Annotated in this window: 51 protein-coding genes (2 of these 51 only partly in view); 29 read left to right on the top strand and 22 right to left on the bottom strand. The window is 72.4% G+C overall.

Going from position 1 to position 55,136, the window contains the following annotated elements:
* A protein-coding gene (gene ahcY, locus ACFVHK_RS04240) for an adenosylhomocysteinase (protein WP_449224248.1) crosses the window boundary here: on the top strand, window positions 1-484 show its 3' portion. It extends 1,004 nt beyond the left edge of the window; the window shows 484 of its 1,488 coding nt (coding positions 1,005-1,488); its start codon lies beyond the left edge, outside the window; the stop codon is at window positions 482-484.
* A 24-nt stretch (window positions 485-508) separates the two neighbouring features.
* Here ahcY and ACFVHK_RS04245 read toward each other — a convergent pair whose 3' ends face one another.
* The gene (locus ACFVHK_RS04245) at window positions 509-1,351 is read right to left on the bottom strand and encodes an RDD family protein (protein WP_376927750.1); all 843 of its coding nucleotides are present in this window, start codon (window positions 1,349-1,351) and stop codon (window positions 509-511) included.
* A 17-nt stretch (window positions 1,352-1,368) separates the two neighbouring features.
* Between ACFVHK_RS04245 and ACFVHK_RS04250 the strand changes: the two genes are divergently transcribed.
* A complete protein-coding gene (locus ACFVHK_RS04250; protein ID WP_376927751.1) occupies window positions 1,369-2,364 on the top strand; it encodes a stage II sporulation protein M in 996 nt (331 codons plus the stop codon).
* 40 nt (window positions 2,365-2,404) lie between these two features.
* On the opposite strand, the gene ACFVHK_RS04255 is transcribed toward ACFVHK_RS04250, so the two are convergent.
* Genes ACFVHK_RS04255 through ACFVHK_RS04275 form a run of 5 tightly spaced genes read right to left on the bottom strand, consistent with a single transcriptional unit; the run spans window position 2,405 to window position 7,824 of the window.
* A complete protein-coding gene (locus ACFVHK_RS04255; RefSeq protein ID WP_376927752.1) occupies window positions 2,405-3,739 on the bottom strand; it encodes a DUF58 domain-containing protein in 1,335 nt (444 codons plus the stop codon).
* Between the two features lie 2 nt (window positions 3,740-3,741).
* Window positions 3,742-4,713 carry an AAA family ATPase gene (locus tag ACFVHK_RS04260; protein ID WP_376927753.1) on the bottom strand — a complete coding sequence of 324 codons (972 nt, stop codon included), beginning with the start codon at window positions 4,711-4,713 and terminating at the stop codon, window positions 3,742-3,744.
* Window positions 4,710-5,981: a DUF4350 domain-containing protein gene (locus ACFVHK_RS04265; protein WP_376927754.1), complete on the bottom strand. Its 1,272-nt coding sequence runs from the start codon at window positions 5,979-5,981 to the stop codon at window positions 4,710-4,712. Before ACFVHK_RS04265 ends, ACFVHK_RS04260 begins: the two co-directional genes overlap by 4 nt.
* Window positions 5,978-6,646, bottom strand: a complete 669-nt coding sequence (locus ACFVHK_RS04270; RefSeq protein WP_376927755.1) for a DUF4129 domain-containing protein — start codon at window positions 6,644-6,646, stop codon at window positions 5,978-5,980. Before ACFVHK_RS04270 ends, ACFVHK_RS04265 begins: the two co-directional genes overlap by 4 nt.
* Complete coding sequence (locus ACFVHK_RS04275) at window positions 6,637-7,824, bottom strand: hypothetical protein (RefSeq protein ID WP_376927756.1); 1,188 nt, start codon at window positions 7,822-7,824, stop codon at window positions 6,637-6,639. The genes ACFVHK_RS04270 and ACFVHK_RS04275 overlap by 10 nt, the downstream gene beginning before the upstream one ends.
* A 138-nt stretch (window positions 7,825-7,962) precedes the next feature.
* Here ACFVHK_RS04275 and mtrA point away from each other — a divergent pair, with 138 nt between their 5' ends.
* The 6 genes from mtrA (at window position 7,963) to secA (ending at window position 16,610) form a co-directional block, all read left to right on the top strand.
* Complete coding sequence (mtrA, locus tag ACFVHK_RS04280; protein WP_376927757.1) at window positions 7,963-8,643, top strand: MtrAB system response regulator MtrA; 681 nt, start codon at window positions 7,963-7,965, stop codon at window positions 8,641-8,643.
* 13 nt (window positions 8,644-8,656) lie between these two features.
* On the top strand, window positions 8,657-10,327 hold the full coding sequence (mtrB, locus tag ACFVHK_RS04285) for an MtrAB system histidine kinase MtrB (protein WP_376927758.1): 1,671 nt from the start codon (window positions 8,657-8,659) through the stop codon (window positions 10,325-10,327).
* The gene (locus ACFVHK_RS04290) at window positions 10,320-12,020 is read left to right on the top strand and encodes a GerMN domain-containing protein (protein ID WP_376927759.1); all 1,701 of its coding nucleotides are present in this window, start codon (window positions 10,320-10,322) and stop codon (window positions 12,018-12,020) included. Before mtrB ends, ACFVHK_RS04290 begins: the two co-directional genes overlap by 8 nt.
* A 101-nt stretch (window positions 12,021-12,121) precedes the next feature.
* Window positions 12,122-12,814, top strand: coding sequence for a ComF family protein (locus tag ACFVHK_RS04295; RefSeq protein ID WP_376927760.1), 693 nt, complete (start codon window positions 12,122-12,124; stop codon window positions 12,812-12,814).
* 105 nt (window positions 12,815-12,919) lie between these two features.
* Complete coding sequence (gene hpf / locus ACFVHK_RS04300) at window positions 12,920-13,630, top strand: ribosome hibernation-promoting factor, HPF/YfiA family (RefSeq protein ID WP_129235369.1); 711 nt, start codon at window positions 12,920-12,922, stop codon at window positions 13,628-13,630.
* 181 nt (window positions 13,631-13,811) lie between these two features.
* Window positions 13,812-16,610 (top strand): preprotein translocase subunit SecA, encoded by a 2,799-nt coding sequence (gene secA, locus ACFVHK_RS04305; protein ID WP_376927761.1) that lies wholly within the window; start codon window positions 13,812-13,814, stop codon window positions 16,608-16,610.
* 83 nt (window positions 16,611-16,693) lie between these two features.
* Here the strand turns inward: secA and ACFVHK_RS04310 are convergent, their stop codons facing one another.
* Window positions 16,694-17,953, bottom strand: a complete 1,260-nt coding sequence (locus ACFVHK_RS04310; RefSeq protein ID WP_376927762.1) for an adenylate/guanylate cyclase domain-containing protein — start codon at window positions 17,951-17,953, stop codon at window positions 16,694-16,696.
* Window positions 17,954-18,016: 63 nt separating this feature from the next.
* Complete coding sequence (locus ACFVHK_RS04315; protein WP_376927763.1) at window positions 18,017-18,466, bottom strand: Rv3235 family protein; 450 nt, start codon at window positions 18,464-18,466, stop codon at window positions 18,017-18,019.
* Window positions 18,467-18,641: 175 nt separating this feature from the next.
* On the opposite strand from ACFVHK_RS04315, the gene ACFVHK_RS04320 reads away from it, so the two are divergent.
* On the top strand, window positions 18,642-19,229 hold the full coding sequence (locus tag ACFVHK_RS04320; protein WP_376927764.1) for a hypothetical protein: 588 nt from the start codon (window positions 18,642-18,644) through the stop codon (window positions 19,227-19,229).
* Window positions 19,230-19,235: 6 nt separating this feature from the next.
* Here ACFVHK_RS04320 and ACFVHK_RS04325 read toward each other — a convergent pair whose 3' ends face one another.
* Window positions 19,236-19,529, bottom strand: a complete 294-nt coding sequence (locus ACFVHK_RS04325) for a helix-turn-helix domain-containing protein (protein ID WP_376927765.1) — start codon at window positions 19,527-19,529, stop codon at window positions 19,236-19,238.
* A gap of 126 nt (window positions 19,530-19,655) precedes the next feature.
* Between ACFVHK_RS04325 and ACFVHK_RS04330 the strand changes: the two genes are divergently transcribed.
* Genes ACFVHK_RS04330 through ACFVHK_RS04340 form a run of 3 tightly spaced genes read left to right on the top strand, consistent with a single transcriptional unit; the run spans window position 19,656 to window position 23,080 of the window.
* Window positions 19,656-20,291: a hypothetical protein gene (locus tag ACFVHK_RS04330; RefSeq protein ID WP_376927766.1), complete on the top strand. Its 636-nt coding sequence runs from the start codon at window positions 19,656-19,658 to the stop codon at window positions 20,289-20,291.
* Window positions 20,291-21,556: an AAA family ATPase gene (locus tag ACFVHK_RS04335; protein WP_376927767.1), complete on the top strand. Its 1,266-nt coding sequence runs from the start codon at window positions 20,291-20,293 to the stop codon at window positions 21,554-21,556. The genes ACFVHK_RS04330 and ACFVHK_RS04335 overlap by 1 nt, the downstream gene beginning before the upstream one ends.
* Before the next feature lie 30 nt (window positions 21,557-21,586).
* The gene (locus ACFVHK_RS04340; RefSeq protein ID WP_129233656.1) at window positions 21,587-23,080 is read left to right on the top strand and encodes a sensor histidine kinase; all 1,494 of its coding nucleotides are present in this window, start codon (window positions 21,587-21,589) and stop codon (window positions 23,078-23,080) included.
* 144 nt (window positions 23,081-23,224) lie between these two features.
* Here ACFVHK_RS04340 and ACFVHK_RS04345 read toward each other — a convergent pair whose 3' ends face one another.
* Window positions 23,225-23,473, bottom strand: a complete 249-nt coding sequence (locus ACFVHK_RS04345; RefSeq protein WP_055859573.1) for a WhiB family transcriptional regulator — start codon at window positions 23,471-23,473, stop codon at window positions 23,225-23,227.
* A 196-nt stretch (window positions 23,474-23,669) separates the two neighbouring features.
* On the opposite strand from ACFVHK_RS04345, the gene ACFVHK_RS04350 reads away from it, so the two are divergent.
* Entirely contained in the window at window positions 23,670-24,083 is a 414-nt protein-coding gene (locus ACFVHK_RS04350; RefSeq protein ID WP_376927768.1) for a hypothetical protein, read from the top strand.
* 81 nt (window positions 24,084-24,164) lie between these two features.
* Here the strand turns inward: ACFVHK_RS04350 and bcp are convergent, their stop codons facing one another.
* From bcp to aroA, 3 genes are all read right to left on the bottom strand, one after another.
* A complete protein-coding gene (gene bcp / locus ACFVHK_RS04355) occupies window positions 24,165-24,641 on the bottom strand; it encodes a thioredoxin-dependent thiol peroxidase (protein ID WP_376927769.1) in 477 nt (158 codons plus the stop codon).
* A 100-nt stretch (window positions 24,642-24,741) separates the two neighbouring features.
* Window positions 24,742-25,782, bottom strand: coding sequence for a ribosome small subunit-dependent GTPase A (rsgA, locus tag ACFVHK_RS04360; RefSeq protein WP_129233659.1), 1,041 nt, complete (start codon window positions 25,780-25,782; stop codon window positions 24,742-24,744).
* Window positions 25,779-27,149, bottom strand: coding sequence for a 3-phosphoshikimate 1-carboxyvinyltransferase (gene aroA, locus ACFVHK_RS04365; RefSeq protein ID WP_376927770.1), 1,371 nt, complete (start codon window positions 27,147-27,149; stop codon window positions 25,779-25,781). The genes rsgA and aroA overlap by 4 nt, the downstream gene beginning before the upstream one ends.
* Before the next feature lie 107 nt (window positions 27,150-27,256).
* Here aroA and ACFVHK_RS04370 point away from each other — a divergent pair, with 107 nt between their 5' ends.
* The 3 genes from ACFVHK_RS04370 to ACFVHK_RS04380 all read left to right on the top strand — a co-directional run bounded on the left by ACFVHK_RS04370 (window position 27,257) and on the right by ACFVHK_RS04380 (window position 30,568).
* The gene (locus ACFVHK_RS04370; protein WP_129233661.1) at window positions 27,257-27,904 is read left to right on the top strand and encodes a sigma-70 family RNA polymerase sigma factor; all 648 of its coding nucleotides are present in this window, start codon (window positions 27,257-27,259) and stop codon (window positions 27,902-27,904) included.
* Window positions 27,901-28,158: a zf-HC2 domain-containing protein gene (locus tag ACFVHK_RS04375; protein ID WP_129233662.1), complete on the top strand. Its 258-nt coding sequence runs from the start codon at window positions 27,901-27,903 to the stop codon at window positions 28,156-28,158. The genes ACFVHK_RS04370 and ACFVHK_RS04375 overlap by 4 nt, the downstream gene beginning before the upstream one ends.
* A gap of 79 nt (window positions 28,159-28,237) precedes the next feature.
* Window positions 28,238-30,568, top strand: coding sequence for an MMPL family transporter (locus tag ACFVHK_RS04380; protein WP_376927771.1), 2,331 nt, complete (start codon window positions 28,238-28,240; stop codon window positions 30,566-30,568).
* Window positions 30,569-30,665: 97 nt separating this feature from the next.
* On the opposite strand, the gene ACFVHK_RS04385 is transcribed toward ACFVHK_RS04380, so the two are convergent.
* Entirely contained in the window at window positions 30,666-34,493 is a 3,828-nt protein-coding gene (locus tag ACFVHK_RS04385) for a multifunctional oxoglutarate decarboxylase/oxoglutarate dehydrogenase thiamine pyrophosphate-binding subunit/dihydrolipoyllysine-residue succinyltransferase subunit (protein WP_376927772.1), read from the bottom strand.
* Window positions 34,494-34,702: 209 nt separating this feature from the next.
* Between ACFVHK_RS04385 and guaB1 the strand changes: the two genes are divergently transcribed.
* The 4 genes from guaB1 to ACFVHK_RS04405 all read left to right on the top strand — a co-directional run bounded on the left by guaB1 (window position 34,703) and on the right by ACFVHK_RS04405 (window position 39,169).
* Window positions 34,703-36,142, top strand: a complete 1,440-nt coding sequence (gene guaB1 / locus ACFVHK_RS04390; RefSeq protein ID WP_376927773.1) for a GMP reductase — start codon at window positions 34,703-34,705, stop codon at window positions 36,140-36,142.
* A 135-nt stretch (window positions 36,143-36,277) separates the two neighbouring features.
* The gene (locus ACFVHK_RS04395) at window positions 36,278-37,639 is read left to right on the top strand and encodes a hemolysin family protein (RefSeq protein ID WP_376927774.1); all 1,362 of its coding nucleotides are present in this window, start codon (window positions 36,278-36,280) and stop codon (window positions 37,637-37,639) included.
* Window positions 37,636-38,673, top strand: coding sequence for a hemolysin family protein (locus tag ACFVHK_RS04400; protein ID WP_376927775.1), 1,038 nt, complete (start codon window positions 37,636-37,638; stop codon window positions 38,671-38,673). Before ACFVHK_RS04395 ends, ACFVHK_RS04400 begins: the two co-directional genes overlap by 4 nt.
* 58 nt (window positions 38,674-38,731) lie before the next feature.
* Complete coding sequence (locus tag ACFVHK_RS04405) at window positions 38,732-39,169, top strand: VOC family protein (protein ID WP_376927776.1); 438 nt, start codon at window positions 38,732-38,734, stop codon at window positions 39,167-39,169.
* Between the two features lie 9 nt (window positions 39,170-39,178).
* On the opposite strand, the gene ACFVHK_RS04410 is transcribed toward ACFVHK_RS04405, so the two are convergent.
* Together ACFVHK_RS04410 and ACFVHK_RS04415 are read right to left on the bottom strand one after the other, a co-directional pair.
* Window positions 39,179-40,312 (bottom strand): NADH:flavin oxidoreductase/NADH oxidase, encoded by a 1,134-nt coding sequence (locus ACFVHK_RS04410; RefSeq protein ID WP_376927777.1) that lies wholly within the window; start codon window positions 40,310-40,312, stop codon window positions 39,179-39,181.
* A complete protein-coding gene (locus ACFVHK_RS04415) occupies window positions 40,309-40,953 on the bottom strand; it encodes an HAD family hydrolase (RefSeq protein WP_376927778.1) in 645 nt (214 codons plus the stop codon). The genes ACFVHK_RS04410 and ACFVHK_RS04415 overlap by 4 nt, the downstream gene beginning before the upstream one ends.
* Window positions 40,954-40,977: 24 nt before the next feature.
* Between ACFVHK_RS04415 and ACFVHK_RS04420 the strand changes: the two genes are divergently transcribed.
* The 4 genes from ACFVHK_RS04420 to ACFVHK_RS04435 all read left to right on the top strand — a co-directional run bounded on the left by ACFVHK_RS04420 (window position 40,978) and on the right by ACFVHK_RS04435 (window position 44,873).
* A complete protein-coding gene (locus ACFVHK_RS04420) occupies window positions 40,978-41,829 on the top strand; it encodes an ADP-dependent NAD(P)H-hydrate dehydratase (protein ID WP_376927779.1) in 852 nt (283 codons plus the stop codon).
* 37 nt (window positions 41,830-41,866) lie between these two features.
* Complete coding sequence (locus ACFVHK_RS04425) at window positions 41,867-43,138, top strand: hypothetical protein (RefSeq protein ID WP_376927780.1); 1,272 nt, start codon at window positions 41,867-41,869, stop codon at window positions 43,136-43,138.
* 43 nt (window positions 43,139-43,181) lie between these two features.
* Window positions 43,182-43,490, top strand: a complete 309-nt coding sequence (locus ACFVHK_RS04430) for a thiamine-binding protein (RefSeq protein WP_376927781.1) — start codon at window positions 43,182-43,184, stop codon at window positions 43,488-43,490.
* Window positions 43,491-43,598: 108 nt separating this feature from the next.
* A complete protein-coding gene (locus ACFVHK_RS04435) occupies window positions 43,599-44,873 on the top strand; it encodes an MFS transporter (RefSeq protein WP_376927782.1) in 1,275 nt (424 codons plus the stop codon).
* A 1-nt stretch (window position 44,874) separates the two neighbouring features.
* Here ACFVHK_RS04435 and ACFVHK_RS04440 read toward each other — a convergent pair whose 3' ends face one another.
* The 6 genes from ACFVHK_RS04440 to ACFVHK_RS04465 form a co-directional block, all read right to left on the bottom strand.
* On the bottom strand, window positions 44,875-45,513 hold the full coding sequence (locus tag ACFVHK_RS04440) for a response regulator transcription factor (RefSeq protein ID WP_129235212.1): 639 nt from the start codon (window positions 45,511-45,513) through the stop codon (window positions 44,875-44,877).
* A 16-nt stretch (window positions 45,514-45,529) separates the two neighbouring features.
* Window positions 45,530-46,840, bottom strand: coding sequence for a hypothetical protein (locus ACFVHK_RS04445; RefSeq protein WP_376927783.1), 1,311 nt, complete (start codon window positions 46,838-46,840; stop codon window positions 45,530-45,532).
* On the bottom strand, window positions 46,837-47,994 hold the full coding sequence (locus ACFVHK_RS04450; protein WP_376927784.1) for a sensor histidine kinase: 1,158 nt from the start codon (window positions 47,992-47,994) through the stop codon (window positions 46,837-46,839). Before ACFVHK_RS04450 ends, ACFVHK_RS04445 begins: the two co-directional genes overlap by 4 nt.
* 120 nt (window positions 47,995-48,114) lie before the next feature.
* Window positions 48,115-49,323, bottom strand: a complete 1,209-nt coding sequence (gene metX / locus ACFVHK_RS04455; protein WP_376927785.1) for a homoserine O-acetyltransferase MetX — start codon at window positions 49,321-49,323, stop codon at window positions 48,115-48,117.
* A gap of 112 nt (window positions 49,324-49,435) precedes the next feature.
* On the bottom strand, window positions 49,436-50,761 hold the full coding sequence (locus ACFVHK_RS04460) for a bifunctional o-acetylhomoserine/o-acetylserine sulfhydrylase (RefSeq protein ID WP_129235017.1): 1,326 nt from the start codon (window positions 50,759-50,761) through the stop codon (window positions 49,436-49,438).
* Between the two features lie 96 nt (window positions 50,762-50,857).
* Entirely contained in the window at window positions 50,858-52,018 is a 1,161-nt protein-coding gene (locus ACFVHK_RS04465) for an acyltransferase family protein (RefSeq protein ID WP_376927786.1), read from the bottom strand.
* Between the two features lie 64 nt (window positions 52,019-52,082).
* Here ACFVHK_RS04465 and ACFVHK_RS04470 point away from each other — a divergent pair, with 64 nt between their 5' ends.
* The 5 genes in view from ACFVHK_RS04470 to ACFVHK_RS04490 are tightly spaced (at most 9 nt apart) and all read left to right on the top strand, a layout consistent with a single transcriptional unit that may run on beyond the window.
* Window positions 52,083-52,871, top strand: coding sequence for an SDR family NAD(P)-dependent oxidoreductase (locus tag ACFVHK_RS04470; RefSeq protein WP_376927787.1), 789 nt, complete (start codon window positions 52,083-52,085; stop codon window positions 52,869-52,871).
* Window positions 52,868-53,638: a potassium channel family protein gene (locus ACFVHK_RS04475; protein ID WP_376927788.1), complete on the top strand. Its 771-nt coding sequence runs from the start codon at window positions 52,868-52,870 to the stop codon at window positions 53,636-53,638. Before ACFVHK_RS04470 ends, ACFVHK_RS04475 begins: the two co-directional genes overlap by 4 nt.
* 9 nt (window positions 53,639-53,647) lie before the next feature.
* Window positions 53,648-54,169: a phosphoribosyltransferase gene (locus tag ACFVHK_RS04480; RefSeq protein ID WP_376927789.1), complete on the top strand. Its 522-nt coding sequence runs from the start codon at window positions 53,648-53,650 to the stop codon at window positions 54,167-54,169.
* Entirely contained in the window at window positions 54,166-54,888 is a 723-nt protein-coding gene (locus tag ACFVHK_RS04485; RefSeq protein WP_376927790.1) for a peptidase S51, read from the top strand. The genes ACFVHK_RS04480 and ACFVHK_RS04485 overlap by 4 nt, the downstream gene beginning before the upstream one ends.
* A protein-coding gene (locus tag ACFVHK_RS04490) for a uracil-DNA glycosylase (RefSeq protein ID WP_376927791.1) crosses the window boundary here: on the top strand, window positions 54,888-55,136 show its 5' end (the start). 444 nt of this gene lie beyond the right edge of the window; 249 of the gene's 693 nt are visible here — the first part of the coding sequence; it begins with the start codon at window positions 54,888-54,890; the stop codon falls past the right edge of the window. Before ACFVHK_RS04485 ends, ACFVHK_RS04490 begins: the two co-directional genes overlap by 1 nt.

Here is a 55,136-nt window from a genome sequence, read left to right on the forward strand (position 1 = left end):
CACGGGCACCGGCAACAAGGACGTCGTGCGCCTGGAGCACCTGCTGGGGCTGAAGCACCTCGCGGTCGTCGCGAACGTCGGCCACTTCGACAACGAGATCGACATGGCCGCGCTCGAGTCGCTCGAGGGCGCTGAGCGGGTCGAGATCAAGCCGCAGGTGCACGAATGGCGCCTGCCGACCGGGCGCAGCATCCTCGTGCTCTCCGAGGGCCGGCTCATGAACCTCGGCAACGCGACCGGCCACCCGTCGTTCGTGATGTCGAACTCGTTCGCGAACCAGGTGCTCGCGCAGATCGAGCTCTGGACGCGCCCCGACGCCTACCCGATCGGCGTGTACGTGCTTCCCAAGCACCTCGACGAGAAGGTCGCGCGCCTCCACCTCGACGCGCTCGGCGTCGAGCTCACCGTGCTCACGCCTGAGCAGGCGGCGTACATCGGCGTACCCGTCGAGGGTCCGTACAAGGTCGACCACTACCGGTACTGACCTCGAGGCGGATGCCCCGGCGCGTCAGCGCTCGGGGAAGCCGTTCGGCCGGGACTCGAGCACCGGCCCCAGTTCGCGCATGCGCGCGTCGACCAGTGCGAGGGCCGCGAGGTCGCGATCGCGCCGCAGTGCCGCGACGCCGGCGAGCAGGAGTTCGGCTTCCACGTGCGGGATCGGGGAGACGAACGGGGCGACCTCCGCCGCGAGCGACGCGGCCACCCGCTGCCGACTGGCGGGTGCGAGGTGCGGGGCGTTGCGGAGGAACGTGGCGACGCGGCGGGCGAGCGGATCGGGCAGCCGCCCGACGTCGGCGACCTCGGCCCACGCGGCGAGCGGGACGGGCACCCCGAACGACGCGGGCACGTACGCCCGCACGCGCTCCACCTGCCCGTGCGTGCCGGCGAGGATGTCGCCGAGCCGCTTCGAGTCGGGGTTGAGGAAGCCGACGAGCACCGCGAGCCCGCCGAAGGTGAGCCAGATCTCGAGCACGCCCGTGAGGGCGCGGATGAGGGCGTGCCGGAATCCGATCGATCCGCCGTCGTCGCGCACCACGCGGATGCCCATGACGAGCTTGCCGAGCGAGCGCCCTCGCGAGGCGGTCTCGACGGCGGTGGGCAGCACGACGAGGCACGCGACGAGAAGCGTGATGCCGACCGCGCGGAACGCGGCCTCGTCGAGGTCGAGGCCCGAGATCGCCAGGAGCGCGAGCAGGCCCACGACGATCGTGAGGATCACGTCGATCGCCGCCCCGCCGGCACGCATGACGGCGCTCGCCGGGCGCAGGTCGAGTGCCACCGCCTCGCCGGTGAGCACCGCCTCGTCGTCGAGTGCGATCGAGGTCCGCGCAGGGGCGGCGTCGGCGGGCATGGCTAGTATTCAAGCAGATGGACCTCGACGCGCTCGCGACCGCCCGCCACGACGACTGGGAGCGGCTCGACGCGCTCTCGCGCAGGTCGCGCCCGAGCGGCGCGGAGGCCGACGAGCTCATCGAGCGGTACCAGGCCGCGGCGGCCGACCTCTCGCTCGTCCAGGCGACCGCGGGGTCGACCGCGCTGGGGGAGCGGCTCTCCCTCACCCTCGCTCGCGCCCGGCTGCGGTTCACCGGGGTCGCCGAGAACCCCCTGCGACAGCTCTCGCACTTCGCCCTCATCGGGATGCCCGCCGCCCTCTACCGGGTGCGCTGGCTGACCCTCGCCGTCGCGCTCGCGACGTTCGCGGTCTCGGCGCTGTACGCGACGTGGGTGCTCGCCGACCCGCGCGTCCTCGCGAGCCTCGGCAGCGAGGAGGAGCTCCGGCAGCTCGCCGAGGAGGGGTTCGTCGCCTACTACTCAGAGAACCCGGCCGCGTCCTTCGCCGGGGCCGTCTGGACCAACAACGCGTGGATCGCCGCGCAGTGCGTGGCGTTCGGCATCACGGGCGTCTGGGTGCCCTGGGTGATCCTCCAGAACGCGCAGAACCTCGGCCTGACCGCGGCGATCATGTTCGCCTACGACGAGGCCGACACCTTCTTCCTCTACATCGCCCCGCACGGCCTGCTCGAACTCGCCTGCGTGTTCGTGGCGGCCGCGGCCGGGCTGCGGATCTTCTGGGCCTGGGTCGCGCCGGGTGCCCGCACCCGTGGCGCCGCCGTCGCGGAAGACGCGCGCTCCCTGTTCTCGGTCGCGATCGGGCTCGTCTTCTTCCTGCTCCTCGCCGGGGTCATCGAGGGGTTCGTCACGCCCGCACCCTGGCCGTGGCCGGTCAAGATCGGCATCGGCGCACTGGCGCTCGGCCTGCTGCTGTTCGCGATGCTCGTGCTCGGACGCCGCGCGGCCCGCGCCGGCGAGACGGGCGACCTCGCCGAGTTCGACGCGGGGGCGCGTCGCGCGACCGCGGGCTGACGCGCGGCCGGCGGTCGAGCCCACGGCCGCCGCGGCATCGCTAGAGCTGCCCGGCGGCCTTGAGCTCGAGGTACCGGTCGGCGAGTGCCGGGGGGAGGTCGGCCGGGCCGGCGGCCACGGTCGACGCGCCGAGCCGTCGGGCGGCCGCCGCGACACGATCGGCGTCGAGGCGGGTCCGCTCGGCCGCCGCGGCCGCATAGACCTCGGAGAGTTCGTCGCGGTTCCGTGCGGCGATCTCGAGGGTCGGGTCGGCGACGGATGCCACGACCACGCGGTGCCGGGAGGCGAGCTGGGGGAGCACGGAGAGCAGGCCGCGCGCGCTGCCGGGCGAATCCGCCGCGGTGAGGAGGACCACGAGCGCGCGGCGGCTCGTCACCCCGCGGATCTGCGCGGGAACGCCCGCCCAGTCGGCCTCGATGAGCTCCGCGTCGACGTCCGCCATCGTGTCGACCATGCGCGCCAGCAGGTCCGGGCCGCTCGCACCGTGCACGCGCCCGCGGAGCCGGCGGTCCCACAGCAGGAGGTCCACGCGATCGCCGGCGTGCGTGGCGAGGGCGGCGAGCAGGAGCGCCGCCTCGTAGGCGGTGTCGAGGCGCGGTTCGTCGCCGATGCGCGCGGCCGCCGTCCTCGACGTGTCGACGACGATCACGATGCGTCGATCGCGTTCCGGCCGCCACGTGCGGACCATGAGCTTCGCCGACCCGGGCGACTCCGGGTCGGAGCGGCGGGCGGTGGCGCGCCAGTCGATCGATCGCACGTCGTCGCCGCGCACGTACTCCCGGAGGGAGTCGAATTCGGTTCCCTGGCCGCGGATGAGGATCGGGGTCCTGCCGTCCAGCTCGCGCAGTCGCGTGAGGCGCGAGGGGAGGTGCGCCCGGGAGTGGAACGGCGGCAGGACGCGGATCCGTCCGGGCGCCGTGAGGGTCGCCTGCCGGGCCCAGAGGCCGAGCGGTCCGCGTGAGCGGATCGTGACGGCCTCGGTGACGCGGTCGCCGCGGCGGGTCGGCGTGAGCGCGAGCGTCACGCGCCGCCCCTCGCCGGCGGGGACGTCGACGCGAGCGCGGTTGCGTCCGTGCACGCCCGCCGAGGGCGGCCAGCCGTCGCGCACCTCGGCGCGGAGCCTCCGTCGTCCGAGGTTCCGGAGCACCAGCTCGGAGCGGACCGTCTCGCCGAGGCGCAGCCGCGGCGGCAGGTCGCGCTCGACGGCGACCAGGCGTGGGGATGCCGCGGCCGCGAGGTCGATCGCACCGAGGCCGACCGCGACGAGCAGCCACACCACGAGGGTCGCCCATGCGGCGCCCGCGTCGCCGCCGAGCAGCACGACGGGCACGACGCCGAGGGCGACGAGCAGGCTGAATCGTCCGGTGAGCGCCATCGTCAGAGCGGGACCTGCACCTGCTGCACGACCGATCGCAGCACCTGGTCGACCGACACGCCCTCGAGCTCGGCCTCCGGGCGGAGCTGCACGCGGTGGCGCCAGGCCGGGAGCAGCATGGCCTGCACATGGTCGGGCGTGACCTTCTCGACCGCGGTCAGCCACGCCCAGGCCTTCGCAGCGGCGAGGAGCCCCGCGACGGCACGCGGGCTCACGCCGAGCCGCATCGACGGGCTCCGGCGCGTGGCGCGTGCGAGGTCGACGACGTACGCGAGGACGTCGTCGGCGACGCCGACGCGTCGAGCGGCAGCACGGGCGGCGAGGAGCTCGGCCGCGCCGAGCACCGGTTCGACGCCGGCGGCGGCCAGGTCGTGCGGGTCGAAGCCGTCGGCATGGCGCCGGAGCATCGCGACCTCCGCATCGCGCTCCGGCACGTCGAGCACGAGCTTCAACAGGAAGCGGTCGAGCTGGGCCTCCGGGAGCGCGTACGTGCCCTCGTACTCGATCGGGTTCTGGGTGGCGGCGACGAGGAAGGGGGCGGGCAGCGGGCGCGTCACCCCGTCGACCGAGACCTGCCGTTCCTCCATGGCCTCGAGGAGCGCCGACTGCGTCTTGGGAGGCGTGCGATTGATCTCGTCGGCCAGGAGCAGGTTCGTGAACACCGGCCCCTCGCGGAACGCGAACTCGCCGGATCGCGGGTCGTACGCGAGCGAGCCGGTCACGTCGCCGGGCATGAGGTCGGGCGTGAACTGCACACGTCGCGTCTCGAGGCGGAGCGTCCTGCTCAGGGTCCGCACCAGCAGCGTCTTCGCGACGCCGGGGACGCCCTCGAGCAGCACGTGCCCGTCGGCGAGCAGTGCGATGATGAGGCCGGTCACGGCGCCGTCCTGGCCGACGACCGCCTTGCCCACCTCGGTGCGGACGCGGTCGAGCGCGCCGCGCAGCTGCGCGTCGTCGGGGGTCGGGTCGGTCATGGTCGCCTTCCTGTCGGGTCGGTGGCTTCTGGTGCCTGATCTGGTGCGATCGCGGCGCGGACGGCGCGCTCGAGCTCGTCGAGGTCGCGGGCGAGGCGGACCAGGTCGCGGTCGCCCTGCGGTTCGGCGTCGACGAGCAGTGCGCGAACGGATGCCGCGGGCCGGCCGGTCGTGCTCGCGGCGGCCGCGACCACGGCGTCGACCTCGGCGGATCGCGGCAGGCGGAGCGCGGCGGCCAGTCGCCGGATTGCGCCGATCCGCAGCTGGTCGAGCGACCGCAGTCGCGCCGAACTCCGCGCATAGAGGCGAGCCCGGCCCTCCCCGGTCTCGGAGGCGGGGACGTGCACGGGGAGGTCCTCGACGACGAGCGGGCCGAATCGCCGGCCTCGCCAGATCCCGGCGACGACGGTGACGACCACGAGGAGGACGAGCAGCGGGCTCACCCAGCCCGGCGTCAACTCGGCGAGGGTCGGCGCGGCGGCGGCATCCGCGTCGCCGGGGCCGGGGAGGTACCAGGCGACCTCGTCGCGTTCGCCGAGCAGGCCGATCGCGAGGGCCGCGTTGCCGGCCTCGTCGACCGTCTCGTTCGCGAACGGCGTCGTGGCGCCCACCAGGACCACCTCGGCGCCGTCGGGCGAGGTGCCGGCGACGAGTGCGAATCCGTCGCCGGATGGGAAGCAGCCCGAGAATCCCGATGCCGCCGCGTCATCGTCGATCGCGAGGAGGCGTTGGCCGTCGGAGAGCTCGCCGGCCCGATCGGCGGCCGGCAGTCGGCACGCGGCGTCGGCGGGAGGGCCCTCGGCGGCGCCGGCGAGTCGGACCCCGGGCGCGAGCACCTCGAGCGCGGCGAAGTCCGGCCGCGCGACCACGATTCGGTCGGCGACGGAGGCGAGCTCGCGGACGCGCTCGCGATCGAGCACGCCGAGGTCGTCGTGCAGGAACACCGTCGCTCCGCTGCGCGCGGCGTCGAGCGCGCCGTCGAGGGTGCGCACCTGCCCGACCTCGACGCCCCGATCGGCGAGGACGCGGGCGAGCGCCTGGGCACCACCCGGCGCCGGGTTGTCGGCCGCGAGCGGAGACCCCGGCGCTCGCACCGCGCCCTGGAGCGCCACGAGGACCAGCGCACCGGCGAGGAGCGCGAGCGCGATGACGACCCAGGTCCGTCCGCGCCGCAGCGTCCCGCGCGCGCCGGGCGTGATCGCGGGGGCCGGACGGTCCGATCGGGCGCGATCCGTCGACGCGATCCCGACCTCGCGAGCGGCACTCACGTTCCGGCCCCGGCCGACGTGGTCGGTGCGGCGAGCGGGCGCGCCGTGCCGAGTTCGGCATCGAGTGCGGCGACCTCGGCGTAGGCGCCGGCGTCGCCGGTGCGGCCGAGGTAGCGCACGCCGTCGAACGCGTCGGCCGCGTGCTCGAGTGCCCGACCGTACGCGGGGAAGGGCGAGGCCGCCGCGCGGGCCATTCCGTGGGCCGTCGTCCCGGGGTGCACGCGCACGAGCTCGCGCTCGACGAGGGCGCGCATGAGTGCGCGGAAACGCTCCTCGATGGCGAGCGCCCACCGGCCGGATGCCGCCGCCCGCTCGGCGGCGGCGCGGAGCGTCGTGGCATCGCGCAGGTCGCCGTCGTCGAACAGCGCGATCCCGACGGGCGTGCGTCGCCGGAGTCGTGGGAGGCCGAACACGAGGAGGCCGAGCCCCACGAGCCCGGCGACGACGAGCACCGCGATGAGCGCGAGCGTCGGCACCGGCAGCCCGGACGCGCCGCTGAAGAGGCTCGCGATCCAGTCGCGCACCGCCTGCGCCGCGAGGTCGAAGAGGGTCGGTTCGGCCGCGCGGTAGACCGGATCGGCGAGCTCGTCGATCACCCAGCGGCGCGCCTCCGGCGCGTCGGGGTCGAGCGGCGGCTCGAGCCGCGCGAGCGCGGTCAGGACCACGTCGGGGTCGGTTCGCCCGTCGGGACCGGTGCGAACGGATCCGTCACGGGCCGGCCCGCCTCCCTCGCCTCCACGTGCCGCTCGAGTTCGAGGTCGAGCCCCTCGGAGCGCATCCGGAGGTCGATGTAGATCACGGCGATGAGCGCGGCCTGCACGACTGCCACGATCGCGCCGACGAGGATCGAGAGGACGGTGCCGATCACGGTCGAGGCGACGGTCACCGCGTCGTAGGTGGCGCCCGCCGTGGGGTCGAGGATGACGGCGAGGATCGTGCCGCCGAGCATCGGCACCTGGACGACGGTCTGCGCGATCGTCGAGACGATGAGCCCGACGAGGAGGATCAGGCCGAAGGTCCGCCAGAAGTGCCCCGTGGTGAGCTGCCAGGACCGTCGCACGGACTGCGCGATGCCCGCGCGCTCGAGCACGATCACGCTCGGCACGAGCGCGAGTTTCGTCCCCAGCCACGCGGCGAGCACGGCGAGCCCGAGGACGAGCAGGATGATGACCAGCACCACGCCGACGATCGTCAGCGGGTCGGGTGCGATCAGGGCCGTCATCACGATGATCGTGGCGAACACGCCGAAGACCCCGAGCACGATGAGGCTCACGAGCAGGGTCCAGCCGATGAGGGGGCCGATCCGAGCCGCGGCGCGCCGCCACAGCGCCCCGAACCCGAGCCGTTCGCCGAGCGTGCCGCTCGCGACCTCGACGACCATGACGCCCTGCAGGAACGCCCCGGCCACCACGCCGACGGCGACCGGGACGAGCGTCAGCAGGATGAGCCATCCGATCGTTCCGGCCATGATCGCGTCGAGGTCGGCGGCGCTCGCGGACTCGATGCGCCCGATCGCGAGCACGAGGAAGGGCACGAAGACCGCGGCGGTCGCGACGACGGAGGCCAGTTGGACGACGAGTCCCGTGCCGAACACCGGTGCGGGATTCCGGCGGAGGGTCCGGAACGGCGCCCAGAGCAGTGTGCCGAAGCCCATGGGCCGGAGCGGCAGCAGGCCGGGCTTGGGCGGCGGGGTCCACCCGCCGGTCGGAGCGCCGTAGCCGGCGGGCGACTGAGGGCCGTATCCGGGCGCAGGTGGCGGCACGGCGGCGCCCGGCGGAAGCGGGGGCGGCCCGTATCCGGTGCTCGCCGGGGGAGCGGGGGGATGCCACTGCTGATCCGACACGTGCGTCGTGCTCCTTCCCGGGGGATCCCACAATGCTGCCACAGGCCGCCCACGGCCGAGGCGTTCCCTCGAACGGCTACGCTGGTGCCACTGGACCGCCGACCGGCCTGCGCGCCGGAGCCCACGGAGAACGAACGCATGACGCCTCGCGTACTCGTCGTCGACGACGACACGGCCCTCGCCGAGATGATCGGCATCGTGCTGCGCACGGAGGGGTTCGACCCGGTGTTCTGCGCCGATGGGGGAGGCGCGCTGGCGGCGTTCCGCGATGCCAGGCCCGACCTCGTGCTCCTCGACCTCATGCTCCCGGGAATGGACGGCATCGAGGTGTGCGGCCGCATCCGAGCCGAGAGCGGCACGCCGATCATCATGCTGACCGCCAAGAGCGACACCGCCGACGTCGTCAAGGGGCTGGAGTCGGGCGCCGACGACTACATGGTCAAGCCCTTCAACCCGAAGGAGCTGGTGGCTCGCATCCGCACGAGGCTCCGCCCGACGCCCGACACGGTGGTCGACACGATCTCGGTCGGCGACCTCGAGATCGACGCGGCCGGCCACGAGGTCCGACGCGGTGACGAGCGGATCAACCTCACCCCGCTCGAGTTCGACCTCCTGCTCACGCTCGCCTCGAAGCCGCAGCAGGTGTTCACGCGCGAGATGCTGCTCGAGCAGGTGTGGGGCTACCACTACAAGGCCGACACGCGACTCGTGAACGTCCACGTGCAGCGCCTGCGCGCCAAGGTCGAGCACGATCCCGACAACCCGCGGATCGTCATGACCGTCCGCGGCGTGGGCTACCGCGCCGGCGCCACCACCTGAGGCGGGTCGCGCCATGTCGACCGCGGCGGGCCCGGCGCAGCGCGCCGCCGGATGGCTCCGCGAACGGATTCGGCGCTTCTCCACGCTGTGGCGCCGGTCGCTGCAGTTCCGGACCGTCCTCATCACGCTCGGGCTGTCGAGCCTCGCGATCCTCGTCATCGGCTTCACGATCTCGTTCACCGTCGCGTCGAACCTGTTCCAGGCCCAGGTCGAGGATGCGCTCGGAGCGTCGTCGACGGCCGCCACAGCCGCCCAGGGCATCCTCGATTCATCGGACGCCGCCGACCGGGCGAGCGTGCAGGCCGTGACCAACACCGCGATCGAGACGGTGATCGGGGTCTCCGGCAGCGCGGACATCGCGCTGTTCCGCGCGCCCGGCACGACCCCGGTCGTGCTCGCGCCCCCGGACTTCCTGAGCCCGGACCTCGGCGGGAAGATCTCGCCCGAACTCCGTGAGCGCGTGCAGGAGAACCCGGAGACCCAGTACTGGCAGTCGGTCGAGCTCGCAGGCGAGGACGAGCCCGTTCCGGGCATCGTGGTGGGCACCGACCTGATCATCCCTGGAGGCGCCGGACGCTACGAGCTGTACATCGGCTACGACCTCGCGGACGCCGCCCAGACCCTCGCGTTCATGCAGCTCACCGGCGCGATCGGCGCCGTCGCGCTGATCGCGCTCCTCAGCGCGATCACGCTCATCGTGGTCCGCTGGGTGATCGAGCCCATCCAGGCGGTGTCGGCGACCAGTCGTCGCCTCGCCGCGGGGGACCTCGGCGTCCGGCTGCCCGCCAAGGGGGAGGACGAGCTGGCCGCGCTCGCGGAATCGTTCAACGGAATGGCGGACACCCTCCAGGCACGCATCCGGGAGCTCGCCGAGCTGTCGGTCATGCAGCAGCGCTTCGTGAGCGACGTCTCGCACGAGCTGCGCACGCCGCTCACGACCATCCGGCTCGCGGGCGAGGTGCTCTACGGCCAGCGCGAGGACTTCCCGCCCGCGACCGCCAGGACCGCGGAGCTCCTGAAGACCCAGACGGAGCGCTTCGAGACGCTGCTCGCCGACCTGCTCGAGATCAGCCGGTACGACGCGGGTTCGGTCGAGCTCGAGACCGAGCCGACCAACCTGGTGAACCTCGCCGCCGAATCCGTCGAGTCGATGCAGTCGCTCGCCCACGAGCGCGGCAGCGAGCTCCGCCTCGAGGCGCCCGGGGGACACCTCGACGCGGAGGTCGATCCCCGCCGCATCCGCCGCATCGTGCGCAACCTGATCGGCAACGCGATCGAGCACGGGGAGGGCCGCCCGATCGTCGTGGCGGTCGACTCGAACGCGACCGCGGTGGCGCTCTCCGTCCGCGACTACGGACTCGGCATGTCCGAGGAGGCGGCCCTGCGGGTCTTCGATCGCTTCTGGCGGGCGGACCCGAGTCGACGGCGGACCATCGGGGGGACCGGCCTCGGGCTGGCGATCTCGCTCGAGGACGCGGTCGCCCACGGCGGCACGCTCGACGTCTGGTCGCGGGAGGGGCGGGGGACGGTCTTCCGCCTCGTCCTGCCGCGCGTGCACGACGACTCCCGGAGCGTCGTCCCGCCGCTTCCGCTCGAGCCGGCGGATCCCGACGCGGTCGGCCCGGCCGGCGACGCACCGCGCTCCGACGACGGCGCCGCGATCCAGGAGGTCAGCGATGTCTAGCCGCCCATCCCGTGCGCGTCGCGTGCCGGCGGCGATCGCCGCCGCGGCGCTCGTCGCGGTGCTCGCCGGGTGCGTGTCGATCCCCACGAGCGGCGTCGTCAACCAGGGCAACCCCGAAGCGACGGAGCAGCCCGTCGACGTCGACGTCCTCCCTCGCGGGCCTCGTGAGGATGCCACCCAGCAGCAGATCCTCGAGGGTTTCATCGACGCCGCCGCGAGTCCCAGCGGCAACTACGAGATCGCCCGCCAGTTCCTCACGCCCACGTTCGCAGACGAGTGGGAGTCGGGCGCCGCGGTGTCGATCGACGTGCTCGCCGATCGCTCGTACACGCAGCTCGGCGACGACCTCATCCGGATGCGGGTCGTGCCGCAGGCGAGCCTCGCCGAGAACGGCCAGTACATTGCCGCCGGCTCGACCGAGCCCGTGCAACTCGAGTACCGCTTCGAGCAGGTCGACGAGCAGTGGCGGATCTCGCTCGCCCCGCCGGGCGTGCTCATCGACGAGACCAGCTTCGGGTTGGTCTACCGCGACTACAGCCTCGCGTTCTTCGATCCGCAGTTCAGGTACATCGTCCCCGACGTCCGCTGGTTCGCCGGCCGCGACTCCCTCCAGACGAGCATCGTCCGGGCGCTGCTCGCCGGACCCGTCGAATGGCTCGCTCCGGGCGTGGCATCCGCGTTCCCGGAGGACGTCGAACTCGGGCAGTCCACGGTTCCCGTCACCGGCGGGACCGCGGAGGTCGACCTTGCCGGGGCGGCGTTCGACAACCTGCGGACCATCCAGCTCATGCGCTACCAGCTCGAGCAGAGCCTCGCGCCCGTCCGCAACGTCGACGACGTCTCGCTCACGCTGAACGGCGTTCCACTCAGCGCCCCGGAGACGTCGGACCTGCCGGAGCGGACGCTGCGGGTGGATGCGCGCCCGGCCGTCTACGACGGCGAGAGCTTCGGGTACCTGTCGTCGGCGGGCGACCAGGTGACCCCGATCGACGGCGTGTCCGATCAGGTCGTGGCGCTCGGCCCGTCGGGCGCCGCACTCGGGTCGGGGGCGGCGGCCGCTGCGGTGCTCGCGGACGACGGCGTGCACCTCGTGCGATCGGGCGCCGACGCCGTGCTCCTCGATCCCCGCGACGGGCTCATCACGCCCGCACTGGACGTCGACGGGACCCTGTGGTCGGTGCCCCGCGACGCTCCCGACGAGCTCGCCTGGTTCGCGGAGGACGGATCGAGCGGCCAGATCGGCGTGCCGTGGAACGCCGACCGCATCGTGTCGCTCCAGCTCTCACGCGACGGCACGCGCATGGTGGCGCTGCTCGTCGATGGCTCGCGCACTCGCCTCGTCGCGGCGTCGGTGGTGCGCGGCGAGAACGGCGTCCCGGTCGAACTGGGACCGGTCACGCTCGAACTCGCGGCATCGGGCGGCACGCCGCTCGACGTCGCGTGGCTGGATTCCCGCACCGTCGGAACCCTGACGCAGACGTCCGAGTCGGACACCCGACTGACGGTGCAGGAACTGGGCACGCCCGTCGAGTCCCGCGACGGGCCGCCGTCGGGCATCCAGGTCGATGGAGCGAACAGCCTGCGCGACCTGAGGATCCTCACCTCCGACGGCGACCTCGCCACCGGCGCGGGAGTCTTCTGGCAGGTGCAGGCGCGCGACCTCCGGTTCCTCGCGACGCAGCAGACCGGCTGAGCGTCCGCGCTCCGCTCCTCCACACCGGCGGGGAGCGGCGAGGCGGGCGAGGTGCCGCCCGTTGCGCGCACGCGGCCGCCGGGGCGCGCCATCCTGCCGCCATGACCGTCTCGCCCGGCAGCGGATGGTCGGGCGCGGCGCGAGCGGCCGCGCTCGACGCGCTCGCCCTGCTCCTGCCCGTCGCTTGCGCCGGATGCGGCGCACCGGATCGAGGCCTCTGCGTCGCATGCCGCACCGCGATCGCGCCACGACCGATGCGGGTCGAGCGCACGGGTGCGGGCATCGCGGCGTGGGCGGCGCTCGAGTACGCGGGGACGCCCGCCCGCGTCATCCGCGCCTTCAAGGAGGAGGGGCGGACGGATGTCGCGCGGATGCTCGGCGGGGCGCTCCGCGCGGCCCTCGGCGCCGCGGCGGCCGCGTTCGACGACGGCGTCCCGCGCGAGGTCGCCGTCGTCCCCTCGACCGCCGCCGCGCGGCGGGCTCGCGGCTACGACCCGGTGCGGACGCTCGTGAGCCGGGCGGGGTTCGCGCCCGCGGACGTGCTCAGGGCGCGCGACCGCGTGGACCAGGCGACGCTCGGTCGAGAGGCCCGGCGCGCCAACTCCGACGGCTCGTTCGCCGCCCCGCGCACCCTCGCCGGACGGCGGTTCCTGCTCGTCGACGACATCGTGACGACCGGATCGACACTCGCCGACGCGACTCGGGCGATCCACGCGGCGGGGGGATCGGTGGACGCGATCTCGGTGCTCGCCCAGACCCGCCTGCGAATCGTCCGAGGAGATCCGGACGCGTGAGCATCCACCCGTGACATCCGTCACCTCGGGGGCTACGGTGTCAGGACAGGCGTGGTCGCACCACCCCTTCAGAACCGGGTGACACGCCGGTGGATGGAGGTTGACATGGAACTGAACATCGTCGGACGCAACCTGGAAGTGACCGATCGATTCCGCGCCTACGCGGCCGAGAAGGCCGAGAAAGTCTCCAGCCTGTCCGACCGAGCCATTTCGCTCGACATCAAGGTCAGCCGTCACAACGAGAAGAACGGCAACAACTCCGGCCTGGACCGGGTCGAGCTCACCCTCGTCGGAAAGGGCCCCGTGGTCCGGGCCGAAGCCGACGGGGCCGACAAGTACGCGGCGCTCGATGTCGCGCTCGGGAGGCTCCTCGAGCGGATCCGCCGCGCCAAGGACCGACGGAAGGTCCACCGAGGCGGCAGCCGCCGGCCGACCTCGCTCCGCGAGGCCACCGACGCGGGCTTCGCCGACATGGGCGTGCAGGCCGCGGACGTCGAGATCCTCGAGAAGGTCCGCACCGGCAACATCCCGGTGGTGGGCGAGGAGCCCGCGGCCGAGGAGGACGAGGACTACTCGCCCGTGGTGATCCGCCGCAAGGTCTTCGCAGCGACTCCCATGACCGTCGACGACGCGCTGTACCACATGGAGCTCGTCGGCCACGACTTCTACCTCTTCATCGACTCGGAGAACCATCGGCCGAGCGTCGTCTACCGCCGGAAGGGCTGGGACTACGGCGTGATCGGCCTCGACGAACACGCCCAGGCCGACCAGGCCGAGGCGGCCGAAGCACTCGGGCTCGCGCGCACGAGCGCCTGACCCGCCTCCACCGACCCGCGACGGCCCCGGGGCGGCACGCGTCGTGCGTGCGCCCGGGGCCGTCGCCCAGTCCACTGCCCAGTAGCATGGCTATGATGACCGTCGGCAAGGCGGATCCTCCGGCGTGCGCGGGTGCCCCACCCCGACGTCGCACGCCTGAACGACAACGGGAGAGCAGTTCGTGGCTTCGATTCTGGAAAAGGTCCTCCGCGTCGGCGAGGGTCGCACACTCAAGCGGCTCGAGAACTACGCCGCCGCGATCAACGCCCTCGAAGACGACTTCCGGGCGCTGAGCGACGAGGAGCTCAAGCACGAGACCGTCGAGCTCCGTGAGCGTTACGGCAACGGCGAGTCGCTCGACGACCTCCTGCCCGAGGCGTTCGCCGCGGTCCGCGAGGCGAGCCGCCGCACGCTCGGGCTGCGCCACTTCGACGTGCAGCTCATGGGCGGCGCCGCACTCCACCTCGGCAACATCGCCGAGATGAAGACCGGTGAGGGCAAGACGCTCGTGGCGACGACCGCGGCCTACCTCAACGCGCTCACGAGCCGGGGCGTGCACATCGTCACGGTCAACGACTTCCTCGCGAGCTACCAGTCCGAGCTCATGGGCCGCGTCTTCCGCGCCCTCGGCATGACGACCGGATGCATCGTGGCGGGCCAGACCCCCGCAGTCCGCCGCGAGCAGTACGCGGCCGACATCACGTACGGAACGAACAACGAGTTCGGCTTCGACTACCTGCGCGACAACATGGCGTGGCAGGCGGGCGACATGGTCCAGCGCGGCCACTACTTCGCGATCGTGGACGAGGTCGACTCGATCCTCATCGACGAGGCGCGGACGCCGCTCATCATCTCCGGTCCGGCGTCGGGCGAGGCGAACCGCTGGTTCACCGAGTTCGCCAACCTCGCCAAGCGGCTCGTCCCGGGCGAGGACTACGAGGTCGACGAGAAGAAGCGCACCGTCGGCGTGCTCGAGCCGGGGATCGAGAAGGTCGAGGACTACCTCGGCATCGACAACCTGTACGAGTCCGCGAACACGCCGCTCATCTCGTTCCTGAACAACTCCATCAAGGCGAAGGCGCTGTTCAAGAAGGACAAGGACTACGTCGTGATGAACGGCGAGGTGCTCATCGTCGACGAGCACACGGGTCGCATCCTCGTCGGGCGACGCTACAACGAGGGCATCCACCAGGCGATCGAGGCGAAGGAGGGCGTGCAGGTCAAGGCCGAGAACCAGACCCTCGCGACCGTCACGCTGCAGAACTACTTCCGCCTGTACGACAAGCTCGCCGGGATGACCGGCACCGCCGAGACCGAGGCGGCAGAGTTCATGTCGACGTACAAGCTCGGCGTCGTGGCGATCCCGACGAACCGGCCGATGGTCCGCATCGACCAGCCCGACCTCGTCTACAAGAACGAGGAGGCCAAGTTCGCCCAGGTCGTCGAGGACATCGTCGAGCGGCACAAGAAGGGCCAGCCCGTCCTCGTGGGCACGACGAGCGTCGAGAAGAGCGAGTACCTCTCGCGCCTGCTCGCCAAGAAGGGCGTGCGGCACGAGGTGCTGAACGCCAAGAACCATGCGCGCGAGGCCGCGATCGTCGCGCAGGCGGGACGATACGGCGCCGTCACCGTCGCGACGAACATGGCGGGCCGCGGAACCGACATCATGCTGGGCGGCAACGCCGAGTTCATCGCCGTGCAGAAGATGCACGAGCGCGGGCTCAGCCCCGTCGACACCCCGGATGAGTACGAGGCGGCGTGGGACGAGGTCTTCGAGAAGATCAAGTCCGAGACCGCGGGCGAGGCGGAGAAGGTCCTCGACGCGGGCGGGCTGTACGTGCTCGGAACCGAGCGACACGAGTCGCGACGGATCGACAACCAGCTGCGCGGTCGTTCCGGCCGCCAGGGGGATCCCGGCGAGAGCCGCTTCTACCTCTCCCTCACCGACGACCTCATGCGGCTCTTCAACGCGGGCGCGGCCGAGAGCCTCATGTCGCGGGGCGTCCCCGACGACGTCGCGATCGAGTCCAAGGTCGTCACGCGTGCCATCCGCTCCGCGCAGTCCCAGGTCGAGGCGCGCAACGCCGAGATCCGCAAGAACGTCCTGAAGTACGACGACGTCCTGAACCGACAGCGTGAGGCGATCTACTCGGACCGTCGGCACATCCTCGAGGGCGACGACCTGCACGACCGGGTCCAGAGCTTCCTCGAGCAGGTCATCGACGAGGTCCTCGACGAGCACACCGCGGGGGGCAGCCCCGACGAGTGGGACTTCGACGCCCTGTGGGCGGAGCTCAAGACGCTCTATCCGATCGGCATCACGATCGACGAGGTCGTCGCCGAGGCTGGCGAGAAGGGGCGCGTCAACCGCGACTTCGTCCGGCGCGAGATCCTCTCCGACGCCAAGCTCGCGTACGAGCGCCGTGAGCAGCAGCTCGGCAGCCCGGCGATGCGCGAACTCGAGCGCCGCGTGGTGCTCTCGGTCATCGACCGTCGCTGGCGGGACCACCTCTACGAGATGGACTACCTCAAGGACGGCATCGGCCTACGAGCGATGGCCCAGCGCGACCCGCTCGTGGAGTACCAGCGCGAGGGCTACGCGATGTTCCAGCAGATGATGGGCTCGATCCGCGAGGAGACCATCGGGTTCCTCTTCAACCTCGAGGTCGAGGTCGCGCCGCAGGCGGGCGTCGCCGGCCCGCGCATCGAGGCGAAGGGGCTCCAGCGGCCGACAGCCCCCGAGGAGAAGCTCAGCTACACGGCCCCGAGCGATTCCGGTGGGGTCGAGGTCCGCAATCAGCGTGGGCAGCTTCAGCAGGCCGCGACCCAGCGCGCCCGCCGTGCCGTGGCCCAGCAGTCCGCCGAGCCGCAGCAGCCGCAGGCGCCCGCCGCGCGCGGCGCGTTCGGCCAGCGGCAGGAGGGCGACGCGGGCCCGATGAACCGCCAGGAGCGGCGCGCGCAGGAGCGCAAGGGTCGCTGACCCGCGAACACGTTCGGACGGCCCGGGGGGACCCGGGCCGTCCGCGTGTTCCGGCGAGCTGCGGCCACCACCCCGCGGCGCGCTCAGCCGGATTCGCCCCGACCGTCGAGGAACGAGGTGTGCACCGGCCCCAGGCCCTTGACCTCGACGATGCCGCGTTCGGTGACGAGGTAGCCGGACCCGAGGTCGGCTGCGACGCGATCGCTCAACTGGATCGTGCCCGCCGGCGCCGTCGACTGCATGCGGCTCGCGGTGTTCACGGTCGAGCCGTACACGTCCCAGAGGAAGCGCGAGTCGCCGATGACGCCCGCGACCGCGGGTCCGACGTCGATCCCGATACGCAGGCGGATGCCCGCGCGCCCACCGATGGCGTGTGCGGCCGCGATCTCCCGGAGTCCGAGCGCGAGGTCTGCGAGCGCCGACAGGTCCGTCGCCCCGGACGGCCCGCCGCTGATCGCGAGGTAGGCGTCGCCGATCGTCTTGACCTTGGTCACGCCGAGCCGCGAGGCGAGCTCGTCGAACTCGCGGAGCACGTCGTTGAGGTCGTGCACGAGGTCGTCGGCGGACACCGACTCCGACAGGCTCGTGAAGTCGACGATGTCGGCGATGAGGACCCCGAGGCGTTCGTAGCGATCGGCGATCGGCCGCTCGCCGGCGATCAGCCGGTCGGCGATCGCGTCGGGCAGCACGTTGCGGAGCAGCCGGTCGGTGCGGTCGCGTTCGTCGGCCAGCGCGGCAGCCAGCCGATCGCGCGAATTCACGTAGGACGCCATCGCGACGAACATGATGGTCGAGATCGAGACGATGTTCACCGCGAAGAAGACGGTGATCACGTTCGCGTCGAGCGGCGCCACCAGGCCGCGGAGCATCGGCTCCAGTGGGACGAGAGCCACCACGATCGCCGTGAACACGGCGAACACGATCCAGGGTCGCGATGCGCGCGTGAAGGAGAGGGCGCCGATGGGCGCCGCGAGCGAGAAGAGGATGACGGCGCTGCTCTGCACGAACCCGCCGAGGGCCACGTGCACGAGCGGAGGCAGGAGCAGGAACATCACGAGCTGCGATGCGCGCAGCCACCGATCGTCGTGCGTCCGCCGGAGCACGAGAAGCCCGACGACCGTCATGAGCACGTAGAACGACGGGATGCCGGCCGCGACCGGGCGGCCGATCGCGTAGTAGAACATCGCCCACGGCGTCACGACGACGGCCGTGAACACGGCGGTGAAGGTCAGGACCGACTTCTCCATGCGGCGATCGTCGTCGTCGTCGATCGAGAAGCCGGCGGATGCCACGGCCGCGACCAGGCGAGGAATGCGGCTCGTCGGCGTCGAGCTGGGCTCCATCGCCTGAGCATATTGGATCGGGTCGCCCATCGGATCAGGTCGCCGCGGCGGGGACCGAACCGATCACAGCACGCTGATGACGCTCGCCCGCCAGCGCTGGTCGAGACCCTCCAGCCGGATCGCGACGGCGCGGGACCTCGCGCGCTGATGCACCATGACGACCGCTTCGACGATGCCGTCGGCAGGTTCGCCGAGGTGCACGCGGCCGACGGTGAAGGCGGGGCGCTGGGGCACGAGCCCCTTCACGCGCCGTGCCCGCGCGGCGAGGACGACGCGCTTGGAGAGGTTGCGGTACACGTCGTCGGTGACCCATCGCGCGAGCTGCTCGAGGTCGCGCGCGCCTGCGAGCACCTCGATCACGCAGTGCGTGAGGTTCCGGAGGACCGGCTCGGGGTCGGGCAGCTCGGCGCGCCCTGCGCGCTGCCGGGCGAAGTAGTCGTCGAGGTCGAGACGGCGGGCACTCGTCCCGTGGATCGCGGCGCTGCGAGGCGCGCCGATCTGGCGTGCGGTCATGACGGCTCCAGTAGGGCGGGGCGGTCGGCGGGGGTCCGCCGCGACGTGCCCCCTCTTCGGGGGTGCTCGGGTGGTCTAGATCGAACGGTAGGGGCGCCGGCGTGCGGGTGTCAAGGGAAATGGTCGCCTGTGGACAACCGAGTCGACGGGCGACGAGCGGAGGTAGCGTCGGCGCATGCGATGGGACCGGCTGTTCGACGATCTCGAGTCGCAGCTCGACCGCGATCGCCTCGAGGAGGCGCGGTCGCTCGCGATCGAGTCGGAGCGCGCGCGCATCGGTCGTCTCGGGCTGCGAGAGCGGATCGCGGCGATGGCGGGTGCCGACGAGGGGTCGATCCGGTTCGAACTCGTCGACGCGACGTCGATCCAGCTGCGGCCCACGGCCTTCGGTCGGGACTGGATCGGCGGCGTCCCCGCCGGGCGCCCCGGGGCGCAGTGCGTCGTCCCGGTCACGGCGATCGCCGCCGTGTCCGCGAGCCGCCGGCAGGTGGAGGAGAGCCTCGCCCCGCAGGCGGCGTCGGGCGGGCTCATCGAGCGCATCGGCCTGGCCTTCGCGCTCCGGGACCTCGGCCGGCGTCGCGCCGGCGTCGAGGTGCGAACGCGCGACGGCAGCGTGCACGGCACGATCGACCGCGTCGCCGCCGACCACCTCGACGTCGCGTTGCACGAGCCGGGCGTTCCGCGCCGCGAGCGCGAGGTCCGCGGGTACCGCCTGGTCCCGTTCGAGCGGATCACCGCCGTCGTGGCGGCCGACGCGACCTGATCCTCCTCAGTCCACCGGGCGCAGCCCGCCCGGACGGACTCCGGCGAACTCGATCACGTTGGCGAACTCGCCCTCGTTCCAGGCGACCTCGCGCCGGGTGGACTCGTAGCGCATCTCGATGAACACCTCGAGCTGCGAGCGCTCGACGCGCCACGGTCCGCGGTCGCCGATGCGGATGGCCGGAAGCTCGCCCGAGATCACGAGCTCGTGCACGGTCTCGACGTCGACCGCGAGCACCTCCGCCGTGTCGGCGATGGTGAGGAAGCGGCCGAGCGGCTCGCCCGCAGCGTGGTGGACCATCACTCAAGTATCGGCGCGTGCCGCTTCGGCCGGGTGTCGTGTGGATAACTTCACGGCGTCCTCCCGGACTCCGGCGACGATGGGTGGCGGTCGCCGACCGGGTGTGCGACCAGGGGAGGAGCAGTGATGCCGGAACGTCCGACGCGGCAGGCCCGCGAGCGGCGGCGGATCGATCCGCGGCTGCTCCTCGGGCTCGTGCTCGTCGCGGGGTCGACCGTCGGCGTCTGGGCCGTGGTCGAGTCGCTCGACGACACGACCCGGGTGCTCGTGGCACCCGTGACGGTGACCGCGGGCTCCCGCGTCTCGCCGTCCGACCTCCGGGTCGAGCGGGTGCGACTCGGCGACCTCGTCGACGGCTACCTCGTGCCGGGAGACGTCCCGGACGACGGGCTCGTCGTGACGCGGACGGTGCGGGCGGGCGAACTCGTGCCCGCGGCATCCGTCGCCGACGTCGCCGTCGTCGGGACCGCGACCGTCGTCGTGCCGAGCCGCGGCCTGCTCGCGCGCGAGATCGCGCCGGGCGCGGTCGTCGACGTGTGGGCCGCGCGTGAACTCGAGCGCGACGTGTTCGAGCCGCCCGTCGTGCTCGTCGCCGGCGCCGAGGTCGCCGCCGTCCTGGAGCCCGACGGCATGGTCGCGGGCGGCGGGCCGAGCGTCGAACTGCTCATCCCGCGTGCGAAGACGGCCGCCCTGCTCGAAGCGCTCGCCTCGGGGGATGCGATCGACCTCGTTCCCGCGGCGGCCGCGACGGGCTCCGGCTGATGGCACGGCTGGCGCTCGCGCTCGACCCCTCGGTCGAGGATCGCATCCTCGCCGACCTCGTCGAGGCGGGCCACACGATCGTGGCACGGGTCGTCGGGCGGCGCGACGTGCTCGACTGCCTCGACGTGCTCGCGCCCGACGTCGTCGTGGTCGGCGCGGGTGCGGCGACGCTCGACGCGGAACTCCTCGCGGCCTGCGACGAGCGCGGCATCCGGCTCATCGCGCTGGCGTCCACGGACCGCGACCGCGCCGAGGCCGATCGCATCGGCCTGCACGAGGTGCTCGACGCCGATGCCGAGCCTGCCGAGCTCGAAGCGCTGCTCGCGGGCGGACCGCCGGTCCCGTCCCGGCTCGGCGACGCACCGACCGAGACCGCCGCGCCGCGCCGGGCCGATGCCGCCGGCGTCGTCGCGGTGTGGGGTCCGGCAGGCGCGCCCGGGCGGACGACGACGGCCGTCGGCCTCGCCTCCGAGCTCGCCGCCGCCGGGCACCTCGTTGCGCTCGTCGACGCCGACCCCTACGGCGGGGCGATCGCCCCCGCGCTGGGGCTGCTCGACGAGGCGCCGGGGTTCGCATCGGCGTGCCGGCTCGCCGGATCCGGCGCGCTCGACCGGGTCGAACTCGAGCGCATCGCGCAGCGCTACTCCTCCCCGAGGGCATCGTTCGACGTCTTCACCGGGCTGGTCGGGCCGAGCCGATGGCCCGAACTGTCGCAGGAGCGCGTCGCCGAGGCGCTGCGGGTCATGCGGGCGCGCTTCGAGTTCGTGGTGGTCGACGTGGGCTTCAGCCTCGAGCGCGACGAGGAGCTCACGAGCGACCCGTTCGCGCCCCGGCGCAACGCCGCCACCTTCGCGGCCCTCGCCGCGGCCGACCGGGTCGTGGCCGTCGGACTGGCCGACCCCGTCGGGCTCTCCCGCCTGCTCCGCGGCCACGCCGAGCTCGTCGAGCACGTCGACCCCGATCGCATCGACGTCGTGGTCAATCGCGTGCGCACGAGCGCCCTGGGCATCGACGCCCACGCGCAGGTCCGGCAGACCCTGCGCCGGTTCGCCGGGCTCGCCGACGCCGTCCTGCTGCCGCACGACGGTCGGGCCGCGGATGCCGCGATCCTCACCGCGCGCACGCTCCGCGACGCGGCACCGCGTTCGGCCCTCCGGGCGGCGCTGCGCTCGTACGTCGACGTCCGGCTGCTCCCGCAGCCGGTGGAGCGCCGCCCACGTCGGGACATCCTGGGAGCCCTGCGCCGGCGCACGGCGGCGGCCTGAGGCATCCGCTCGGGTGGGTACGCTTGACCCGTGTCGACCCTCAGTGACCTCGTCCTCGCCCAGGGGCGCAGCAGCCAGGCCGACGTCGACTGGCTGCACATGCTCGTCGGCGACCTCCAGCTGCTCGCCGACCTCGCCTTCGCCGACATCGTGCTGTGGGTGCCGTCGGGCGATGACGGCTTCGTCGCGGTCGCCCACTCCCGCCCGTCGAGCGCGGCGACGCTGTTCTACCGCGACTTCGTCGGGCAGGGCATCCGGAGCGAGTGGCGGGACCTCGTCTCGGAGGCCTTCGGCGCGCGTCGGATCCAGGAGTCGTCGGCCCCCGACTGGTACGAGGAGATGCCGACGCGCGTGCGCGCGGTGCCCGTGATGCGGCGCCTGTCCGTGACGGGCACGGCGCTCGCGCCCGACCCGGTCGCCGTCATCACCCGGCACACCAACCTCGGCTCGACGCGGACCCCCAGCCGGCAGGAGCTCACGTTCAACGACTGCGCGGACGAGCTGTTCCAGATGATCGCCTCCGGCGACTTCCCCGACCTCGGCGCTCCGACCGGACCGCGTCGCGGAGCGCCCCGCGCCTCCGACGGCCTGATCCGGCTCGACGTCGACGGCGTGACGACGTTCGCGAGCCCCAACGCGCTCTCGGCGTTCAACCGCATGGGCTTCGACGACGAGCTCGAGGGGCAGTCCCTCGCAGAGGTCGCGACGCGCCTGCTCAGCGGCAAGCTCGACGTCGACGAGTCGCTCCCGCTGGTCGTGACGGGGCGGGCGCCGTGGCGCACCGACGTCGAGTCGCGCGGGGTGACCGTGTCGATCCGAGCCATCCCGATCCGGCGGCGGGGCGAGCGGACGGGCGCCATCGTGCTCTCGCGCGACGTCACCGAGCTCCGCCATCAGGAACAGGAGCTCATCACCAAGGACGCGACGATCCGCGAGATCCACCATCGCGTCAAGAACAACCTGCAGACCGTCGCGTCGCTCCTGCGGATCCAGGCGCGCCGCACCCACTCCGACGAGGCGCGCGACGCGCTCACGCAGGCGATGCGCCGCGTCGGCGCGATCGCCGTCGTCCACGACACCCTCTCCGAGGGGCTCACGCAGAACGTGGACTTCGACGAGGTGTTCGACCGGGCCCTGCTGCTCGTCGCCGAGGTCGCGGCGGCGCACAACACGACCGCCCACCCGAAGAAGTCCGGGACGTTCGGCGTGCTGCCGAGCGAGTACGCGACGCCGCTCGCGCTCGCGCTCACCGAGCTCGTCACGAACGCCGTGGAGCACGGTCTCGCCGGGCAGGAGGGCGACGTGGAGGTCATCGCCGACCGCTCGGAGACGCAGCTCATCGTCCAGGTGCGCGACAGCGGATCGGGCCTGCCCGAGGGCAAGGTCGGAGAGGGCCTCGGCACGCAGATCGTGCGCACCCTCATCCAGGGCGAGCTCGGCGGGACCATCGACTGGCACACGGTCGTCGGCAGCGGCACCGAGGTCACCATCGAGGTCCCGCTGCGCTGGATCACGAAGCCCTGACCGCGGACATGCGAACGGCACCCGCGCGATCGCGGGTGCCGTCCGGTCCGGGTGCTGCGGGGAGGTGCGCGACCTGCGGGGGTTCGGCTCCGTCGGGGACGACCTCGGGTCGTCGGAGCCAGGACGCGCGGTGCGCGCCGGTTCTCAGCCGGCGCGACGGGCGCGAGCTGCGCGGCGCTTCAGGGCGCGGCGCTCATCCTCGCTCAGACCGCCCCAGACGCCCGAGTCCTGACCGGTCTCGAGGGCGTACTGCAGGCAGATCTCGGTGACGGTGCATCGGGCGCAGACGGCCTTGGCCTTCTCGATCTGGTCGACAGCCGGACCGGTGTTGCCGACGGGGAAGAAGAGTTCCGGGTCGGCCGTGAGGCAGGCGGCTTTGTCGCGCCAATCCATGTAGATGCTCCTTGTTTCATCGGTTCGCAGCGGACGCACGCGTGCGCAGCCGGGAACCGGCGGTGCTGCAGGGGGAAAGCCGAATCTCGGGAAGTAGGATCGTGGGAAGCGATCGGCTCACGTCCCTGTGAGCATCAATTCGGCCTCATAAATGGTCGCATAGCGAGAGAAGCGAATCAAGAGTGCTCTTCGGGAGATGTCTGTGAATGCGAGCGGCGTCCGGGCCGCCTTCGTGACCGTCGTCGCACTGCTCTTCGCCGAGGCCGGAGCACTCCTGGCGGTCCTCGCGTGGCTCGTGGTCGACCTCCTCGTGCTGCAGCCGTCGTCGTTCGCGACCGCCGTCGCGCTCGTGGTGGTGGTCGCGATCGCCGCCGCCTGGGTGACGGCGATCGCGGTGGCATCCGTGCGCCGTGTGCCATGGTCGCGCGCGGCCGCGATCGTCTGGCAGGTGCTCCAGCTCTCGATCGCCGTCGGCGCGTTCCAGGGCCTGTTCGCGCGACCCGACGTGGGCTGGGTGCTGCTCGTTCCGGCGATCACCGTGATCGGGCTGCTGCTCTGGCCGCCCGTGCGCGACCTGTACGCACGACCCGAGGACGCTCCGGCCGCGTGAGCCGGGAGCGCGCGCGGAGACGCCGACGGGCGGCCTTCGCATCGTGCGACGACCGCCCGTCGGGTGCGGGAGGCGGCGGGCTCAGCCGTCGAGGCCGAGCTCCTTGCGGATCCGGGCGACGTGCCCGGTCGCCTTCACGTTGTACATCGGCTTCGCGATCCGGCCCTCCTCGTCGATGAGGAAGGTCGAGCGGATGGAGCCCGTCACCGTCTTGCCGTACAGCTGCTTCTCGCCCCAGGCGCCGTACGCCTGCTGCACCGCAAGGTCGGTGTCGGAGAGCAGGGGGAAGTTCAGGCCGTCGCGCTCGGCGAACTCCTTGAGCTTCGGCACGTCGTCCTTCGAGACGCCGACCACGCGCACCCCGGCGCCGGCGAACGAGTTGAGGCTGTCGCGGAAGTCGCACGCCTCGGTCGTGCAGCCGGGCGTCATGGCCGCGGGGTAGAAGTAGAGCACGACCCGCTGCCCGCGGAGCGAGCTGAGCGTGACGGGCGAGCCGTCCTGGTCGGGGAGCGTGAAGTCGGGCGCGAGGTCGCCGGCGGCGAGTCGGAGGTCGGTCATGCCTCAATCGTAGGCAGGGCGACGGATGCCGCGTGCCGCGCGGGATCAGGCGGGACGTCGTCGCCGGGCATCCGCCGCGCGCGCCCGGCGGACGGCTGCGTCAGGCGAAGGTCGTGAGCAGTCGCTGGAGCGAGTCGAGCCGCACGCGCCCGGTCTCGCCGAGCTCGCCGGCCTCGACCGCCTCGATCATGGCGCAGTCGGGGGAGTCGGGCAGGTGGGTGCACCCGCGCGGGCAGTCCTCGGCGATGCGGGCCAGGTCGGCGAACGCGCCGAGGATGTTGGCGGGGTCGACGTGCCCGAGCCCGAACGAGCGCACGCCCGGCGTGTCGATGACCCAGCCGGTGCGGCCGTCGTGGTCGAGGCGCAGCGACACCGTCGACGAGGACGTGTGCCGCCCGCGACCCGTCACGACGTTCACGCGACCCGTCGCACGGTTGGCGTCCGGTACGAGCGCGTTCACGAGGGTCGACTTGCCGACGCCCGAGTGGCCGACGAACACCGTGCGGTGTCCGACGAGCCGCTCGGAGATCTCCTCGAGCGGCATGGCGTCGGTGCGACTGAGGAAGACGGGGAGGTCCAGCCCGGCGAAGTTGGCGAGGAAGGGTCCCGGGTCCGCGAGATCGGTCTTCGTCACGCACACGAGCGGCGCGATGCCCGCGTCGAACGCGGCGACGAGGTAGCGGTCGACGAGCCGGACGCGCGGCTCGGGGTTCGCCGCGGCGATGACGATGAGCATCTGGTCGGCGTTCGCGACGATCACCCGCTCGACCGCGTCGGTGTCGTCGGCGCTGCGTCGGAGGAGGGTCGTGCGCTCCTGGACGCGGACGATCCGGGCGAGCGTGCCCTCGTCTCCCGACGTGTCGCCGACGAGGTCGACCCGGTCGCCGGTCACCACGGACTTGCGTCGGAGCTCGCTCGCCCGCGCCGCGGTGATCTCGCGCTCGTCGTCGGTCCCCCCGTCGACGAGGAGGGTGTAGCGACCCCGGTCGACGCCGAGCACGAATCCCGTCTCGGCGTCGGCGTGCTCGGGGCGCACCTTGGTGCGGGGGCGGCTTCCGCGCCGGCTCGGGCGGACCCGGACGTCGGCCTCGTCGTACTCCTCGTACTCCTCGGCCTCGTCGTCCGTGTCCCACCAGCTCATCCGAGCATCCGCCCCCAGAGCTCGGTGAACTGCGGCAGCGTCTTCGACGTCGAGCCGATGTCGTCGACGACGACGCCGTCGACGGCGAGGCCGACGATGGCCCCGGTGGTCGCCATGCGGTGGTCCTCGTACGCCTTCCACTCGCCGCCGTGCAGCGGCGCCGGCTCGATGCGCAGGCCGTCGTCGAGTTCGGTGACCCGTCCGCCGAGGCCGTTCAGCTCGGCCGCGAGTCCGGCGAGTCGGTCGGTCTCGTGGTGGCGGATGTGGCCGATGCCCGTGATGGTGCTCGGCTCGTCGGCGAAGGCCGCGAGGGCGACGAGGTTCGGGACGAGCTCGCCGGCCTCGGACAGGTCGAGCTCGACGCCGCGGATGCCGCGGCCGCGGCCGTCGTGCGACTGCGGCGCGTGCACGGTGAGCCGGTCGCCCTCCCGTTCGACGCGCGCGCCGAACCTCGGCAGCAGGTCGGCGAGCTGCGCGCCGACCTGGGTCGTCTCGGCGGGCCAGCCCGTGACGGTCACGGAGCCGCCGGCGACCAGCGCGGCGACGAGGAACGGCGCGGCGTTGGAGAGGTCGGGCTCGATGTCGACGTCGCGCGCCGCGATCGGCCCGGGTGCCACCCGCCAGCGGCCGACCGAGGGCTGTTCGACCTCGACCCCGCGACGCGCGAGCGTGTCGATCGTCATCTCGATGTGCGGCACGCTCGGCAGCCGTTCGCCGGCGTGCTCGAGGTCGAGCCCGCGCTCGAACCGCGCCGCCGACAGCAGCAGGCCGGAGACGAACTGGCTCGATGCCGACGCGTCGATCGTGAGTTCGCCGCCCTCGACCCGGCCGGTGCCGTGCACCGTGAACGGCAGCGCCCAGCGGCCGTCGTCGTCGAGGTCGACGCCGATGCCGCGCAGTCCCTCGATGACGCCCCGCATCGGACGACGGTAGGCGGCGGCGTCGCCGTCGAACGTCGTCGGTCCGAGTGCGAGCGCCGCCACGGGCGGCAGGAACCGCATGACCGTCCCCGCGAGGCCGCAGTCGATGGTGGTCGAACCGAACAGCTCGTCGGCGGGCGTCACGCGGAGGTCGTCGCCGAACCCGCCGGCGCCCGCCATCCGCTCGAACCCGACGCCGAGGGAGCGCAGCCCCTCGACCATGAGCTCGCTGTCGCGCGACCAGAGCGGCGCGCGGAGCGTCGACGGCCCGTCGGCGAGGGCCGCCAGGACCAGTTCGCGGTTCGTGAGCGACTTCGATCCGGGAAGCGAGAGCGTCGCCGAGAGCGGGGCGGATGCCACGGGCGCGCGCCACCCGTCATCCGTCTCGGTCTGGCGGTTGTCGCCGTACGGATCGAACTCCGGCGCGGAATACCTCGATATCTGCATCGGTTACCAACAGTAGCGTCCGGTGAGCAGGAAGGAGTCGGTGCGTGTCACTCGCGGTACTCGATCGCCCAGTCGCCTCGGAGACCCACGATCTAGGATGGCCCCTGATGAGCGCCGACGACACTGCGACCCCGGCCGAGGCGACCCGGCCCGACGATGAGACGCGCGACCTCGGCGCGCTGTTCGAGGAGCAGGCGCTGCCGTTCATCGACCAGCTGTACGCGGCCGCCCTGCGCATGACGAAGAACCCCGCCGACGCGCAGGACCTCGTCCAGGAGACGTTCGTGAAGGCGTACGCCGCCTTCGCCTCGTTCAAGCAGGGGACGAACCTGAAGGCGTGGCTGTACCGCATCCTCACGAACACCTTCATCAACACCTACCGGAAGAAGCAGCGCGAGCCCTACCAGGGCACGATCGACGACCTCGAGGACTGGCAGCTCGGCGGGGCCGAGTCGACCACGGCGGCGTCGAGCCGCTCGGCGGAGGCCGAGGCGATCGACCACCTGCCCGACTCCGCCGTGAAGGACGCCCTGCAGGCGCTCCCCGAGGACTTCCGACTGGCCGTCTACTTCGCCGACGTCGAGGGATTCTCCTACCAGGAGATCGCCGACATGATGAACACCCCGATCGGGACCGTGATGAGTCGCCTGCACCGTGGCAGGCGGATGCTCCGCGAGTCCCTCGCCGACTACGCCAGCGAGCGCGGATTCGCCGCGACGCAGCCGGCGGCCCGATCCACCAGGAGCACGAGATGACCGACTGCGGCTGCGACAAGGCGAAGGCCGAGCTCGAGGAGTACCTGCACAACGAGCTGTGCAGCGAGGATGCCGCCGACATCCGAGAGCACGTGGCGAACTGCGAGGACTGCCGGAGCGAACTGCGCGTCGGCGTGGCGATCACCGAGGTCGTGCAGCGGGCGTGCCGCGAGAGTGCGCCCGAGGAACTGCGCGCGGTCGTGCTGACCCGCATCCGGGCGGTCCAGTCCGGACACGGCGTCCTGGCCGACTGAGCCCGCGCGCCCGGCCGAGCCGGGTTCCGAACTTTCGATGGACGCGCGGGGAGGCGGCCGTTCCGTAGCGTCGAGCACGATGAACGAGCATGCCGTCGCGAAACGTCCGGGGGGTCGCGTCCCCGTCTGGCTTCGGGTCCTGATCCCCGCCGTCCTGATCCTCGTCTGGTTCGCCCTGTTCGGCGCCGGAGGCGCCGCGTTCGGCGGCCTCTCCGACGTGCAGCAGAACGACCAGGCGTCGTTCCTGCCCGCGTCGGCGGAGGCGACGGAGGTGAACGAGCTGCAGGACGGGTTCCGCGACTCCGAGAACGTGCCGGCGATCGTGATCGTCGCGTCCGACGACGGATCCGACCTGTCGTCATCCCAGCTCGCCGACATCGACGCGCTCCGCGACGACGTCCTCGACGTCGAGGGCGTCGTCCGGGACGAGACGTCGCCGGTGATCCCGTCGGACGACGGGGAGGCTGCGCAGTTCGTGGCGTCGATCGCGCCCGGCGAGGGCGAGGAGGGTTCCGGCGCCACCGTCGAGTCCGTGCGCGAACTGCTGGCGGAGTCGCCGATCGAGGGCACGACGGCGGCCGTCACCGGCCCGGCGGGCTTCACGGCCGACCTCGCGGCGGCGTTCTCGGGCATCGACGGCCTGCTCCTGGCCGTCGCGCTCCTCGCGGTCCTCGTGATCCTCGTGATCGTCTACCGCTCTCCGCTCCTGCCGATCATCGTCCTCTTCACGAGCGTGACCGCGCTGACGGCCTCGGTGTTCACCGTCGTGCAGCTCGCGAAGGCCGACCTGCTGCTGCTGTCCGGCCAGACCCAGGGGATCCTCTTCATCCTCGTGATCGGCGCGGCGACCGACTACGCCCTGCTGTACATCGCCCGCTACCGTGAGGCGCTCGCGCAGCACGAGACGAAGTGGGATGCCACGTGGGCGGCGCTGAAGGGCGCGTGGGAGCCGATCGCGGCCTCGGCGGGCACCGTCATCGTCGGCCTGCTCATCCTGCTGGCCTCCGAACTGAACTCCAACAAGATCCTGGGACCCGTCGCGGCGATCGGCATCGTGTTCGCCTTGCTCGCCGCACTCACGCTCCTGCCCGCCCTGCTCCTCTGGGCCGGCCGGGTCGCCTTCTGGCCGCGGCGCATCGCCCGGGCCGAGGCGACCGCCCCCGATGCGGAGCACGGCAGGCACGCGGCACCGGCCGATGCCGAGGAGTCCGCGGAGCGCGGCCTCTGGGGAGCCGTGGGGCACCTCGTGTCGCGACGACCCCGCACGGTGTGGATCCTCTCGACGGTCCTCCTCGGCGTCATGGCACTGGGGCTCGTCCGGCTCGACGCCGACGGCGTGCCGTCGAGCGAGTTCGTCCTCGGCGAATCGCAGGCGCGCGACGGACAGGAACTCGTCAGCGAGCACTTCCCGGGCGGCTCCGGCACCCCGGCGGTCATCATCGGACCCGAGGAGGACCTCCAGGAGATGGCCGACATCGCGCTCGGCACGGCGGGCGTGGCATCCGTCGCCGTGCTCTCGGCCGACTCGCCGGCCGGCAGCGCGCCCGTGACCGATGCGGGCATCCAGGCGTTCGGGCCGCCGGGAACCCCCGCACCCGACCCGACCGTGGTCGACGGCGCGGTGCTCCTGCAGGCAACGCTCGACGACCCCGCCGACTCGGCCGAGGCGGAGGCCACGGTGATCGACCTCCGCGACGGCCTCGACGAGGTGGGCGAGGACGTCCTCGTCGGCGGCCCGACCGCCGTCGCGCTCGACACGAACGAGGCCGCGATCGCCGATCAGCGACTCATCATCCCGCTGGTGCTGCTCGCGATCCTCGCGATCCTGATGCTGCTGCTGCGGGCGGTCGTCGCGCCGCTCATCCTGATCGCGAGCGTCGTGGTCTCGTTCGCGGCCGCCCTCGGCGTGTCGGCGCTCGTGTTCGAGTTCGTCTTCGGCTTCTCCGGCGCCGATCCGTCGGTGCCGCTGTTCGGATTCGTGTTCCTGGTCGCCCTCGGCGTCGACTACAACATCTTCCTGATGACCCGCGTGCGCGAGGAGGCCGCCAAGCACGGCACGCGCGAGGGCATCCTGAGGGGGCTCCGGCTGACGGGCGGCGTGATCACCTCGGCCGGCCTCGTGCTCGCCGCGACCTTCGCCGCGCTCGGCGTGCTGCCGATCCTCTTCCTCGCCCAGATCTCGTTCATCGTCGCCTTCGGCGTGCTGCTCGACACATTCCTGGTGCGCACGCTGCTCGTACCCGCCGCGTCGTACGACATCGGGCGGGCCATCTGGTGGCCGAGCCGCCTGGCACGCGAGGAACGCCGGCACGGCGCCCACGCGGCGCCGACGGATGCCGCGGCGGCCGACGGGGTCGGTACGACGGAGGAGACCGAGCGGACCGACCGCGTCCCGGTCGAGACCGGCTGATCCGGCTGCGGCCGGTCCGGCTCCGGCCGGGTCGGCCGGGCGAACGAGAAGAGCGGATGCCTCCGGGGAGGCATCCGCTCTTCGCGTTCGGCGCGGTCTAGTAGAGCGCTCGCTTGATCAGGTCGGCCTGCTCGGCCGAGTGCCGCTTCGCGGACCCGGTCGCGGGCGACGCCGCCGCGGTGCGCGCCACGAGGCGGACCTCGCGAGGACCGAGCTTGTTCGTCTCGATGATGAAGAACGGCCACGCGCCCTGGTTCTCGGGCTCATCCTGCGCCCACACCAGTTCGGCGTCCGGGTAGCCGTCGGCGACGGCCTTCAGCTCGGCGGCGGGCAGCGGGTAGTACTGCTCCAGGCGCACGAGCGCGACCTCGGGGTTCGGGTTCTTCTCGAGCTCGGCGAGGAGGTCGTAGTACAGCTTGCCGGCCATGAAGACGACCCGCTTGACGGCGGACTTGTCGCTGATCCGCGCGTCGTCGATCACGGGCTCGAAGCGGCCCTGCGTGAAGTCCTCGACCTCGCTGGTCGCGCCGCGGAGGCGGAGCATCGCCTTCGGGGTGAACACGACGAGCGGTCGGCGCGGGCGCTGGTAGGCCTGGCGGCGGAGCAGGTGGAAGTACGACGCGGGCGTCGACGGCCGGGCGACGGTCATGTTGTCCTCGGCGCACATCTGCAGGTAGCGCTCGATGCGCGCGCTGGAGTGGTCGGGACCCTGGCCCTCGTAGCCGTGGGGGAGCAGCAGGACGACGCTCGAGCGCTGGCCCCACTTCTGCTCGGCCGACGAGATGAACTCGTCGATGATGGTCTGCGCACCGTTGGCGAAGTCGCCGAACTGCGCCTCCCACATCACGAGCGCGTCGGCCCGCTCGACGGAGTAGCCGTACTCGAAGCCCATCGCCGCGTACTCGCTGAGCAGCGAGTCGTAGATCCAGAAGCGGGCCTGCTGGTCGCCGAGGTACTGCAGCGGCAGCCACTCCTGGCCGTTCACGCGGTCGTGGAGCACCGCGTGGCGCTGCACGAACGTGCCACGGCGCGCATCCTGGCCGACGAGGCGGACGGGTGTGCCCTCGAGCAGCAGCGAGCCCAGCGCGAGCAGCTCGCCGAAGCCCCAGTCGACCTTGCCGTTGCGGCTCATGTCCTGGCGCTTGGCCAGCAGCTGCTGGATCTTCGGGTGGACCGTGAAGCCCTCGGGCTTGTTGATGAAGGCGTCTCCGATGGCGTGCACGACCTCGGTCGCCACGCCGGTCGTCTCCAGCTCGCCGGAGACCGGCTCCACCGAGTGCGCCTCGCCGCCGACGATCGGGATCGACCCGGTCTGCGCCGCGTGCGTCTCCGCGAAGGCCCGCTCGAGGCGGTCCTGGAAGTCGCGGTGCGCCTCCTCGTACTCCTCCTCGGTGATGTCGCCGCGACCGACGAGCGCCTCGGTGTAGAGCTTGCGGACCGAGCGCTTGGCCTCGATGAGGTTGTACATGAGCGGCTGCGTCATCGAGGGGTCGTCGCCCTCGTTGTGCCCGCGACGCCGGTAGCAGACGAGGTCGATGACCACGTCGCGCTTGAACTCCTGGCGGTAGCGGAACGCGAGCTCCGCGACGCGGACCACGGCCTCGGGGTCGTCGCCGTTCACGTGGAAGATCGGCGCCTGGATGGCCTTCGCGACATCGGTCGAGTAGATCGACGACCGCGCGTCGCCCGGGACGGTGGTGAAGCCGACCTGGTTGTTGACCACGAGGTGGATGGTGCCGCCCGTCCGGTACGCGCGCAGCTGCGACATCTGCATGGTCTCGACCACCACGCCCTGGCCGGCCATCGCCGCGTCGCCGTGGACGAGGATCGGGAGCACCGAGTACGTGCCGACGGGCTTGCGGTCCTGCTTGGCGCGGACGATGCCCTCGAGCACGCCGTCGACGGCCTCGAGGTGCGACGGGTTCGCCGCGAGCGAGACGGGGACCTGCTGGCCGCCGTCGGCGGTGAAGGTGCCCTCGGTGCCGAGGTGGTACTTCACGTCGCCCGAGCCGGAGAAGGACTTGGAGTCCTGCGTGCCCTCGAACTCGCGGAAGACCTGGCCGTAGGTCTTCCCGGCGATGTTGGTGAGGACGTTCAGCCTGCCGCGGTGGGCCATGCCGATGGCGACCTCGTCGAGGCCCTCCTTCGCCGCACCCTGGAGCACCTCGTCGAGGAGCGCGATCATCGACTCGCCGCCCTCGAGGCTGAAGCGCTTCTGGCCGACGTACTTGGTCTGCAGGAACGTCTCGAACGCCTCGGCCTCGTTGAGCTTGCCGAGGATGCGCATCTGCTCGTCGTGGGTCGGCTTCTCGTACTTGCGCTCGACCTGGTGCTGGATCCACCTGCGCTGCACGGGGTCCTGGATGTGCATGTACTCGATGCCGATGGTCCGGCAGTACGAGTCCCGCAGGACGCCGAGGATGTCGCGGAGGAGCGCGGTCCGCTTGTCGCCGAAACCGCCGGTCACGAACTCCCGGTCGAGGTCCCAGAAGGTCAGGCCGTGGCTCTCGATGTCGAGGTCGGGGTGCGAGCGCTGGACGTACTCGAGCGGATCGATGTCGGCCATCATGTGGCCACGGACGCGGAAGGAGTTGATGAGTTCCTGCACGCGGGCGGTCTTGTCGATCGCGCTCGCGATGTCGACCGAGATGTCGGCGTTCCACTTGATCGGCTCGTACGGCAGGCGGAGTGCCGCGAAGATGTCCTGGTAGAAGTTGCGGTCGCCGATGAGCAGCTCGTGCACCTTCTTCAGGAACTCGCCCGAACCGGCGCCCTGGATGACCCGGTGGTCGTAGGTGGACGTGAGCGTGATCGTCTTGCCGATCGCGAGGTTCGCGAGCGTCTTCTCGCTGGCCCCCTGGAACTCGGCCGGGTACTCGAGCGCGCCGGCGCCGATGATGCAGCCCTGGCCCTTCATCAGGCGCGGCACGGAGTGGACCGTGCCGATGCCGCCCGGGTTCGTGAGCGAGATCGTCGCGCCCTTGAAGTCGTCGGCGGTGAGCTTGTTCTTGCGCGCCCGGGAGACGAGGTCCTCGTATGCGCCGAGGTACTCGTTGAACGTCATCGTCTCGGCCCGCTTGATCGCGGGAACGAGGAGCGCGCGGGTGCCGTCGGGCTTCGGGAGATCGATCGCGATGCCGAGGCCGATGTGCGCGGGCTTCACGAGGGAGGGCTTGCCGTCGACCTCGGAGTAGTACACGTTCTGGCTCGGGAAGTCCTTCAGCGCCTGGATGAGCGCCCAGCCGATGAGGTGGGTGAAGGACACCTTTCCGCCGCGGGTGCGGCGGAGGTGGTTGTTGATCACGATGCGGTTGTCGATCATGAGCTTCGCGGGAACCGTGCGCACGCTCGTGGCGGTGGGCACGGTGAGCGAGGCGTCCATGTTCGCCGCGAGGGTCTTCGGCAGGCCCTTGAGCGGGAGGACCTCGTCCTCGCGCTCGCCGGCGTCGGCCTTCTGCTGGGGGCTCGTCACCGGGACGTCGGCCGGGACGGGGGTCGTGCGCGGTGCGACCGAGGTGGTGCGTGCGGCGGGGGCCTGGCCGATGACCGCGTTCGGCGCGGTGGCCGGCACGTGGGCGGATGCCGCGGGCTGGTCGGCGGGGGCGGCGGCCTCGGAGGTCGGGGCGGCCGGAGTCGCGGAAGGGGCGGGCTGGTCGGCAGGCGTCGCCGGGGCGGCATCCGCCTGCTCGCTCGCAGCGCTGTGCAGCGCGGTCTCATCGGGCATCGCCGGAGCGGTCGCGGGCGTCGCGGCGGACTCGCCGGTGCGCACCTGGCGGTAGTGCTCGAGCACCTCGCGCCAGGTCTCGTCCACCGAACTGGGGTCGGCGAGGAACCGCTCGTACATCTCGTCCACGAGCCATTCGTTGGCTCCGAACATCGCCGACGTCGTCTCGTCGGATCCCGACCCGGTCAATTGGCTCGACACAGCCTCTCGCCCACTCTCTCCATTGATGGATGCTCACCTCTGGCGTGGCGCGCAGCACGACGCGGAACGCCCAGACAAGCCTAAACCCCTTCCGACGGCGCTCGGCACCGTGCAGCGGATGCGCGAGGGGGATCGCAGCATCCTCCCAGCGCGGGCGGGGCGGATTCCGCCGGGGAGCCGCCCGCGCCTCCGAGGCATAGCCTGTCGGCATGGAGTTCTATCGCACGACGCCGCGGCACGACCTCACGTACTCCGACGTCTTCCTGGTGCCGAGCCGGTCCGGCGTGACGAGCCGGCTCGACGTGTCGCTCGCGCCGGACGACGGGTCGGGCGCGAGCATCCCGATCGTCTCGGCGAACATGAACTCGGTGACGGGCCCGCGCCTCGCGGCGACGCTCGCCCGACGCGGCGGGATCGGCGTGCTGCCGCAGGACCTCCCGCTGCAGGAGCTCGACGAGGCGATCCGGTGGGTGAAGTCGCGCCCCGCCCGCTTCGACGTGCCGCACGCGTTCTCGGCCGACCGGACCGTGGACGACGCGCTCGAGGTGCTCCCGCCGGTCGAGGGCCACGGCATCGTGCTGCACGACGAGGACGGCCGGTACGCCGGCACCATCCCGGCCACGCGCCTCGCGACGGCGCTGCCCGACGCCCGGCTCGGCGACCTCGTCCACGGCGCCATCCCGTCGCTCGACGCCGACGACGTCGACACCCCGCGGCGCGCCTTCGACCTCATGGTCGACGCCGGCATCGACTTCGCGCCGATCCTCGAGCACGGGCGGGTGATCGGCACGCTGAGCCGCCGCAGCGCCCTGCGTGGCACGGTCTCCGAGCCCAACACGGATGCCTCCGGCCGCCTCCGCGTCGCGGCCGCGATCGGCATCAACGGCGACGTCGAGGCCAAGGCGCGAGCGCTCGCGGCAGCGGGGGTCGACATGCTCGTGGTCGACACCGCGCACGGCCACCAGGAGGGCATGATCCGCGCCGTCCGGACCGTCCGCGCCGCGGATCTCGGCATCCCGATCGTCGCCGGGAACATCGTCACGGCCGACGCGGTCGCCGATCTCGTCGAGGCGGGCGCCGACGTGCTGAAGGTCGGGGTCGGCCCGGGCGCCATGTGCACGACGCGCATGATGACCGCCGTCGGACGGCCGCAGTTCTCCGCGGTGCTCGAGACCTCCGAGGCCGCTCGCGAGCACGGCGCGGCCGTCTGGGCGGACGGGGGCGTGCGGTACCCGCGCGACGTCGCGCTCGCCCTGGCCGCGGGCGCGGCATCCGTCATGATCGGCTCCTGGTTCGCGGGCACCATCGAGGCGCCGGGAACGCTCCGTCGCGACGCCGAGGGCCGGGTGTTCAAGGAGAGCTGGGGGATGGCCTCGACGAAGGCGGTCAAGGAGCGCTTCGGCCGGCTCTCGCCGTACGAGCTCGCCCGCAAGGAACTGTTCGCGGAGGGCATCTCGTCGTCGGCGATCTACCTCGATCCGCTGCGACCCTCGCTCGAGGACCTGCTCGACATGATCACCTCGGGCGTGCGGAGCTCGTTCACCTACGCGGGCGCGCGGAGCGTGCCGGAGTTCCGGGAGCGGGCGCTCGTGGGCATCCAGTCCGCCGCCGGATACGAGGAGGGCAAGGCGCTCCCGGTCAGCTGGTAGGCGCGTGTGACGGCGGCGTTACGGCTCGGGGACCATCCCGCATCCGCCGATATACTGGCTCGATCATGGACGACCCTCCCTCTGCGACCTCGCCCTGCCATAGACCCACGCCCGTGACCGCGCGGGGAGGTGCGGATGTCTGAGTGGGTACTCCTCGGCATCGGACTCCTCCTCACGATCGGCACGGGCCTCTTCGTTGCGAGCGAGTTCGCGCTCGTGAACCTCGACCGCGCCGACCTCGAGGCGCGACGCGCCAAGGGTGAGACCCGCCTCGGGCTCACCATCGAGGGCCTCAAGATCACCTCGACGCACCTCTCCAGTGCGCAGCTCGGCATCACGCTGACCACGCTGCTCACCGGCTACACGATGGAGCCGGCGATCTCGTCGCTGCTCGCGGGTCCGCTCGCCGCGATCGGCCTGCCCGAGGCCCTGATCCGGCCGGTCGGCGCGATCACGGCCGTGGTCGTCGCGACCCTGCTGTCGATGATCATCGGCGAGCTCGTCCCGAAGAACTTCGCCCTCGCGCTGCCGCGGCAGACCGCGAAGGTCGTGATGCCGTTCCAGACCGCCTTCACGTGGGTCTTCCGGCCGGCGATCACCGTGCTGAACGGCAGCGCGAACCGCCTGCTGCGCCTCGTCGGCATCGAGCCGAAGGAGGAGCTCTCGGGCGCCCGCTCGGCCGAGGAGCTCTCGAGCCTGGTGCGACGTTCGGCGAGCGCCGGCCTGCTCGAGCAGGACACCGCGACGCTCCTCGGGCGCACGCTGCGCTTCTCCGAGCACGACGCCTCCGACGTGATGACGCCGCGTCCGCGCGTCGCGGCCGTGCAGCGCACGGAGCCGGCGGAGGCCGTGCTCGAGCTGGCCAGGCAGACCGGGTTCAGCCGCTTCCCGGTGTACGACGAGGACCTCGACGACGTCGTCGGCATCGTGCACGTCAAGCAGGCGGTCGCGGTGCCGCGCGAGAAGCGCGAGGTCGTGCCTGCCTCCGCGCTGCAGTCCGACGCGCTCCGCGTCCCGGAGACGATCAAGCTCGACGCGCTCCTCGGCGAGCTCCGCGGCCGCGGCTACCAGATGGCCGTCGTGGTCGACGAGTACGGCGGAACGGCCGGCGTCGCGACGCTCGAGGACCTCGTCGAGGAGTTGGTCGGCGAGGTCTCCGACGAGCACGACCGCACGCGGGCGGGCGTCGTCCGGCGAGGGGAGTTCGTCAGCTTCCCGGGCATCCTGCGGCCCGACGAGCTGCTCGACCGCACCGGCATCCGCGTGCCGGAGGACGGCGCGTACGAGACCGTCGCCGGGTACGTGATGGCGACGCTCGGGCGGCTTCCGGTCGTCGGCGACGAGGTCGAGGTCGAGGGCGGGACGTTCCGCGTGCAGCGGCTCGACGGGCGTCGCATCGACCGGATCCAGTTCTCGCCCGTGACGGTGCCGACCCAGGCGGATGCCGCCCGGGAGTCCGCCGTCGTCGGCGACGATGCGAGGGGGGCGGGCCGATGAGCGACTGGGCGGGACTGGCCTGGCTGTTCGTGCTGCTGCTCGGCAACGCGTTCTTCGTCGGCGCCGAGTTCGCGGTCATCTCCGCGCGGCGCTCGCAGATCGAGCCGCTCGCCGAGCAGGGCAGCCGCAGCGCACGCACCGCGCTCTGGGCGATGGAGCATGCGACGCTCATGCTCGCGATGAGCCAGCTCGGCATCACGATCTGCTCGCTGCTGATCCTCACGGTGTCGGAGCCCGCGATCCACCACCTCCTCGAGGTCCCGCTCGAGTTGACCGGGTGGTCGCCCGAGGTGGTCTCGACGATCGCCTTCGTCATCGCGCTCCTGCTGGTCTCGTACCTGCACGTGGTCCTCGGCGAGATGGTGCCGAAGAACCTGTCCTTCTCGCTGCCGGATCGCGCGGTGCTGCTGCTCGCCCCGCCGCTCGTGTTCACCGCGAGGATCTTCCGGCCCGTCATCGTGGCGCTGAACGCGACCGCGAACGGCGTGCTGCGCCTCTTCGGCGTGCAGCCGAAGAGCGAGGCGACCTCGACGTACACGCTCGAGGAGGTCCAGACGATCGTCGTCCAGTCGCGGCGCGAGGGCCTGCTGCTGGATGCGAGCGGGACGTTGACCGCGGCGTTCGAGTTCACGACCAAGAAGGTGCGCGACGTCGCCGTCCAGATGGACGAGTTGGTCTGCCTGCCGGCGGACGCCACGCCGGGCGACGTCGAGCGCGCGGTCGCGCGGCGCGGCTTCTCGCGTTACGTGCTCGCGGGCGCGGACGGCGAGCCGGTCGGGTACGTCCACCTCAAGGACGTCATCGACCTCGACGACGACGAGTTCGACGATCCGATCCCCGCCAAGCGCGTCCGCAGGGTCGTCTCGATCTTCGACGGCACCGACCTCGAGGACGCGCTGGCCAGCATGCGCCGCCTCGGGACGCACCTGGCGCGTGCGTTCGACGACCAGGGGCGGACGACCGGCGTCATCTTCCTCGAGGACATCATCGAGGAGCTGGTCGGCGAGGTGCAGGATGCCACCCGGAGGGGGTGAGGCGGCCGCCTCCCGGTCGGCGTAGACTCGCCCCGTCTCCGAGAGATGAGGTGGTCTCATGTTTGAGAACTCCATGGCCATGACCGTGCTTGCGGCATCCGACCTGGAACGGGCGAAGGCGTTCTGGCACGACGTCTTCGGCCTCGATCCGGTCCAGACGGACACGGGCGGTGGGGCGGTCTACGTGATCGGCTCCGCGGCCGTCCTCGTGTACGAGTCGGAGTTCGCCGGCACCAACAAGGCGACCGCCTTCTCGATCATGACCGACGACCTCGACCGCGACATGGCCGCCCTCCGCGAGAAGGGCGTCGTCTTCCACGACTACGACCTCCCCGAGCTCAAGACGGTCGACGGCGTCGCCCGGATGGGCGACGACGAGAGCGGCGAGCGCGGAGCATGGTTCGACGACAGCGAGGGCAACATCATCGCGCTCGGCACGCCGATCGGCGTCTCGCTCGACGAGGCGCGGGCCATGCTGACCGGGTCGACCGCCTGAGCGTCCGACTCACCACTCGCCGTCGTTGACCTCCGGCCTCGCCCGGCGGTACTGCGGCGGCCAGATCGCCGCGCCCGCACCGAGCTCGTTCGCGGCGCGCAGCGCGAGGTGCGGGTCGCGCATCATCGCCTTGCCGAACATGACCGCGTCGGCCGCGCCGGACGCCACGAGGCGCTCGGCCTGCTCGGGCGTCGTGATCCGGCCGACGGCGGAGACCGACACGCCGGCCCGCCCGCGCACGAACTCCGCGTGCGCGGCCTGGTAGCCCGGGCCGACGGGGATCCGCACGTCGCGGACGAGCCCACCGGTCGAGATGTCGAAGAAGTCGGCGCCCGCCTCCGCGGCCCATCCGGCCACGGTCGAGGTCTGCTCCTCGTCCCAACCGCCCGGTGCCCAGTCGGTCGCGGAGAAGCGCACGAACATCGGCATCCGCTCGCCGATCTCCGCGCGCACCGCGCCCACGATCTCGAGGAGCAGGCGCGCCCGGCCGCGGAGGTCGCCGCCCCAGCCGTCGTCTCGGACGTTCGAGAGCGGTGACAGGAACTGGTGCACGAGGTAGCCGTGCGCGGCGTGGACCTCGACGACGTCGAAGCCCGCCTCGACCGCGCGCCGAGCGGCCGCGCGGAACTCCTCGATCACCCCGCGGATGCCCGCCTCGTCGAGCGCGACCGGCGCGCGGAGCCCGTCGAAGGCGATCGCCGACGGCGCCACCGTCGTCCAGCCGCCCTCGTCGAGCGGCTGCGACCCGGTCCTCCGCACCGTCTCGGGCCACACCGACGCCTTGCGGCCCGCGTGCGCGAGCTGGATCCCCGACGCGGCGCCCTGCGAGCGGATGAACCGCGTGATGCGCGCCCACGCCTCGACCTGCGCGTCGTTCCACAGGCCCGTGTCGTAGTCCGAGATGCGTCCCTCGGGACTCACCGCGGTCGCCTCGACGATCACCAGTCCGGCACCGCCCGCCGCCATCGAGCCGAGGTGGACCAGGTGCCAGTCGTGCGGCACGCCGTCGCGCTCGGTCACCGAGTACTGGCAGAGCGGAGGCACCCAGACCCGGTTGCGGATCTCGAGCCCCCTGATCCGGATCGGGCGGAAGAGGGCCGGTGCGTCGTGCTCCTCGGCCACGGCCCGGTCGTCGCGGATCATGCGGCGAGCCCCCGGAGCCAGGACTCGAGGCCGGAGGCATCCGTGAACACGTGGCCGGAACCGCCGACCGCGATCGCGCCGTCGACGTTCACCGCCTTGTTGTCGACGAACAGCAGCTGGTCGGCGGTGATGCCGAGCTCGCGCATCACCAGCAGGAAGATCTCGGCCTCGGGCTTCACCATGCCCAGTTCGCCGCTCACGAACACCGCCTCGAACAGCGGCGCGAACGAGCCGTGGCGCAGCCAGCCGCCGAAGTCGGCCCCGGCGTTGGAGAGCAGCGCGAGGCGGGTCCCGCCCGCGCGGAGCGCGTGCAGGATTCGGAGCGTCGCGGGGTCCACGCTGAGCCAGCCGCGGTGGTCGATCGCCCACAGCTCGTGGCGGTCCACCTCGGTCCAGTCCGCGCCGAGTTCGTCGGCCACCCTCGCCCAGTAGTCGGCGATCGCGAGCGTCCCTCGGTCGAGCTCGTCGCGATGCGCCCAGTACGCGGTCCAGAACGCCTCGTCGCCGTCGACCGCGATGCCGGCCCTCGCCAGGAGCGCGGCGCGATCGGCATCGGACGGCGAACGCGAGATCACCTCGCCGTAGTCGAACACGACCACTCGGGGCGACAGGGCGATCGGCGAGGGAATGGTCGCAGGCATGCCCATCAACCTATCGTTGGGAGCATGGCAACCGGGACCTGGCGAGAATGGACCGCCGACGACGCATCCGACTGGCTGGCCGAGCCGGGCGCGGGCGACGACAAGTACCGCCGGGGGGTCCTCGGAGTCATCACGGGCTCGGCCGACTTTCCCGGTGCGGCCGTGCTGGGCGTCGAGGCCGCCCACCGCGCCGGGGTCGGCATGGTGCGCTTCACGGGTCCGCGGGCGGTGCGTCGGGCGGTGCTCGCCGCCCGACCCGAGACCGTCGCCGTGGCGGGACGCGTGCAGGCCTGGCTCCTCGGCTCGGGCATGGACTCGACGAATCGCTCCTTCCGGCTCGCCGGCGAACTCCAGCACGCGCTGGCCTCGGGCCTGCCGTCCATCCTCGATGCCGGAGGACTCGACCTCGTGGGCTCCCACACGGGTCCGACCGTGATCACGCCGCACAGCCGCGAGCTCGCCCGGCTGCTGCACGACCGGGACACCGCGTGCACCGTCGAGGAGATCGACGCCGATCCGGCCGGGTGGGCCGAGCGCACGGCGCACCAGCTCCAGGTCGCGGTCCTGCTGAAGGGCGCCGTCACGCACGTGTGCGACCCCGACGGCGTCCGGTTCACGGTCACGGCGTCGACGCACTGGCTCGCGAGCGCGGGCACCGGCGACGTGCTCGGCGGCATCATCGGCGCACTCGCGGCCACGCACCACGAGCGACTCGCGCGCGACGCCTCGGCGATCACGCATCTCGCCGCGACGGCGGCCCTCGTCCACTCCGAGGCGGCGCGTCGGGCGAGCGAGGCGTGGGAGGGCGGCCCGGTGACCGCGCTCGACGTGGCGCACGCCGTGCCCGCCGTCGTCGGCGGCCTGCTCCGTCGGTGAGCCGGTCCCGCCGCACGCGCGGCTAGGCTCGGGTGCCATGGCGGAGTCCGGCACCGACGTCGCGGGGCACCGGCCGGGGGCCCCGCGTCGCGGCCCCTCGCGCCTCGGCGGGCGGGTCGCCCTCTGGATCGCGTTCGGAGCGGTGCACCTCGGGCTCGCGCTCCTGAACCTCTACGCGCCCGGCTGGCCGCTCGGCGACGTCACGGCGGTGTACCGGGTCTGGGCGGAGACCGCGCAGCTCGGATTCCTGCGCATGGGCATCGACACGCCGTGGGTGTACCCGATCCTGGCGTTCGCGCCCATGACGGCCGCGCTCGCGTTCGGATCGGCCTGGTACGGGGTGACCTGGCTCGGCATGGTGACCGTCCTCGACGCGATCGCCTTCTCGGTCCTGCTCGGCCGGGGCGCCTTCTCCCGGCGTCGCAGGGCGGCGGCGTGGTGGTGGCTGGCCTTCCTCGCGTTCCTCGGTCCGATCGCGCTCGGCCGGATCGATGCCGTGACCGTGCCGTTCGCGATGGTCGGCCTGCTGTGGGCGGCGGGGCGGCCCCGGGTGGCCGCCGTGCTCCTCACCGTCGCGACCTGGATCAAGGTGTGGCCGGCAGCGCTCGTCGCGGCGATGCTGGTGGCGCACCAGCGCCGATTCGAGGTGTTCACGGTCGCCGCGACGCTGTCGATCGGGATCCTCGGGGTGAGCCTCATCGCCGGATCGGGCGCGAACGCGTTCGGCTTCGTCGCCGAGCAGGCCGAGCGCGGGCTGCAGATCGAGGCGCCGCTCGCCGTGGCCTGGATGTGGTGGATCGTGGCCGGGACCGACGCCGCGACCATCGTGTACGACCGGGACATCCTGACCTTCCAGATCGAGGGGCCGGGGGCGGATGTCGCGGCCTCGCTCACCACGCCGCTGATGGTGCTCGGGATCGCCGCCGTGCTCGCTGCGGGGGCGCGCTCGGCGCGCCGGGGCGCCCACCTCGGCGCGCTGCTGCCGCCGCTCGCGGTGGCGTTCACCACCGTGCTGATGCTCGCGAACAAGGTGGGCTCGCCGCAGTTCGTCACGTGGCTCGCAGCGCCCGTCGTGCTCGGCCTCGTGCTCGGCGGCTCCCGGTTCCTCACGCCGGCGGCCGTCGCAGCTGCGATCGCAGTGCTCACGCACGTCATCTACCCGTACTGGTACGCATGGCTGCTGATCGCGAACCCGGGGTTCGTCCTGCTGCTGACGGTGAAGGTCGTGCTCCTGTTCGTCCTGCTCGGATGGTCGGTCCGTGCGGTGTGGCAGGCTGGGGGCGAGCGGCGCTCCCGAACGGCGCCGTGACCTCCGGCGCTCCCGGCGCCGTCGACCTCAGGGAGGAATCCTCATGCTGGTGGCGTTCTCGGTCGCACCGAGTGGAACCGGACGGAGCGACGGGTCCGTGCACGACGCGGTTGCGGCCGCGGTGCGGATCGTGCGCGAGTCCGGACTGCCGAATCGCACGACCTCGATGTTCACCGAGATCGAGGGGGAGTGGGACGAGGTCATGCGGGTCGTGAAGGACGCGTGCGACGCGGTCGCCGGCTACGGCTCGCGGGTCTCCCTCGTGCTCAAGGCGGACATCCGGCCCGGGTACTCGGGCGAGCTCGACGCGAAGGTCGATCGGCTCGAGGCAGCCATCGAGAACGACGGCTGAGCCCGCGTCGAACCCCGGGCCCGAGGCGATCGACCGCGTCGGGGTGCCGGGTTCCGAGCATTCGGCTGCAGTTTGTCGAATCGATTCGATCCGTGCGATGATCGATCGGTGACCCCCGACTCCCGCGGGCCGACGACGCCGTCGCCAGCCCGGATCCGCTTCGCCCTCCTCGCGCTCGCGATGGGCGGCTTCGGCATCGGTGCGACCGAGTTCGTCGCCATGGGCCTCCTGCCGAACATGGCAGCCGACCTGCTGCAGGGCCTGTCCGCGGAGTCGACGGATGCGGCGAACGCCGCCGCGGGCTGGATCATCTCCGCCTACGCGCTCGGCGTCGTCGTCGGCGCCCCGACCATCGCCGCCGCCGCCGCCCGCTGGCCGCGCAAGCGGCTGCTCCTCACGCTGCTCGCGGCCTTCAGCCTCGGCACGATCGCGTCGGCGCTCCTGCCCACGTTCGAGCTCGTCGTGGCTGCGCGCTTCATCGCCGCGCTCCCGCACGGCGCCTACTTCGGCATCGCCTCGCTCGTCGCGGCGAGCCTCATGGGGCCGGGCAAGCGCGCCCGCGGCGTCGCCCTCGTCCTCTCCGGGCTCACCATCGCGAACGTGGTCGGCGTCCCGATCATCACCTGGCTCGGCCAGCAGGCGGGATGGCGCATCGCCTACCTCGTCGTCGCCGGGATCTTCGTCGCCACGTTCCTCGCCGTCGCCGTGGCACTGCCGTGGCAGCCGGGCGACGCCGGAGCGACGATGAAGCGCGAGCTCCGCATCTTCACGCGCACCCAGGCGTGGTTCGCGCTCGCGATCGGCGCCGTCGGCTTCGGCGGCCTCTTCTCCGTCTACAGCTACGTGGCCCCGCTCGCGACCGACGTGACCGGCCTGCCCGCAGGCGCGGTGCCGATCGTGCTCGTCGTCTTCGGCCTCGGCATGACCATCGGCAACCTCGTCGGCGGGCGCCTCGCGGACTGGAGCGTGCGCCGATCGATGTACCTGTTCTTCGCGACCCTCTCCGGTTCGCTCGTCCTGCTCGGGGCCACGGCGCAGCACCCGCTCGGACTCGGCGCCGGCGTCTTCCTCGTCGGCGCCTCCGCGGCGGCGCTCTCGCCCACGATCCAGGCACGCCTCATGGACGTCGCACGCGACAGCCAGTCGATCGCGGCGGCCCTCAACCACTCGGCGCTGAACATCGGCAACAGCCTCGGCGCCATCCTCGGCGGACTCGTCATCGGCGCCGGCCTCGGCTACGTCGCGCCCGTGTGGGTCGGGCTCCTGCTCACGGTCTCGGGCAGCATCCTCGCCCTCGGCACCTTCGCACTCGACCGGGCGCGCCGGCGCCGGGGCATCCCGCTGCCCTCGGTGACGGGGGCGTTCGGCGCGATCGGCGACTGACCTACTCGGACTGGAGCAGGATGCCGTCGGCGATCGCGCGCTTGCGGAGCGCGACCTTCGTCCCGACGTCGTAGCCGGCGAGGCGGTACTTCTCGCGGATCCGCTTGAGGTAGCTCTTGGCGGTCTCCTCGGAGATCCCGAGCTGGAAGGCGACCGCCTTGACCGGCTGGCCGGCGCCGTAGAGCGCCATCACGCGACGCTCCTGCGCGCTCAGGCGAGGTGCCGCGCCATCGGACTGCAGCGCGTCCTCGAGCTCCTGCGACAGGTACTGCTCGCCGTTCCGGGCCGCGCGGATGGCCTCCACGATCGTCTCGACGGGCTCGGACTTCACGAGGTAGCCGAGGGCACCGGCGCCGAGTGCCTCGCGGACGACCGCCGGCTCGGAGTACGTGCTCATGAGCATGGTCCGCACGCCGGCCGACTTCAGGGTCGAGAGCTTGATCGAGATCGGGATGTTGTCGCGCAGATCGAGGTCGAGGAGGACGACGTCGACCGGGAACTCCGGGTGGGCGAGGAGCTCGGACCACGACGGCACCGCTGCCAGGAGGTCGACGTCGTCGGTCGCGCCGCGCAGCCACTCCGTGAGGGCGCCGAGCAGCATGCGGTGATCGTCGACCACGGCGAGTCGGATGGGCGGCATCTCGGGTTCGGGCACGTCATGCTCCCCTCGGGTTGACAGCGCTGGGCGGCGCCGGATTCCGGACCGTGGGGTCGATCCGGCACTCGAGCTCGATGCGGAATCCCTCCGGACCCTGAACGATCTCGTGTACACCGACATTATCGAGTGCGTCCCATGCCGCCGCATCGACGCGGCGCGCCGTGAGACCGGAGACGTCGAGTCCGATCGCGACGGCCGCCAGCTCGCCGGATCGCGGGGCGACCTCGGGGTCGTCGTCGAGCGGGCTCCCGACCTCGGTCTCGCGGCACTGGACGCGGACCTCGAGCGGGGGTTCGTTCGCCTTGCGTCGACGCTGACCGGCGACCAGCCAGAGCGCCAGGAGGAGCCCCTCGCGCTGCGTCGGCGAGAGCAGTCCGGCCAGGCCCTGCGGGTCGTCGATGCGCACGCGCCGGCTGAGGTACGCCGACTCGGTGACCGCGTGACGCAGCCACGTGTCGGTGCGGCCCTCGATGAGCCGGATGCGCAGCCGGGCGGCGAGGATGCCCGCCCGCTCGGCGGCCTCGGTCGGGAGGGGGATCGAGATGCGACCCGATCCCACGTCCTCCAGCAGCGACTCGGCGTCGTAGTCGAGCTCCGCGAGCTCCTCCGAGGCGCGCATGCCGACGGCGGAGCGCGGAGTCGCGACGGTCGACTGCACGAGCGAGAGGTCGAGCTCGCGTCCGACGAGCCGCCGGAATCCGCGGACCCCCATTGCCACGAGCACCACGGGGATCACCGCCGTCGCGGCGATCGCCAGTCCGGCCACGGTCCACGACCCGGCGGCCGCAACCTGGAGCAGCGCCGCGATCGCGAGGACGCCGGCGATCACCGCGGATGCCGCGACCGGGGTCCTCGTCTCGCGGAGCGCCGCGACCGGGAGGAGGAGCGCGGCGGCGGCCGGCGCCGCCGTCGGCGTGATGCCGAGGTGGAGCAGGCCCGCGGTCGCCGTGAGGTCCATCGCCACCGGCACCGCGAGCGCGGCGAGCAGGAGCACGTGGGTCCAGTCCGCCACGCGGGTGAGGCCGCGGGTCGCGACGACCGTGGCGACCGCGACGACCGCGAACGCGATCCAGGCGGGACCCGAGCCCGTTCCCGGCGGGAAGACGCCCACGAGGCCCACCGCATGGGCGAGGTGGGCGAGGACGATGACCCCCGCCGCTGCAGTGACCCCGATCGCGAGGCGGCGTCCGCCGTGGGCGCTGCGGATGTCCTCGGCGGCCCGGGCGGATCGTCTCGGGCGATCGAACTGGATCTCGTGCGTCGTGTCGGGGGAGGCCTCGACGGCGGGGGTGCGGCGGAACGGGTTCACGGCTTCGGCACCTCCAGCATGACCGTCGTCCCCGACCCCGGCGAGCTGAAGACCCGCGCCCGACCGCCGACGGCGTGCAGGCGGCCGACGACCGACTCGGCGAATCCGAGGCGTGCCGGATCGACGGAGGCCGGCTCGAATCCGGCGCCCTGGTCGGTCACCATCGCACGGACCGTGTGCTCGTCGTCGGTCACCGTGACATCCGCGACGCTCACGCCGGCGTGCCTGCGGACGTTCTCGAGGCATTCGCCCAGCGCGCCGAGCAGTGCGTCGAGTGCGTCCTTCGGGAGCACGAGGTGGTTGGCGCCGTGCCAGTTGACGTCGAGCCCGCGGCGTGCGAAGCGCTGGCGGACGGATTCGAACGTGGCTCCGAGTCCGTCGTCGGAGGACTCCGGGGAGAAGATCGCGCTCGAGCCGTTGTCGAGCGGGGCGCCGAGTCGCAGCTGCTTCAGCAGTCGGGCGTCGTCGCCGGCCTGCTGGCGCAGCAGCCCGGTGCCGACTCCGACGCCGGAATGCGCGAGGAGGCTGAGCGTGGCGAGGACGGTGTCGTGCAGCACCCGGGCGTCCTGGCGCTGCTGGGCCTCGGACTCGCTCGCCAGGCGCTCGGCCTCGTGCGCGCGCCCGACCTCGTCGATCCGCTCCGCGGCGCGGTCGATGGCGCGGGCGAGCCAGATCCCGACGATCACGCAGGCGGTCCAGCCCGCGGCGGCGGCGATGACGACGAGACGCACGTCGGCGCCGGCCGCTGCGGACGCCCCGAGCGCCACGAGGATCGACGCGGCGCTCGCCACGATCACCGCGGGTCCCGCCGGACGCACGACGAGGGGGATCGCGAGGGAACCGGTGGAGAGCGCGGCGACGGCCGCCATCGCGGTCCCGCCCGCCGGGTCGAGCGTGGGGTCGAGGCCGATGACGAGCAGCAGGACGGTCGCCGCGGCCATCGCGCCGAGGGTCGCCGCCATCGCGCCCCGTGCGGTCGCGAGGCCGATGAGGACCGCCATGCCGACGACGAGCGCCGCGGCCACGGCGAACCGGGACGGCGCGATCGCGCCGGGGACGACCAGGCAGGCGAGCGCGATGGCTGCGCCGGTGAACCCGCCGACCCGCGCGAGACGGCGCAGCAGCCGGTCGCGCTCCTTGTCGATCCGCCGCATGCCACCCCCTGCCGTCGGCGCCGTCCGCGCCGCGAGGCGGCGCTCTTCTCGAAGATAGCTCAGAACGACCCCCGTATGCGGGACACGAGGCCCGAACCGGGGCGTGGCGTCCGGATCCGGTCAGGCGGCGAGGAGCCGAGCGAGCTCCGCGGCGACGGCGTCGTCCTCGATCAGGAACGCGTCGTGCCCGTAGTCGGAGCGCAGCACGACCGGCTCGCCGCCGTGGATCGTCCGCCGGACCCCCGCGGCGATCTCGCGCTGGCCCTCGAGGGAGAAGTACCGGTCGCTGTCGATGCCGAGCACCAGCGTGGTCGCCTCGATGCGGCGGAGGGCGGCGGCGACGCCGTCGCGGCCGCGCCCGATGTCGTGCGAGTTCATCGCCTCGGTGAGGGTCAGGTAGCTGTTCGCGTCGAAGCGCCGGGTGAACTTGTTGCCGTGGAAGTCGAGGTAGGACTCGACCGCGAACCGCCCGCCGCCGCCGAGCGGGTCGAGGTCGGACTGCCAGCCGCGCTCGAAGCGCTGGTTGAGCTCGATCGGGGTGCGGTAGTTCAGCATGGCCATCCGGCGGGCGAGCGCGAGCCCGCGAGTGGGCCCCTCCCCGTCGGGGGCGTCGTAGTAGGCGCCGCCGCGGAACGCCGGGTCGCTGCGCACCGCCTCGAGCTGGACGGAGTTCAGCGCGATCTGGTCGGCGGTCGTCGCGGCGGGCGCCGCGAGCACCGCGATGCGCTCGACCGCCTCCGGCGCCATGACCGCCCACTCGAGGACGTGCATGGCGCCCATCGAGCCGCCGACGACGGCGGCGAAGCGGTCGATGCCGAGCGCTCGGGCGAACGCCACCTGCGCGGCGACCTGGTCGCGGATCGTGACGAAGGGGAACCTGGCGCCCCATTCGACGCCGTCGGGCGCGACCGACGCGGGACCCGTCGAGCCCTGGCATCCGCCGAGGACGTTCGGCGCGACGACGAACCAGCGATCGGTGTCGATGGCGCGACCCGGGCCGACGACGCCGGGCCACCAGCCGGCGCTCGCGTGGGCCGGCCCTGCGGGACCGACCACGTGGCTGTCGCCCGTGAGGGCGTGCAGCACGAGGATCGCGTTCCCGCGAACCGCATCGAGCTCGCCCCACGTCTCGTACGCGATCCGGACGTCGGGGAGGACCTGCCCGGACTCGAGCTCGAGGTCGCCGATCCTCGCGAACCGGCGGTCGCCGACGGGGTCGCCCTCGCGCCATGCGCCCGTCGCGGGCGCGCGACCGGCGAGCTGGTGGGCGGCGCGGGCCTCGGGCACGACGCTCGCGGGCACCGTCTCCGAGGTCGTCTGCCAGTCCATGCTCCGATTCTCCCCGACGCCGTCGGCCTGCGCGGCACTGTTACGCGCGGCCCGGAGACGACGGATGCCGCGCCCTCGCGGGACGCGGCATCCATGTGGTTCGCGCGGCGGACTAGACCCGAGCCGCCTCAGTCGCCCGACGCGCTGCGGCCAGGCCCGCCTCGAGGTCGGCCTTGAGGTCGTCGATGTTCTCGATGCCCACCGACAGCCGGACCAGGCCGGGCGTCACGCCGCTCGTCAGCTGCTGCTCGGGCGTCAGCTGCGAGTGCGTGGTCGAGGCCGGGTGGATGACCAGCGAGCGGACGTCGCCGATGTTCGCGAGGTGGCTGAAGAGCGACAGGTTGTCGACGAGCGCACGGCCGGCGTCGACACCGCCCTTGAGCTCGAACGAGAGCACCGCGCCGACGCCCTTCGGGGCGTACCGGTTGGCCGCCGCGTACCACGGGCTCGACGGCAGGCCGGAGTAGTTCACGTGGGCCACGTCGGGGTGGCCGTCGAGCCACTCCGCGATCTCCTGCGCGTTCTGCGTGTGCCGCTCGACGCGGAGCGACAGCGTCTCGATGCCCTGGATGAGCTGCCAGGCGCTCGCCGGCGCGATCGACGCACCGAGGTCGCGCAGCAGCTGCACGCGCGCCTTGATGACGAACGCGAGCGCGTCGCCCACCGCGGCCGTGTAGCTCGCGCCGTGGTACGACGGGTCGGGCTCGGTGAGTCCGGGGAACTTCTCGACGTTCTTCGACCACTCGAAGCGGCCGCCGTCGACGATCACGCCGCCGATGACGGTGCCGTGGCCGCCGAGGAACTTGGTGGCCGAGTGGATGACGATGTCGGCGCCGTGCTCGAACGGGCGGATCAGGTACGGCGTCGCGATCGTGTTGTCGACGATCAGCGGGATGCCCGCGTCGTGCGCGACGCCCGAGACGAGCGCGATGTCGAGCACGTTGATCTTCGGGTTGCCGATCGTCTCGGCGAAGAACAGCTTCGTGTTCGGTCGGACCGCACGCCGCCACTCGTCGGCGTCGTCCTGGTTCTCGACGAACGTCGTCTCGATTCCGAGCTTGGCGAGCGTGTACTTGAAGAGGTTGTAGGTGCCGCCGTAGATCGAGCTCGACGAGACGATGTGGTCGCCCGCCTGCGCGATGTTGAGCACCGCGAACGTCTCGGCGGCCTGGCCCGACGCGACGAGGAGCGCGCCGCTGCCGCCCTCGAGGGCGGCGAGGCGCTCCTCCACGACGGCCTGCGTCGGGTTCATGATGCGCGTGTAGATGTTGCCGAACTCGGCCAGCGCGAAGAGGTTCTGCGCGTGCTCCGACGAGTCGAACACGTACGACGTCGTCTGGTAGATCGGCGTGGCCCGGGCCTTCGTCACCGGGTCGGGCGCGGCGCCCGAGTGGACCTGCTTGGTCTCGAAGCGCCAATCGGCGGCGTGGTCGGCCATGGGGACTCCTTCGCGAATCGGGATGCGGCCCCGCCGCACCCGTCGCCCACCGTACGTCCGGCCCGCCAGGGGCTCAACGGATGCCGCAACACGGCGTCATTCGCGCGCGTCGGGCTTCGGCGGCTCGGGCTTCGGCGGCTCGGGCAGCGGCGGCAGCGCGTCGGGCGGCAGCACGATCGTCCCCGTCGCGGTCATCGGCTCCGGCCGGAACAGCCACCGGGCACGCGGCTCGATGAGCGGGCGGAAGACGCGACGCACGGGCTTCAGCGAGAGCACGACCGAGACGCCCACGCAGAACACGATCATCACCGGCAGCACCCACCACGGCTGCTCGCCCTCGAGGAGCGGCGTCTCCCGCAGCGGGAACAGCACGAACGAGTGCAGCAGGTAGATGTACATGGTCGCGCTGCCGAACGCCGTGAACGGCGTGGTGCGGCGCGGCATGAGGACGAGGAACGCCACCGCGAGGAGCATCGCGAGCAGGAGCAGGAAGAGCCGGATGGCGCCCGACCACGGTTCGTCGTACCCGATCGCCTCGTACGACTCGTCGTAGAGCATGAACCGTCGGAGCCTGAGGTCGCGCCAGGTCTCGATCGCCATCGGCAGGGCGACGAGGAGCACCCCGAACAGGGCGATGGCGCCCGCGCGCCATCGCCAGGTCGCGGCGGTCGACAGGTCGAGCCATCGGTCCGTGATGCGCCACTGGCGGAGCTTCCAGCCGAACACGAAGAACGGGAACATTCCGAAGGTGCGCGTGAGGGCGAGCGTCGAGTCGATCTCCACGGCGTAGCCGGCGCCGATCGAGATGGCGATGGCGATGAGCAGCGGGAACCGCAGCAGCACGAGGTAGGGCAGGGCGATGCGCCAGATCGCGAGGGCGATGAGGAACCACAGCGTCCACGACGCGGTCGTGTAGTCGAGCACGAAGTCGCCGCCGAGCGCGAAGCGGATCAGCGTCCAGATCGTCTCGAAGATGAAGTACGGGAAGACGATGTCGGTGAGGACCTGCCGCATGGCGCGCGCGTTCGGCGGTCCGGACTTGGCGAAGTACCCGGAGACCGTGACGAAGACGGCAACGTGGAACGAGTAGATGAAGAGGTAGACGCTGTACGCCGCGTCGTCCTCGGCGATCAGCGGCAGGATCCCGTGGCCGATGACGACGAGCGTGATCGCGATCCATCGGGCGTTGTCCCAGAGCGGCACCCGTCGCCTGCGATTCGGCGACCGGTTGGCATGGGGCAGCGTGTTTGGCTCCATCCGCCCATTGTCCCGCACCGACCGAGGCCCGCATGCGGGACGCGCACTCGGGCAGAATGTCGGCATGGAGCAGATGCGCGCGGTGGTCACGGGAGCGAGTTCGGGGATCGGTGCCGCCACGGTGCGCGGGCTCGTCGCCGCCGGCTGGGCGGTGGTCGCGGTCGCGCGCCGCGGCGATCGACTCGCCGCGCTCGCCGAGGAGACCGGGGCGGAGCCGTTCGTCGCCGACGTGACGAGCGATGCGGATGTCGCGGCGCTCGCCGAGCATGTCGCCGCCACGGGCGGCGCGCACGCGCTCGTGAACAACGCGGGCGGTGCGAAGGGGCTCGCGTCCGTCGAGGACTCCGACCTCGACGACTGGGCGTGGATGTTCGAGGTCAACGTGCTGGGGCTGAAGCGCGTCACGAGCGCGCTCCTCCCGCTGCTCCGGCGCGGGGCGCTCGAGCGCGGGGTGGCCGACGTGGTCAACGTGACCTCGATCGCGGGGCACGTCGCCTACGTGGGCGGCGGCGGCTACAACGCGGCGAAGTTCGCCGCGCACGCGGTGACCGAGGTGCTGCGACTCGAGTTGAACGGCGAACCGATCCGGGTGGTCGAGGTCGCGCCGGGCATGGTGCGGACCGACGAGTTCGCGCTCGTGCGGTTCGGCGGCGACCGAGCCCGTGCCGACGCGGTCTACGACGACGTCCCGGAGCCGTTGGTCGCCGAGGACATCGCCGGCGTCATCGTCGACGCGATCTCGAAGCCCCGCCACGTCGACCTCGACCTCATCGTCGTGAAGCCCGTCGCCCAGGCCGCGCCGTACCGGCTCGCCAAGGGGCCGCTCGCGGTCAAGGCGGGGCCGAGCGCATGAGGATCGGCCGCGTCGAACGCCGCCATCGGTGGGTGGCCCTCACCGCCCCTTGGCTCGCGATCCTCGGTTTCCTGTTCGTGGCCGCCTACACGCTCTGGGTGCTCGCTCCCGAGGTCGTCGACGAGTGGCGCGCGCTCTTCAACGTCGTCTTCGTCGTCACCTGGCTGGCGTTCCTGGCCGACTTCGTCCTCCGACTCGTGCTCACGCCCAAGGGCGAGCGATGGCGCTACACGTGGCATCACCCGATCGAGCTCCTGTCGGTGATCGTCCCCGTGTTCCGGGCGCTCCGCGCCGTGACCCTGCTGCGGCACGTCCCTGCGCTCCAACGACGCACGGCCGACACGGTCCGCGCGAACTTCGTCATCACCGCGGTCGTGTACGCGGCCATGTACGTGTTCTTCCTCGCGCTCGCGACGCTCCAGGCGGAACGCGAGGCGCCGGGCGCGACGATCACGAACTTCGGCGATGCGCTGTGGTGGGCGGTGGTGACGCTCACCACGGTCGGGTACGGCGACACCTATCCGGTCACGGCGCTCGGTCGCACCTGGGCCGTGTTCCTCATGATCGGCGGCATCGCGATCGTCGGCGTCGCGTCCGCCACGGTCATCTCCGTGCTGAACGAGCGCCTCAGTGCGCTCCGGCACGGGCACCCGGCCGAGTCAGCGCTGGCCGAGCGCGAAGCGCTGCTGGCAGACGACGTCGACGTGCCCGAACCGGGGGCGCGCGGCGGCGAGCAGGACTCCGTCGACGAGGTCGGCGGCCGGTAGCCTGACGGCATGACCTTCGACGCGAACGACGCCGCCGGCGACGACGGGACCCGACGCGAGATCCTCACCTGGGAGGACTTCGGCGATGCCGCGCGCGCGCTCGCCGGCGACGTGCTCGAGTCCGGCTTCCGTCCGGATGTCGTGATCGCGATCGCCCGCGGCGGGCTCCTGCTCGCGGGCGCCATCGCGTACGCGCTCGGCACCAAGTCGTGCGGCTCGATCAACGTCGAGTTCTACACGGGCGTCGACGAGCGCCTGCCCGAGCCGGTGCTGCACCCGCCCATGCTCGACGCGCCGGCGCTCTCCGGTCGACGCGTGCTGCTCGTCGACGACGTCTCCGACTCCGGCCGGACGCTCCGCAAGGTCGTCGACCTGCTCGCCGACGCCGGCGCCGACGTACGCACCGCGACGCTCTACACGAAGTCGCACACCGTGCTCGCGCCCGACTACGACTACCGGCGCACCGACGACTGGATCGTCTTCCCCTGGTCCGCGCTGCCGCCCGTCGAGGCCGCGGAGGTTGCCCGATGAGCGTGCACCTCGTCGGCGGCGGATGGGACCCGGCGCACGCGGCATCCGTCTACGCCCCGTTCCTGGCGGAGGCGGCGGAGGCCGCCGGCCGGGCCGGAGCCGACCGCCCACGCGTCGCGGTGCTGCTCGTGGCGCCCGACGACGAGGCCGACCTCCTCGCGGCCCGTTGGCGAGGCCTGCTCGAGTCCGTCGCCGACGTCGAGGCGGCGGTCACGGTGGTCCCCGAGGACGACGAGTTCGCGCCGGCCGCGCTGGCAGGTGCGCACGGCGTGCTCGTCGGCGGCGGCCTGACGCCCGCGTACCGACGGGCGGTCGAGCCGATCGCCGCCGAACTGCGTCGCCGCGCCGCGGCCGACGAGCCCTACCTGGGATTCTCGGCGGGCGCCGCGATCGCGTCCGACACGGCCCTGCTCGGCGGCTGGCGCATCGGCGGGGTCCCGGTCGCCCCCGAGGAGGCGGGCGAAGACCTCGACGACGTCACGGTCGAGGCGGGCATCGGCCTCGTCGACCTCACGATCGACTGCCACGCGGCGCAGTGGGGCACGCTCACGCGGCTGATCGCCGCCACCGAGGCGCGCCTCGTCGACGGCGGCATCGCCATCGACGAGGACACGCTGTTCTCGATCGGCGCCTCGGGACTCCGGGTCGCGGGCGCCGGCAGCGTCTGGAGCGTCACGGGCGACGGCGACGGGGTCTCGGTGCGGAGCATCTCCGGCTGATGGGTCGGACGCTTCCCGAGCTCGCCGACGCGGGACTCATCGACGCGACGTGGGCCGACGCGCTCGCACCGGTGGCCGGCGACATCGCGCGGATGGGGGACCTCCTCCGCGCCGAGGTCGCCGAGGGTCGCGGGTACCTCCCCGCGGGCGACGCGGTGCTCCGCGCGTTCCGCCAGCCCGTGCCGGAGGTCCGCGTGCTCATCGTCGGCCAGGATCCGTACCCGACGCCGGGGCATCCGATCGGCCTC

This window comes from Agromyces binzhouensis (genome assembly GCF_042672355.1).
GTDB classification, from domain to species: Bacteria; Actinomycetota; Actinomycetes; order Actinomycetales; family Microbacteriaceae; genus Agromyces; species Agromyces binzhouensis.

What these genes read in the sequence shown, in the direction of transcription:
- ACFVHK_RS04420 (WP_376927779.1), top strand. Translation starts at nt 40,978, where the DNA reads ATGGCAACCGGGACCTGGCGAGAATGGACCGCCGACGACGCATCCGAC.
- ACFVHK_RS04450 (WP_376927784.1), bottom strand. Translation starts at nt 47,994, where the DNA reads ATGCGGCGGATCGACAAGGAGCGCGACCGGCTGCTGCGCCGTCTCGCG.
- aroA (WP_376927770.1), bottom strand. Translation starts at nt 27,149, where the DNA reads ATGCAGATATCGAGGTATTCCGCGCCGGAGTTCGATCCGTACGGCGAC.
- ACFVHK_RS04440 (WP_129235212.1), bottom strand. Translation starts at nt 45,513, where the DNA reads ATGCCGCCCATCCGACTCGCCGTGGTCGACGATCACCGCATGCTGCTC.
- ACFVHK_RS04245 (WP_376927750.1), bottom strand. Translation starts at nt 1,351, where the DNA reads ATGCCCGCCGACGCCGCCCCTGCGCGGACCTCGATCGCACTCGACGAC.
- ACFVHK_RS04415 (WP_376927778.1), bottom strand. Translation starts at nt 40,953, where the DNA reads ATGCCTGCGACCATTCCCTCGCCGATCGCCCTGTCGCCCCGAGTGGTC.
- ACFVHK_RS04405 (WP_376927776.1), top strand. Translation starts at nt 38,732, where the DNA reads ATGTTTGAGAACTCCATGGCCATGACCGTGCTTGCGGCATCCGACCTG.
- mtrB (WP_376927758.1), top strand. Translation starts at nt 8,657, where the DNA reads ATGTCGACCGCGGCGGGCCCGGCGCAGCGCGCCGCCGGATGGCTCCGC.
- ACFVHK_RS04325 (WP_376927765.1), bottom strand. Translation starts at nt 19,529, where the DNA reads ATGGTCCACCACGCTGCGGGCGAGCCGCTCGGCCGCTTCCTCACCATC.
- ACFVHK_RS04430 (WP_376927781.1), top strand. Translation starts at nt 43,182, where the DNA reads ATGCTGGTGGCGTTCTCGGTCGCACCGAGTGGAACCGGACGGAGCGAC.
- mtrA (WP_376927757.1), top strand. Translation starts at nt 7,963, where the DNA reads ATGACGCCTCGCGTACTCGTCGTCGACGACGACACGGCCCTCGCCGAG.
- ACFVHK_RS04250 (WP_376927751.1), top strand. Translation starts at nt 1,369, where the DNA reads ATGGACCTCGACGCGCTCGCGACCGCCCGCCACGACGACTGGGAGCGG.
- ACFVHK_RS04460 (WP_129235017.1), bottom strand. Translation starts at nt 50,761, where the DNA reads ATGGCCGACCACGCCGCCGATTGGCGCTTCGAGACCAAGCAGGTCCAC.
- ACFVHK_RS04380 (WP_376927771.1), top strand. Translation starts at nt 28,238, where the DNA reads ATGAACGAGCATGCCGTCGCGAAACGTCCGGGGGGTCGCGTCCCCGTC.
- ACFVHK_RS04425 (WP_376927780.1), top strand. Translation starts at nt 41,867, where the DNA reads ATGGCGGAGTCCGGCACCGACGTCGCGGGGCACCGGCCGGGGGCCCCG.
- ACFVHK_RS04375 (WP_129233662.1), top strand. Translation starts at nt 27,901, where the DNA reads ATGACCGACTGCGGCTGCGACAAGGCGAAGGCCGAGCTCGAGGAGTAC.
- ACFVHK_RS04350 (WP_376927768.1), top strand. Translation starts at nt 23,670, where the DNA reads ATGTCTGTGAATGCGAGCGGCGTCCGGGCCGCCTTCGTGACCGTCGTC.
- ACFVHK_RS04485 (WP_376927790.1), top strand. Translation starts at nt 54,166, where the DNA reads ATGAGCGTGCACCTCGTCGGCGGCGGATGGGACCCGGCGCACGCGGCA.
- ACFVHK_RS04475 (WP_376927788.1), top strand. Translation starts at nt 52,868, where the DNA reads ATGAGGATCGGCCGCGTCGAACGCCGCCATCGGTGGGTGGCCCTCACC.
- ACFVHK_RS04290 (WP_376927759.1), top strand. Translation starts at nt 10,320, where the DNA reads ATGTCTAGCCGCCCATCCCGTGCGCGTCGCGTGCCGGCGGCGATCGCC.
- ACFVHK_RS04260 (WP_376927753.1), bottom strand. Translation starts at nt 4,713, where the DNA reads ATGACCGACCCGACCCCCGACGACGCGCAGCTGCGCGGCGCGCTCGAC.
- ACFVHK_RS04370 (WP_129233661.1), top strand. Translation starts at nt 27,257, where the DNA reads ATGAGCGCCGACGACACTGCGACCCCGGCCGAGGCGACCCGGCCCGAC.
- ACFVHK_RS04345 (WP_055859573.1), bottom strand. Translation starts at nt 23,473, where the DNA reads ATGGATTGGCGCGACAAAGCCGCCTGCCTCACGGCCGACCCGGAACTC.
- ACFVHK_RS04255 (WP_376927752.1), bottom strand. Translation starts at nt 3,739, where the DNA reads ATGGCGCTCACCGGACGATTCAGCCTGCTCGTCGCCCTCGGCGTCGTG.
- ACFVHK_RS04395 (WP_376927774.1), top strand. Translation starts at nt 36,278, where the DNA reads ATGTCTGAGTGGGTACTCCTCGGCATCGGACTCCTCCTCACGATCGGC.
- ACFVHK_RS04310 (WP_376927762.1), bottom strand. Translation starts at nt 17,953, where the DNA reads ATGGAGCCCAGCTCGACGCCGACGAGCCGCATTCCTCGCCTGGTCGCG.
- ACFVHK_RS04410 (WP_376927777.1), bottom strand. Translation starts at nt 40,312, where the DNA reads ATGATCCGCGACGACCGGGCCGTGGCCGAGGAGCACGACGCACCGGCC.
- ACFVHK_RS04320 (WP_376927764.1), top strand. Translation starts at nt 18,642, where the DNA reads ATGCGATGGGACCGGCTGTTCGACGATCTCGAGTCGCAGCTCGACCGC.
- ACFVHK_RS04480 (WP_376927789.1), top strand. Translation starts at nt 53,648, where the DNA reads ATGACCTTCGACGCGAACGACGCCGCCGGCGACGACGGGACCCGACGC.
- rsgA (WP_129233659.1), bottom strand. Translation starts at nt 25,782, where the DNA reads ATGAGCTGGTGGGACACGGACGACGAGGCCGAGGAGTACGAGGAGTAC.
- ACFVHK_RS04400 (WP_376927775.1), top strand. Translation starts at nt 37,636, where the DNA reads ATGAGCGACTGGGCGGGACTGGCCTGGCTGTTCGTGCTGCTGCTCGGC.
- hpf (WP_129235369.1), top strand. Translation starts at nt 12,920, where the DNA reads ATGGAACTGAACATCGTCGGACGCAACCTGGAAGTGACCGATCGATTC.
- guaB1 (WP_376927773.1), top strand. Translation starts at nt 34,703, where the DNA reads ATGGAGTTCTATCGCACGACGCCGCGGCACGACCTCACGTACTCCGAC.
- ACFVHK_RS04335 (WP_376927767.1), top strand. Translation starts at nt 20,291, where the DNA reads ATGGCACGGCTGGCGCTCGCGCTCGACCCCTCGGTCGAGGATCGCATC.
- ACFVHK_RS04470 (WP_376927787.1), top strand. Translation starts at nt 52,083, where the DNA reads ATGGAGCAGATGCGCGCGGTGGTCACGGGAGCGAGTTCGGGGATCGGT.
- metX (WP_376927785.1), bottom strand. Translation starts at nt 49,323, where the DNA reads ATGGACTGGCAGACGACCTCGGAGACGGTGCCCGCGAGCGTCGTGCCC.
- ACFVHK_RS04330 (WP_376927766.1), top strand. Translation starts at nt 19,656, where the DNA reads ATGCCGGAACGTCCGACGCGGCAGGCCCGCGAGCGGCGGCGGATCGAT.
- ACFVHK_RS04465 (WP_376927786.1), bottom strand. Translation starts at nt 52,018, where the DNA reads ATGGAGCCAAACACGCTGCCCCATGCCAACCGGTCGCCGAATCGCAGG.
- ACFVHK_RS04315 (WP_376927763.1), bottom strand. Translation starts at nt 18,466, where the DNA reads ATGACCGCACGCCAGATCGGCGCGCCTCGCAGCGCCGCGATCCACGGG.
- ACFVHK_RS04295 (WP_376927760.1), top strand. Translation starts at nt 12,122, where the DNA reads ATGACCGTCTCGCCCGGCAGCGGATGGTCGGGCGCGGCGCGAGCGGCC.
- bcp (WP_376927769.1), bottom strand. Translation starts at nt 24,641, where the DNA reads ATGACCGACCTCCGACTCGCCGCCGGCGACCTCGCGCCCGACTTCACG.